General features: G+C 72.0%; 53 protein-coding genes and 1 pseudogene (2 of these 54 running past the window's edge). 37 read left to right on the top strand and 17 right to left on the bottom strand.

Going from position 1 to position 56,937, the window contains the following annotated elements; translation table 11 throughout:
• Window positions 1–1,749, top strand: partial view of an MMPL family transporter gene (locus O7617_RS05685; protein ID WP_282262004.1) — the 3' portion only. The gene continues 474 nt to the left of window position 1, outside the view; only the last 1,749 of its 2,223 coding nucleotides appear in the window; its start codon lies off the left edge, out of view; it ends in the stop codon at window positions 1,747–1,749.
• A gap of 51 nt (window positions 1,750–1,800) precedes the next feature.
• Here the strand turns inward: O7617_RS05685 and O7617_RS05680 are convergent, their stop codons facing one another.
• Together O7617_RS05680 and O7617_RS05675 are read right to left on the bottom strand one after the other, a co-directional pair.
• Window positions 1,801–2,643 (bottom strand): endo alpha-1,4 polygalactosaminidase, encoded by an 843-nt coding sequence (locus O7617_RS05680; protein WP_282262003.1) that lies wholly within the window; start codon window positions 2,641–2,643, stop codon window positions 1,801–1,803.
• Window positions 2,644–2,759: 116 nt separating this feature from the next.
• Entirely contained in the window at window positions 2,760–3,929 is a 1,170-nt protein-coding gene (locus tag O7617_RS05675) for a CAP domain-containing protein (RefSeq protein ID WP_282262002.1), read from the bottom strand.
• Between the two features lie 372 nt (window positions 3,930–4,301).
• Here O7617_RS05675 and O7617_RS05670 point away from each other — a divergent pair, with 372 nt between their 5' ends.
• From O7617_RS05670 to O7617_RS05660, 3 genes are all read left to right on the top strand, one after another.
• Window positions 4,302–4,496 (top strand): hypothetical protein, encoded by a 195-nt coding sequence (locus O7617_RS05670; protein ID WP_007456482.1) that lies wholly within the window; start codon window positions 4,302–4,304, stop codon window positions 4,494–4,496.
• A 360-nt stretch (window positions 4,497–4,856) separates the two neighbouring features.
• A complete protein-coding gene (smc, locus tag O7617_RS05665; RefSeq protein WP_282262001.1) occupies window positions 4,857–8,471 on the top strand; it encodes a chromosome segregation protein SMC in 3,615 nt (1,204 codons plus the stop codon).
• The gene (locus O7617_RS05660; protein ID WP_282262000.1) at window positions 8,471–9,091 is read left to right on the top strand and encodes an HAD-IA family hydrolase; all 621 of its coding nucleotides are present in this window, start codon (window positions 8,471–8,473) and stop codon (window positions 9,089–9,091) included. The genes smc and O7617_RS05660 overlap by 1 nt, the downstream gene beginning before the upstream one ends.
• Before the next feature lie 7 nt (window positions 9,092–9,098).
• Here the strand turns inward: O7617_RS05660 and O7617_RS05655 are convergent, their stop codons facing one another.
• From O7617_RS05655 to O7617_RS05635, 5 genes are all read right to left on the bottom strand, one after another.
• A complete protein-coding gene (locus O7617_RS05655) occupies window positions 9,099–9,620 on the bottom strand; it encodes a DinB family protein (RefSeq protein ID WP_282261999.1) in 522 nt (173 codons plus the stop codon).
• Window positions 9,621–9,664: 44 nt separating this feature from the next.
• Complete coding sequence (locus O7617_RS05650; RefSeq protein ID WP_282261997.1) at window positions 9,665–10,159, bottom strand: universal stress protein; 495 nt, start codon at window positions 10,157–10,159, stop codon at window positions 9,665–9,667.
• A 9-nt stretch (window positions 10,160–10,168) separates the two neighbouring features.
• Window positions 10,169–11,788 (bottom strand): MDR family MFS transporter, encoded by a 1,620-nt coding sequence (locus O7617_RS05645; RefSeq protein ID WP_282261996.1) that lies wholly within the window; start codon window positions 11,786–11,788, stop codon window positions 10,169–10,171.
• Between the two features lie 145 nt (window positions 11,789–11,933).
• Window positions 11,934–12,374, bottom strand: a complete 441-nt coding sequence (locus tag O7617_RS05640; RefSeq protein ID WP_231924400.1) for a MarR family transcriptional regulator — start codon at window positions 12,372–12,374, stop codon at window positions 11,934–11,936.
• Between the two features lie 10 nt (window positions 12,375–12,384).
• On the bottom strand, window positions 12,385–14,112 hold the full coding sequence (locus tag O7617_RS05635; RefSeq protein WP_282261988.1) for an alkaline phosphatase D family protein: 1,728 nt from the start codon (window positions 14,110–14,112) through the stop codon (window positions 12,385–12,387).
• Between the two features lie 183 nt (window positions 14,113–14,295).
• Between O7617_RS05635 and ftsY the strand changes: the two genes are divergently transcribed.
• The 10 genes from ftsY (at window position 14,296) to O7617_RS05585 (ending at window position 26,231) form a co-directional block, all read left to right on the top strand.
• A complete protein-coding gene (ftsY, locus tag O7617_RS05630) occupies window positions 14,296–15,477 on the top strand; it encodes a signal recognition particle-docking protein FtsY (protein ID WP_282261987.1) in 1,182 nt (393 codons plus the stop codon).
• A gap of 6 nt (window positions 15,478–15,483) precedes the next feature.
• On the top strand, window positions 15,484–16,347 hold the full coding sequence (locus O7617_RS05625) for an aminoglycoside phosphotransferase family protein (RefSeq protein ID WP_282261986.1): 864 nt from the start codon (window positions 15,484–15,486) through the stop codon (window positions 16,345–16,347).
• A 277-nt stretch (window positions 16,348–16,624) separates the two neighbouring features.
• Entirely contained in the window at window positions 16,625–18,037 is a 1,413-nt protein-coding gene (locus tag O7617_RS05620) for an ammonium transporter (protein ID WP_282261985.1), read from the top strand.
• A gap of 25 nt (window positions 18,038–18,062) precedes the next feature.
• Window positions 18,063–18,401 carry a P-II family nitrogen regulator gene (locus tag O7617_RS05615; protein ID WP_172862163.1) on the top strand — a complete coding sequence of 113 codons (339 nt, stop codon included), beginning with the start codon at window positions 18,063–18,065 and terminating at the stop codon, window positions 18,399–18,401.
• 8 nt (window positions 18,402–18,409) lie between these two features.
• On the top strand, window positions 18,410–20,740 hold the full coding sequence (locus tag O7617_RS05610) for a [protein-PII] uridylyltransferase (RefSeq protein ID WP_282261984.1): 2,331 nt from the start codon (window positions 18,410–18,412) through the stop codon (window positions 20,738–20,740).
• 292 nt (window positions 20,741–21,032) lie between these two features.
• Window positions 21,033–22,169, top strand: a complete 1,137-nt coding sequence (locus tag O7617_RS05605; protein WP_282261982.1) for a sensor histidine kinase — start codon at window positions 21,033–21,035, stop codon at window positions 22,167–22,169.
• The gene (locus tag O7617_RS05600) at window positions 22,166–22,822 is read left to right on the top strand and encodes a response regulator transcription factor (RefSeq protein ID WP_282261981.1); all 657 of its coding nucleotides are present in this window, start codon (window positions 22,166–22,168) and stop codon (window positions 22,820–22,822) included. Before O7617_RS05605 ends, O7617_RS05600 begins: the two co-directional genes overlap by 4 nt.
• Window positions 22,823–22,932: 110 nt before the next feature.
• On the top strand, window positions 22,933–24,486 hold the full coding sequence (gene ffh, locus O7617_RS05595; RefSeq protein WP_282261978.1) for a signal recognition particle protein: 1,554 nt from the start codon (window positions 22,933–22,935) through the stop codon (window positions 24,484–24,486).
• A gap of 68 nt (window positions 24,487–24,554) precedes the next feature.
• Window positions 24,555–25,133 carry a Uma2 family endonuclease gene (locus O7617_RS05590; RefSeq protein WP_282261976.1) on the top strand — a complete coding sequence of 193 codons (579 nt, stop codon included), beginning with the start codon at window positions 24,555–24,557 and terminating at the stop codon, window positions 25,131–25,133.
• An 18-nt stretch (window positions 25,134–25,151) separates the two neighbouring features.
• Window positions 25,152–26,231, top strand: a complete 1,080-nt coding sequence (locus O7617_RS05585; protein ID WP_282261974.1) for an amidohydrolase family protein — start codon at window positions 25,152–25,154, stop codon at window positions 26,229–26,231.
• Between the two features lie 20 nt (window positions 26,232–26,251).
• Here the strand turns inward: O7617_RS05585 and O7617_RS05580 are convergent.
• Together O7617_RS05580 and O7617_RS05575 are read right to left on the bottom strand one after the other, a co-directional pair.
• Window positions 26,252–26,416: pseudogene (locus O7617_RS05580) on the bottom strand (TetR/AcrR family transcriptional regulator); the annotation flags it as partial.
• 21 nt (window positions 26,417–26,437) lie between these two features.
• Window positions 26,438–26,995, bottom strand: a complete 558-nt coding sequence (locus O7617_RS05575; RefSeq protein WP_282261972.1) for a hypothetical protein — start codon at window positions 26,993–26,995, stop codon at window positions 26,438–26,440.
• A 69-nt stretch (window positions 26,996–27,064) separates the two neighbouring features.
• On the opposite strand from O7617_RS05575, the gene proS reads away from it, so the two are divergent.
• The 12 genes from proS (at window position 27,065) to O7617_RS05515 (ending at window position 35,264) form a co-directional block, all read left to right on the top strand.
• Window positions 27,065–28,471 (top strand): proline--tRNA ligase, encoded by a 1,407-nt coding sequence (gene proS / locus O7617_RS05570; RefSeq protein ID WP_282261970.1) that lies wholly within the window; start codon window positions 27,065–27,067, stop codon window positions 28,469–28,471.
• Between the two features lie 13 nt (window positions 28,472–28,484).
• Entirely contained in the window at window positions 28,485–29,132 is a 648-nt protein-coding gene (locus O7617_RS05565; protein WP_282261969.1) for a DUF402 domain-containing protein, read from the top strand.
• Between the two features lie 228 nt (window positions 29,133–29,360).
• Entirely contained in the window at window positions 29,361–29,834 is a 474-nt protein-coding gene (gene rpsP / locus O7617_RS05560) for a 30S ribosomal protein S16 (RefSeq protein ID WP_282261968.1), read from the top strand.
• Window positions 29,809–30,069 carry an RNA-binding protein gene (locus tag O7617_RS05555; protein WP_172862164.1) on the top strand — a complete coding sequence of 87 codons (261 nt, stop codon included), beginning with the start codon at window positions 29,809–29,811 and terminating at the stop codon, window positions 30,067–30,069. The genes rpsP and O7617_RS05555 overlap by 26 nt, the downstream gene beginning before the upstream one ends.
• Complete coding sequence (rimM, locus tag O7617_RS05550; protein WP_282261966.1) at window positions 30,069–30,620, top strand: ribosome maturation factor RimM; 552 nt, start codon at window positions 30,069–30,071, stop codon at window positions 30,618–30,620. Before O7617_RS05555 ends, rimM begins: the two co-directional genes overlap by 1 nt.
• An 11-nt stretch (window positions 30,621–30,631) precedes the next feature.
• A complete protein-coding gene (gene trmD / locus O7617_RS05545; RefSeq protein WP_282261965.1) occupies window positions 30,632–31,405 on the top strand; it encodes a tRNA (guanosine(37)-N1)-methyltransferase TrmD in 774 nt (257 codons plus the stop codon).
• Between the two features lie 143 nt (window positions 31,406–31,548).
• Entirely contained in the window at window positions 31,549–31,905 is a 357-nt protein-coding gene (gene rplS / locus O7617_RS05540; RefSeq protein WP_088991045.1) for a 50S ribosomal protein L19, read from the top strand.
• 181 nt (window positions 31,906–32,086) lie between these two features.
• Window positions 32,087–32,959, top strand: a complete 873-nt coding sequence (gene lepB / locus O7617_RS05535) for a signal peptidase I (protein WP_282261963.1) — start codon at window positions 32,087–32,089, stop codon at window positions 32,957–32,959.
• A gap of 10 nt (window positions 32,960–32,969) precedes the next feature.
• Window positions 32,970–33,605, top strand: a complete 636-nt coding sequence (gene lepB, locus O7617_RS05530; protein WP_282261962.1) for a signal peptidase I — start codon at window positions 32,970–32,972, stop codon at window positions 33,603–33,605.
• Window positions 33,606–33,652: 47 nt separating this feature from the next.
• The gene (locus tag O7617_RS05525) at window positions 33,653–34,138 is read left to right on the top strand and encodes an NUDIX domain-containing protein (RefSeq protein WP_282261961.1); all 486 of its coding nucleotides are present in this window, start codon (window positions 33,653–33,655) and stop codon (window positions 34,136–34,138) included.
• Window positions 34,132–34,944, top strand: coding sequence for a ribonuclease HII (locus O7617_RS05520; RefSeq protein WP_282261960.1), 813 nt, complete (start codon window positions 34,132–34,134; stop codon window positions 34,942–34,944). The genes O7617_RS05525 and O7617_RS05520 overlap by 7 nt, the downstream gene beginning before the upstream one ends.
• The gene (locus tag O7617_RS05515; RefSeq protein ID WP_007075222.1) at window positions 34,941–35,264 is read left to right on the top strand and encodes a DUF2469 domain-containing protein; all 324 of its coding nucleotides are present in this window, start codon (window positions 34,941–34,943) and stop codon (window positions 35,262–35,264) included. The genes O7617_RS05520 and O7617_RS05515 overlap by 4 nt, the downstream gene beginning before the upstream one ends.
• A gap of 53 nt (window positions 35,265–35,317) precedes the next feature.
• Here the strand turns inward: O7617_RS05515 and O7617_RS05510 are convergent, their stop codons facing one another.
• The gene (locus O7617_RS05510) at window positions 35,318–36,478 is read right to left on the bottom strand and encodes a sulfite oxidase (RefSeq protein WP_282261959.1); all 1,161 of its coding nucleotides are present in this window, start codon (window positions 36,476–36,478) and stop codon (window positions 35,318–35,320) included.
• Window positions 36,479–36,640: 162 nt separating this feature from the next.
• Here O7617_RS05510 and O7617_RS05505 point away from each other — a divergent pair, with 162 nt between their 5' ends.
• Window positions 36,641–37,249, top strand: coding sequence for a M23 family metallopeptidase (locus O7617_RS05505; protein ID WP_282261957.1), 609 nt, complete (start codon window positions 36,641–36,643; stop codon window positions 37,247–37,249).
• A gap of 56 nt (window positions 37,250–37,305) precedes the next feature.
• Here O7617_RS05505 and O7617_RS05500 read toward each other — a convergent pair whose 3' ends face one another.
• A complete protein-coding gene (locus O7617_RS05500; protein ID WP_282261956.1) occupies window positions 37,306–38,487 on the bottom strand; it encodes an aminotransferase class V-fold PLP-dependent enzyme in 1,182 nt (393 codons plus the stop codon).
• Between the two features lie 43 nt (window positions 38,488–38,530).
• Window positions 38,531–39,637 (bottom strand): tyrosine-type recombinase/integrase, encoded by a 1,107-nt coding sequence (locus O7617_RS05495; protein WP_282264644.1) that lies wholly within the window; start codon window positions 39,635–39,637, stop codon window positions 38,531–38,533.
• Window positions 39,638–40,011: 374 nt separating this feature from the next.
• On the opposite strand from O7617_RS05495, the gene O7617_RS05490 reads away from it, so the two are divergent.
• Window positions 40,012–41,229, top strand: coding sequence for an acyltransferase (locus O7617_RS05490; protein ID WP_282261954.1), 1,218 nt, complete (start codon window positions 40,012–40,014; stop codon window positions 41,227–41,229).
• A gap of 272 nt (window positions 41,230–41,501) precedes the next feature.
• On the opposite strand, the gene O7617_RS05485 is transcribed toward O7617_RS05490, so the two are convergent.
• The 3 genes from O7617_RS05485 to O7617_RS05475 are packed head-to-tail and all read right to left on the bottom strand — an operon-like array spanning window position 41,502 to window position 44,620.
• Entirely contained in the window at window positions 41,502–42,713 is a 1,212-nt protein-coding gene (locus O7617_RS05485) for a DNA-processing protein DprA (protein WP_282261953.1), read from the bottom strand.
• Window positions 42,710–44,230 (bottom strand): YifB family Mg chelatase-like AAA ATPase, encoded by a 1,521-nt coding sequence (locus O7617_RS05480; RefSeq protein ID WP_282261951.1) that lies wholly within the window; start codon window positions 44,228–44,230, stop codon window positions 42,710–42,712. The genes O7617_RS05485 and O7617_RS05480 overlap by 4 nt, the downstream gene beginning before the upstream one ends.
• A 30-nt stretch (window positions 44,231–44,260) precedes the next feature.
• Window positions 44,261–44,620: a YraN family protein gene (locus tag O7617_RS05475; RefSeq protein ID WP_282261950.1), complete on the bottom strand. Its 360-nt coding sequence runs from the start codon at window positions 44,618–44,620 to the stop codon at window positions 44,261–44,263.
• A gap of 411 nt (window positions 44,621–45,031) precedes the next feature.
• On the opposite strand from O7617_RS05475, the gene O7617_RS05470 reads away from it, so the two are divergent.
• From O7617_RS05470 to frr, 5 genes are all read left to right on the top strand, one after another.
• Entirely contained in the window at window positions 45,032–46,249 is a 1,218-nt protein-coding gene (locus O7617_RS05470) for a hypothetical protein (RefSeq protein ID WP_282261949.1), read from the top strand.
• Window positions 46,250–46,831: 582 nt separating this feature from the next.
• Entirely contained in the window at window positions 46,832–47,704 is an 873-nt protein-coding gene (gene rpsB / locus O7617_RS05465; protein ID WP_282261948.1) for a 30S ribosomal protein S2, read from the top strand.
• 134 nt (window positions 47,705–47,838) lie between these two features.
• Window positions 47,839–48,666, top strand: coding sequence for a translation elongation factor Ts (tsf, locus tag O7617_RS05460; protein ID WP_282261946.1), 828 nt, complete (start codon window positions 47,839–47,841; stop codon window positions 48,664–48,666).
• 161 nt (window positions 48,667–48,827) lie between these two features.
• Window positions 48,828–49,595: a UMP kinase gene (pyrH, locus tag O7617_RS05455; protein ID WP_030335195.1), complete on the top strand. Its 768-nt coding sequence runs from the start codon at window positions 48,828–48,830 to the stop codon at window positions 49,593–49,595.
• Window positions 49,596–49,673: 78 nt separating this feature from the next.
• Window positions 49,674–50,231, top strand: a complete 558-nt coding sequence (frr, locus tag O7617_RS05450; RefSeq protein WP_282261944.1) for a ribosome recycling factor — start codon at window positions 49,674–49,676, stop codon at window positions 50,229–50,231.
• A gap of 76 nt (window positions 50,232–50,307) precedes the next feature.
• Here the strand turns inward: frr and O7617_RS05445 are convergent, their stop codons facing one another.
• On the bottom strand, window positions 50,308–50,748 hold the full coding sequence (locus tag O7617_RS05445; RefSeq protein WP_282261942.1) for a hypothetical protein: 441 nt from the start codon (window positions 50,746–50,748) through the stop codon (window positions 50,308–50,310).
• Between the two features lie 380 nt (window positions 50,749–51,128).
• Here O7617_RS05445 and O7617_RS05440 point away from each other — a divergent pair, with 380 nt between their 5' ends.
• The 3 genes from O7617_RS05440 (at window position 51,129) to O7617_RS05430 (ending at window position 55,007) form a co-directional block, all read left to right on the top strand.
• Complete coding sequence (locus O7617_RS05440) at window positions 51,129–52,556, top strand: phosphatidate cytidylyltransferase (RefSeq protein ID WP_282261940.1); 1,428 nt, start codon at window positions 51,129–51,131, stop codon at window positions 52,554–52,556.
• A 104-nt stretch (window positions 52,557–52,660) separates the two neighbouring features.
• The gene (rlmN, locus tag O7617_RS05435; protein WP_282261938.1) at window positions 52,661–53,818 is read left to right on the top strand and encodes a 23S rRNA (adenine(2503)-C(2))-methyltransferase RlmN; all 1,158 of its coding nucleotides are present in this window, start codon (window positions 52,661–52,663) and stop codon (window positions 53,816–53,818) included.
• A 31-nt stretch (window positions 53,819–53,849) separates the two neighbouring features.
• Window positions 53,850–55,007 (top strand): DivIVA domain-containing protein, encoded by a 1,158-nt coding sequence (locus tag O7617_RS05430; RefSeq protein WP_282261936.1) that lies wholly within the window; start codon window positions 53,850–53,852, stop codon window positions 55,005–55,007.
• Between the two features lie 85 nt (window positions 55,008–55,092).
• Here the strand turns inward: O7617_RS05430 and O7617_RS05425 are convergent, their stop codons facing one another.
• Entirely contained in the window at window positions 55,093–55,314 is a 222-nt protein-coding gene (locus O7617_RS05425; protein WP_088991027.1) for a DUF2631 domain-containing protein, read from the bottom strand.
• Between the two features lie 198 nt (window positions 55,315–55,512).
• Here O7617_RS05425 and O7617_RS05420 point away from each other — a divergent pair, with 198 nt between their 5' ends.
• On the top strand, window positions 55,513–56,937 hold the 5' portion of the coding sequence (locus O7617_RS05420; protein WP_282261935.1) for a Rieske 2Fe-2S domain-containing protein. The gene runs 156 nt beyond the window's last position; the window shows 1,425 of its 1,581 coding nt (coding positions 1–1,425); it begins with the start codon at window positions 55,513–55,515; its stop codon lies beyond the right edge, outside the window.

Raw genomic sequence — 56,937 nt, 5'->3', positions numbered from 1 at the left:
GTCGGCGGGCCATCGATCGGTCAGGCCCTCGACGACACGCTGGGCAAGGACTTCGAGCGTGCCGAACTGCTCAGCCTGCCGGTCACCCTGGCGATCCTGATCATCGCGTTCGGGGCGTTGATCGCGGCCAGTGTGCCGGTGCTGCTGGCGCTCTCGTCGGTCGCCGCCGCGATGGGTCTGTCCACCCTCGCCTCGCACCTGGTGCCCGCGACCGACACCACGGCACCGGTGATCCTGCTGATCGGTATGGCGGTCGGGGTCGACTACTCGCTGTTCTACATCCGTCGGGAGCGGGAGGAACGCGCCAAGGGCCGTTCCGGCCTCGACGCCGTGGAGATCGCGGCGGAGACGTCCGGTCACGCCGTGGTGGTGTCCGGCCTCGCGGTGATGATCTCGATGGCCGGGCTGCTGCTCGCCGGTGACGTGGTGTTCTCGTCCCTCGCGGTCGGCTCGATCCTGGTGGTCGCCGTCGCGGTGACCGGTTCGTTGACGGTGCTGCCCGCCCTGCTGGCCAGGCTGGGCCGCTGGGTCGACCGGCCCCGGGTGCCGCTGCTCTGGCGGCTGACCGCGCCGCGCACCGGCCGACACGGCCAGCCCCGCGCGCCCCGGCTCTTTCCCGCGGTGCTCCGGCCCGCGCTGCGTGCGCCGGTGGCGACGCTCGTCATCTCGGTCGGACTGCTGCTCGCGCTGGCCGCGCCGGCGCTCGGTATGAAGCTGAAGTTCCCCGGTATGGAGGACCTGCCGCGCACCACACCGGCCATGCAGGCGTACGACCGGCTCACCGCCGCGTTCCCGAGCACCGGCACCAACCACGTGGTGGCCGTGCGGGCACCGGCCGAGCAGGCCGACCGGGTACGCGCCGCCCTCACCGACCTGTCCGGCCGCGCGGCCGGCGATCCGCTGTTCGCCCCGGTCGAGGCGGACGGCCCGAAGATCGAGGTGTCGGCCGACCGGCAGGTGTCGGTGCTGGACGTCGCCACCCCGTACGCCAGCCGGGACGACCGGTCGGTGCAGTCGCTGGAGAAGCTGCGCGAGGATCTGGTCCCGGCCGGGTTGCGGGGCATCCCCGGCGTCGAGTACGCGGTCGGTGGCAGCGTCGCCGACAGCGAGGACTACGCGGCCCACGTCCGGGACAAATTGCCGCTGGTGATGGGCTTCGTGCTGGTGCTGACCTTCCTGGTCATGGTCTTCACCTTCCGGTCGGTGGTGGTCGCGGCGAGTTCGATCGCGCTGAACCTGCTCTCCGCCGGTGCCGCGTACGGGCTGCTGGTGCTGGTCTTCCAGGGTGAGTGGGCCGAGGGACTGCTCGGCTTCACGTCGATGGGTGCCATCGTGTCCTGGTTGCCGCTGTTCCTCTTCGTGGTCCTCTTCGGCCTCTCGATGGACTACCACGTCTTCGTGGTCAGCCGGATCCGCGAGGCGATCCGGTCCGGCATGCCCAACCGCGACGCGGTGTCGTACGGGATCACCTCGTCGGCCGGGGTCGTGACCAGCGCGGCGGTCGTGATGGTCGGGGTCTTCTCGATCTTCGCCACGCTGAGCACGATCGACATGAAGCAGCTCGGCATCGGCCTCGCGGCGGCGATCCTGCTGGACGCCACGATCATCCGGGGAGTGGTGTTGCCGGCACTGATGACCATGCTGGGCGACGCCAACTGGTGGGCCCCGCGCTTCCTGCGCCCGCGTCCGCAGGAGGCCGCGCCCAGCGACCCGCCGGCCCCCACCCCGCAGTTGGTGCCGGTGCCCTGACGTCGAGCGTGCTGGGCCGGGTCGCGACCGCGGCCCGGCCCGGCAGCAGGCTCAGGGCAGCGGGCAGGCCTCCCGGGAGGCGTCCAACGCGCGGTCCTTCCGGATCGAGGCGAAGCCGTAGCCGACCGTGGTCACACAGAAGTCGTCGGTCGTGCCGGTGTACTCCACGTGGAAGACCGGCTTGCCGGCGTCGGCGAACGGCAGCAGCTTGGCGCACTGGGCCAGCCGCACGCACTCCTCGTTGACCACGAAGTCGAAGTCGGGGGCCAGCGCGGCGAGCTGCGGCACGTCGTTGACCAGCCCGGGGGAGAGGCTCAACGAGCGGGCCAGCTCGGCCAGCCTCCGGTTGAACAGCAGTTGGTCGTCGAAGTCGAGTGGGAAGCCGGTGCGGAACGCGTACCCGTCGGTGTCGGCGAGCGCGACCGCGCCGAAGCCCTTGCCCCGGCAGAGCCGGAACCGGTCGGCCAGCACCGGTTTCAGCGCGTCCCAGCTCCGGACGTCCAACCAGCGGCTGTCCGGCCGGGGCCCGGCCGCACCCTGGACGACGTCCGGGAACCGGCTGGCGTCCGGGTCGGCGGAGCGGACCGACCCGACGTGCACCTGGCAGATCAACCGGCGATCCCGGGAGTGCAACTCGGCGGTCTGCGCGGCGGTGGTGGCCACCGGGTCGAGCAGGAAGACGTCCGCGTCCACCGTCGGGTCGAGGGGACCGGTGAGCTGCCACTGCCACTGCCAGTGGCGGGACTGCCCGGCCGGCCACGCGGTGGGCGCGCCGGGCGGGGTGAGCGCCGGGCGGCAGCCGTACGCCGGCACGACCATGAGCAACGCGATGCCCGCCGACGCGACGCGGTGCAGCGGGCGTACGGCGGGGCGTCGCCGTGGCCGGATCCGCATCGGCAGCTCCCGGGGTCGGGGCGGCCCGTCGCCGCCCGCACCGGTACGCCGACCCCGCGCTCGGCCCGACGTACCTCATCGGGTCAAACGAGCGCGGGGGCGCGGACGACGCGCGGTCAGCGCGGCGCTGCGAAGACCTGCGTCCAGTACGGCCCGTTGCTGCTGGCGATGCCGACGCCGATCTCGGTGAACGCGCAGTTCAGGATGTTGGCCTTGTGGCCGGAGCTGTTCATCCAGGCGTCCATCACGGAGGTCGGTGTCTTCTGGTTCCAGGCCACGTTCTCGCCGTAGGTGCGCCAGGCGTAGCCGACCCGGTCCAGCCGGACCCCGGCGTTGCTGCCGTCGCTGCCCGTGTGCGACATGTTCTGGTGGTCGGCCTGGTCCTGGCTGTGCTTCTGCGCGGCGGTCATCAGCTTGTCGTCGATGGTCAGCGCCTTGCAGCCGGCCTTGGCCCGCTCGGCGTTGACCAGGTCCACCACCTCGCGGGCCTGCGAGCTGACGGTGCCGCTGGAGCCGCCGGACCCCGAACCGCTGGTCGTGCTCGGCGCGGTGCTGCGCGCGCGGCGCGACGCGGCGGTGGTCCGGGACGCCGCGGGGGTCGGCTTGACGACCTTGCTCGGCGTGGGGCTCGGCTGCGCCGAGCTGGGCGCGGCCGACGGGGAGGGGGCGGCCAGCGTGTCGATCGCCGGTGGTTCGGTCGGTGCCTGCGTCGCGGCGAAGGTGTCGTCGACAGCCGTCGGCTGATCGGCCCCGTCGCCACCACCGGGCATCGCGAGCGCGCCGACGCCGAAGGTCACCACGAGGGTGGCCGCCGCGGCGGCACCGCCGATCATCATCGGCTTGCGCCAGCGGCGCGGGGAGCGGTGCCGTCCCTCACCGGAGCGACCGGTCGCCCCGGCCTCGGTGCGCCACCCGCCGGTCGTGTCGGGGTCGGTGTCGGTGCGCCACCCGCCGGTGGTCGCGGTGTCACTGTCGGCGTGCCACCCGCCGGTGGTGTCCTCGGCCGGGTGGTTGCTGTCCCAGGTGCCGCTCTCGCGGCCCGGGCGGTGGGCCGGCCAGGCGGCGGTGGGGGCGTCGACCGGGTCGGCGGGCGTCGGGCGGCCCGAGTGCCAGCCGTCGGCCTGCTGCGGCGACCGTCGGTCGTCGCCGGGTTGGTCGGCGTCGTCACCGAACAGGTAGGCCGAGCGGGGCTCCGGGCGGTCGTGCAGCCAGGCCGGCTCGTCGGTCGGCCGCTCGGCGCGCCGGGGGGCGCCGTTCGGGTCCATCGGGTCGGTCCAGCCGTACACGCCTATGCCTCCAGAGGTCGGTTGCGGGCCGGGGTGACGCTACGGCGCGCCCGCGACCTGCGGCAACGTGGCTAAGGAAGAGTTAAGGGGAAGTCGGACGACAGGGGGCGGACTTCCGGGAATCCGGGCGTACAGTAAAGGTGTCCGGACAGAGCGTGTCCGTGCCGTGAAGGCAGCCCCCCGACAAGTGGACAGGTCGACGTGGAGATGATCTACGGCCTGCGAGAACTTGACGAAGGAGGGGTTTGCGGCTCAATATATAGGTGTCGCCAGTCGCGCCCGGTCATGCCCAGATACAGCCTGGAATGACAGCCGCGTACAAATGGGCGCGCGTTGGCCGGCCTTTCCGGCAGCGCATATCAAGGAGTCAGCATGGCGAAGGCCCTCTACGGCCACGTAGGTGCAGCGCCCGACCGGCGTCTGCTCGACGAGGTCACCCGGCTGCGTGCCAGGGTGCAGGCACTGGAGTTCGAGATCACGCGTCTGCGTGCCGACAACGATCGGCTCGCGGCGGCTGCGGCGGAGGCGGATGATCTGCTCCGTCTGGCCGAGCCGGCGCTGACCTGATCTCCGCGTCGACAAAACTGAATCGCACCATCGCAGAAAAGCGCGCCGACACGTCCTGTGCCGGCGCGCAACACTGTCCGGTTCGGTTTCGGGTCGACGATTTATGATCTTGCGATCGGTCGCGCGGGAACCGTCCCCGCCGCGTCCGAATAACGCATCGGCCGATAAGCCGATCATGAACTGCTCTCACCATTATCGCGACCACTGGAACAACAGTGCGTACACGCCTCGCGCCCTCGGCGTACCCGACCCGGGGCGGGTCGCGTGCCGGGCCGCTCCCGCCGCCGGGTTAGTCTGCGAGTTCACCCAGGTCCCCAGAGCCGGCGACGGTACGGCGGCCACCGGACGAGGATCGAGAAGGTGTATCTCAAGAGCCTGACGGTGAAGGGGTTCAAGTCCTTTGCCTCCGCGACGACGTTGAAGCTGGAGCCCGGGATCACCTGTGTGGTGGGTCCGAACGGCTCCGGCAAGTCCAACGTCGTCGACGCCATCGCCTGGGTCCTCGGCGAACAGGGCGCCAAGGCGCTTCGCGGCGGCAAGATGGAGGACGTCATCTTCGCCGGCACCGCCGGCCGGGCCCCACTCGGCCGCGCCGAGGTCACCCTGACCATCGACAACACCGACGGCGCGCTGCCGATCGAGTACACCGAGGTCTCCATCACCCGCCGGATGTTCCGCTCCGGTGAGAGCGAGTACGAGATCAACGGCGACTCCTGCCGGTTGCTCGACATCCAGGAGCTGCTCTCCGACTCGGGCATCGGCCGGGAGATGCACATCATCGTCGGGCAGGGGCGGCTCGACGGCATGCTGCACGCCAAGCCGGAGGACCGCCGGGCGTTCATCGAGGAGGCCGCCGGCGTCCTCAAGCACCGCAAGCGCAAGGAAAAGGCCCTGCGCAAGCTCGACGCGATGCAAGTGAATCTCAACCGCTTGGCCGATCTGACTACTGAGCTGCGCCGCCAGCTCAAGCCCCTGGGCCGGCAGGCCGAGGTGGCCCGTCGCGCCGCCGCCATCCAGGCCAACCTGCGCGACGCCCGACTGCGGCTGCTCGCCGACGACCTGGCCACCCTGCGCACCACGCTCGACCGGGAGATCGCCGACGAGACCGCGCTGCGGGAGCGGCGCGAGCAGATCGAGGGCGAGCACGTCGAGGTGCAGGGTCGACTCGGTGAGCTGGAGGCCGCCCTCGCCGAGGACGCGCCGTTGCTCGCCGCCGCACAGGACACCTGGTACAAGCTGTCGGCCCTCCAGGAACGCTTCCGCTCGATCGAGCAGTTGGCCCGGGAACGGCTGCGGCACCTCAGCACCAGCGGCGACGACGAGCGGCCCGGCCGCGATCCGGATCAACTGGAGGCGGAGGCCGAGCGGGTCCGCGAGCAGGAGGAGGACCTGCGCGCGGCGCTCACCGACGACCAGATCCGGCTGGCCGAGGCGGTCGAGCACCGCCAGGAGCTGGAACGGCAGCTCGCCGCCGCCGAACGGGAGCTGGTCGCCGCGGCCAAGGCCATCGCCGACCGGCGGGAGGGGATGGCGAAGCTCACCGGTCAGGTCAACTCGGCCCGCGCCCGCACCACCAGCGCCGGCGAGGAGATCGAACGACTCGCTGTCGCGCACGCCGACGCGCTGGGCCGCGCCGAGCAGGCGCAGGCCGACCTGGACGCGGTGGCCGCTCAGTCCACCGAGGCCGACCGGGACAACGCGGACCTCGACGCGCGGCACGCCGAGGCGGTCGCCGCGCAGGAGCGGGCGCAGGCGACCGTACGCTCCCTGGCCGACTCGGAGCGGGCGGCGGAGAAGGACGCCGCCACCTGGAAGGCCCGGGAGGAGGCGCTGGCGCTGGGGCTGCGGCGCAAGGACGGCGCGGGGGCGTTGCTGGCCCGCGCCGACGATGTACCCGGACTGCTCGGCAGCCTCGCCGGGCTGCTCACCGTCGCGCCGGGCCACGAGGCCGCGCTGGCCGCCGCGCTCGGCGGACTCGCCGACGCGGTAGCCGTCAGCGGGGTGGACGAGGCCGTCGAGGCGATGCGACTGCTGAAGATCTCCGACGCCGGCCGGGCCGGTCTGCTCGTCGGCAGTCCGGCGGGCCCGGGCATGACCGGCTCCGCCGACGCGCTGCGCCCGAAGCTGCCGGACGACGCCCGGTGGGCCCCCGACCTGGTGGAGTGCAGCGCCGACCTGCGTCCGGCGGTGCACCGCGCACTGCGGGACGTGGTGCTCGTCGACGACCTTGCCGCCGCCGCCGAGCTGGTCGCCGGCAACCCCGAGTTGCGGGCGGTCACCCCGGACGGCGACGTGGTCGGGGCGTACGCGGCGGCCGGTGGGTCGGCCAAGGCCCCCAGCTACATCGAGGTGCAGGCGGCCGTCGAGGAGGCCCGCGCCAACCGGCTGACCGCCGAACGGGCCGCCGCGGAGCTGCGCGAGCAGCTCGTCGAGGCGCGCGCCGAGGTGACCGCCGCCAAGGAGGCCGTGCAGCACGCCGCCGCCGAGAAGCGGGAGGCGGAGAGTCACCGCAACGCCGCCGCCCGGCGGCTGGCCGAGCTGGGCGCGGCGGCCCGCTCGGCGAAGGCGGAGACCGACCGGCTCGGCGAGTCCCGGTCCCGCGCCGAGGCCGCCCGGCAGCGGGACCTCGCCGCGCTCGACGAGTTGGAGGAGCGGCTGCGGCTGGCCGAGGAGACGCCTGTCGACGCGGAGCCCTCGACCGAGGAGCGGGATCAACTCGCGGCCATGGTGCCGCAGGCCCGGCAGAACGAGATGGAGGTCCGGCTCGCGGTGCGTACCGCCGAGGAGCGGGTCTCCTCGATCGCCGGCCGGGCCGACTCCCTCGCCCGGCAGGCCACCGCCGAGCGGGCCGCCCGGGAACGCGCCGCGGCCCGGCGGGCCGCGCGCACCCGGGGCGCCGGCATCGCCCGGGCCGTCGCCGGCGGCGCCCGGGAGGCGCTCACCCGGCTCACCACCTCGATCGCGACGGCCGAGGAGCACCGCGACGCGGTCGCCCGGGAACGGGCCGCCCGCGAGGCGGAACTCCAGGAGGTACGCGGCGCGGCCAAGCGGCTCGGCGCGGAGTTGGAGCGGCTGACCAGCCAGGTCCACCGCGACGAGGTCGCCCGCGCGGAGCAACGGCTGCGCATCGAGCAGTTGGAGGCGAAGGCCGCGGAGGACTTCGGGCTGGACGTGGAGACGCTGGTCGCCGAGTACGGCCCGACGCAGCCGGTCCCGCCGACCCCAGTCGACATCGCCACGGCCGAACGCGACGGCCTCCCGGTGCCCGAACCGGTCCGGTACGAGCGGCCGGTGCAGGAGAAGCGGGCCGCCAAGGCGGAACGGGAGTTGACCCTCCTCGGCAAGGTCAATCCGCTCGCGCTGGAGGAGTTCGCCGCGCTGGAGGAGCGGTTCAAGTTCCTCTCCGAGCAGTTGGAAGACCTCAAGGCCACCCGTCGGGACCTGCTCACCGTGGTCAAGGACGTGGACGAGCGGATCCTGGAGGTGTTCGCCAGCGCGTTCGAGGACACCGCCCGGGAGTTCGAGCAGGTGTTCAACGTGCTCTTCCCCGGCGGCGAGGGTCGGCTGATCCTCACCGAGCCGGACGACCTGCTCACCACCGGTGTCGAGGTGGAGGCCCGTCCACCGGGCAAGAAGATCAAGCGGCTGTCGCTGCTCTCCGGTGGCGAGCGGTCGCTGACCGCGGTGGCCATGCTGGTGGCGATCTTCCGGGCCCGGCCCAGCCCGTTCTACATCATGGACGAGGTGGAGGCGGCCCTGGACGACGTCAACCTGGGCCGGTTGATCACGTTGATGGCACAGTTGCGGGAGAAGAGTCAGCTGATCGTCATCACGCACCAGAAGCGGACGATGGAGATCGCTGACGCGCTCTACGGGGTCACCATGCGCAGCGGGGTCACCCAGGTGATCAGTCAACGGCTCAACCGGGCCGACGAGGACGACGAGCGGCACGGCCGCGGCGAGGAGAACGGGTAGTGGCTCGGGAACGCGCGACGGCGCTCCTGCTGGATCTGGACGGCGTCCTGCGCCGGTTCGACCCGGCGGTCGCCGCCGGGGTGGAGCGGGATTACGGCCTCGCCGACGGGGTTCTCCTGGAGATCGCCATGCAGTGGGGTCGGCTCCGGCCGGTGCTCACCGGCCAGGTCAGCCACGCCCAGTGGGTGGACAGCGTGGCCGACGCACTCGCCGAGCCGGCCGGCGGCCCGGAGCGGGCCCGGGCGGCGGTGGAGCGGTGGCAGCGCTACCGGGGCGAGGTGGACACCGCTGTGCTCGACTTCGTCCGGGAGGTGCGCGCCGCCGGCATCACCGTGGGCCTGGGCACCAACGCCACCGACCTGCTCGACGCCGACCTGGCCGCCCTCGGCCTGGTCGGTGAGTTCGACGTGGTGGTCAACTCGTCGACGCTCGGCGTGCACAAGCCCGCCCCGGAATACTTCCAGGCCGCCTGCGTGGCGTTGGCCACCGCGCCGGCCCGGGTCCTCTTCGTCGACGACGAGGACTGGGCCGTCCGCGGTGCCCGGGCCGCCGGGCTGTCGGCGCACCGCTGGGGCGGTCACGCCGACCTCCGTTACCTGCGGGCTGCTCTGGACTACTGAGCGCCGGTCACTCGCCGGTGACGCCGTCGATGCGTTCCCGGATCAGGTCGGCGTGGCCGTTGTGCCGGGCGTACTCCTCGATCATGTGCACGTACACCCAGCGCAGGTTGAAGGTGCGCTTCTTCGGGCCGACCTCGGTGAACGTCTCGTCGAGCGAGTGGCCGGCGGCGGCCTCGCGGGCCAGGGCCACCTCCCGGTGGAAGACGGCGAAGTCGGCCTCGGCGTCGGCGTCGCTGACGTCGTGGTCGGCGTCCGGCGTCTCCGGGGTGAAGTACGGGTAGTCGACGGGCCGGCCGGCGAAGTTCTCCCGGAACCACCAGGCCTCCACCTCGGCCAGGTGTCGGACCAGGCCCAGCAGGGTCAGCCCGGAGGGTTGCACGCTCGGCGTCCGAAGTTGCTCCTCGGTCAACCCGGAGCACTTGAGCAGCAGTGTCTGCCGGTGGTAGTCGAGCCAGCCGTCGAGCATCGTGCGCTCGTCGCCGACGTACGGTTCGGGGGTCCGGCTGATCTCCGGTGCGGTCCACGTCATGCGGTGCATCCTGCCCGGCACGCCTGACATGTCGCGACGGGTTATCAGGGCACCACGACGACGGGCCAGCGACCGGCGCGCACCAGGCGGGTGGCGACCGAGCCGACCAGCCGGTGACCGGCCTGCTCGGAGGCGCCCACCAACACCATGTCGGCCTGGAACTCGTCGGCCGCCGCGCACAACTCGCCGTACGCGTCGCCACGGCGGCACACGAAGGTCACCGGGATGCCCCACTGCTCGGCCCCACGTCGGCACTCCCGGCGCAGCTCGTCGGCCAGTTCGTCGGCGGCGCGCTGGACCGCTCCGGCGTCCATGCCGGGCACCAGGGCGGTCAGGCCGCTCGGCGAGCTGACGAAGACCACCACCAGGGCGGCGCCCTGCCGGCGGGCCAGACCCGCGGCGTAGGAGCCGGCCCGCTCGGAGGTACGGGTGCCGTCGACGCCCACCATGATCACCCGAGGGCCGTCCGTGCCCCGTTCGAAGGGCAGCGGTCGGGTCCTGGGGCCGTACTCCTCGCGGTCCGGTGCTCCCACGCTCATCGCTCTACCTCACCTCTGCTCGCCGGTGCGGACGACGGCCGCGCCGGCACCGGCGGCGAGTGTCGATTCCCTCTCGACCTCGGCCGAAACCGCGTCGCCGTTGTGCTGCCGCAGCGGCACCTCCTTGATGAAGGCGACCGCGATCAACGCGATCAACGCGAAGGGTGCGGCGGTCAGGAAGATGTCACCGGCACCGTGGCCGTACGCGCTCTCCACCACGGCCCGCAGCGGGCCGGGCAGGGTGTGCACGTCGGGCAGGGCGCCGCCGCTGCCCGAACTGGAGGCGGGGATGCCGAGCTGGGCCAGCCCGTCGGCGGTGTAGTCCTTGACCTTGTGGGCGAGGACCGCGCCGAGCGCGGAGACGCCGATCGCGCCACCGAGGCTGCGGAAGAACGCGACCACCGAGCTGGCCGCGCCGAGCTCGTGCGGGCCGACGGTGTTCTGTACGGCGAGGACCAGGTTCTGCATCGTCATGCCCAGGCCCACACCGATGACCGCCATGTAGACGCTGAGCAGGGCGAAACTGGTGTCCGCGCGCAGCGTGCCCATCAGCGCGAAGCCGACGGTGAGCAGCGCCGAGCCGATCACCAGGTACCGCTTCCAGCGGCCGGTCCTGGTGATGACCCGTCCGATCACGGTGGAGGCGACCAGCAGGCCGAGGATCATCGGCAGGGTCATCAGGCCGGACATGGTCGGGCTCTGACCGCGGCTGATCTGGAAGTATTGGCCCAGGAAGATCGACGCGCCGAACATCCCCACGCCGACCGCGATGCTGGCGACGACGGCGAGGGTGATGGTGCGGTTGCGGAACAGGCGCGGCGGGATCATCGGCTCGGCGGCCCGGGTCTCGACCCGGATCGCCAGCGCGCCGAGGAGCAACGCGCCGAGGACCATGGCGGCGGTCTGCCAGGACGCCCAGGCGAACTGGTCACCGGCGAGCGAGACCCAGATCAGGAGCAGCGACACGGCAGCGGTGATCAGGGTGGCACCCCACCAGTCGATCTCGGCCTTCCGCTTGACCACGGGAAGGTGCAGGGTCTTCTGCAGCACGATCAGGGCCACGATGGCGAACGGCACGCCCACGTAGAAGCACCAGCGCCAGCCGAGCCAGGACGTGTCGACGATCACGCCGCCGATCAGCGGGCCGCCGATGGTGCCGACGGCCATCACGGCCCCGAGGTAGCCGCTGTAGCGGCCCCGCTCGCGCGGCGCGATCATCGTGGCCATGATCACCTGGGCCAGCGCGGTGAGGCCGCCGGCGCCGATGCCCTGCAACACGCGGCAGGCGATCAGCTCGCCGGTGCCCTGGGCGAGGCCGGCCAGGACCGAGCCCAGCACGTAGATGCCCAGGGCGAGCTGGACGAGTGTCTTCTTGCTGGTCAGATCGGCCAGTTTGCCCCAGATGGGGGTGGTCGCGGTCGTCGCGAGCAGGGCCGAGGTGACCACCCAGGTGTACGCGGACTGGCCGCCGTGCAGCTCGGTGATGATCCGCGGCAGCGCGTTCGAGATGACCGTGGAGGAGAGGATCGCGACGAACAGGCCCAGCAGCAGGCCGGAGAGTGCCTCCAGGATCTGCCGGTGGGTCATGTCGACGGCGGTCGCCTTGGTGGGCGCTGTCGCCTGGCTCATCGTTTGGTGCCTCCGAGCGGAGTCGAGGTGGAACGGCGGCGAGCTGACATGCGGGCCGCCTGAGAGTTGCCTGGGGCAACCGTATGCTTGGTTGCCTTAGGCAACAACTTGAGGAGCGGGTGCCGTATTCCCCGTCACCCCGGGTTCAGGACCAGGAGTCGTTGAGCCGGCCGAGCAGCCGGGCGAGCTCCTCGATGTCCCGCTCCGGCCAGCCGTCCAGCGCGCGCACGAACTCGCCCAGCCGGGCGGCCCTGGCCACGTCGAACCGGTGCTGCCCCTCCTCGGTGAGGCTGATCTGCGCGGCCCGCCGATCACTCGGGTCCGGATCGCGGTAGACCAGGCCGAGGACCTCCAGGGCGTTGATCTGTCGGCTCAACGTCCCCTTGCCCACACCGAGGCGCGCCGCCAACTCGGTCAACCGGATCGACCCACTGCGCCGCAACCAGAGCAGCAGCCCGTAGGTGTTCGGCTCCAGGTTCGGGTGCACCTCGCGGGCGATCTCCCAGGAGACCGCCCGCCCACGACGCAGGAGGGCGGTCAACTCGTGCTCGACCGCCCGGATGGGTTCCGGCAGGTGCTCGTCCACGGCGTAGAGACTACGGCGAGGTCGGCGCGGAGTCGGCCGAGAGTCGACGCCGCATCACGGTGCGTAGGTGCCCGTCCTTCGTGGTGCCCTCGATGACCACGTCCGCCCCGCGCCCCCGGTGCGTCAGGGTGGCGACCGCGTTGCCGAAGTACGGCCCGGCCAGCTTGCGCCAGCGCACGCTCGGTCGGCGCACCCCGGCGGACCGCGCCAGCGCCCGGGTGGCACCCGCCGGACCGGCCGACCAGCCCATCTTCATCAACGGACGGATGCCGGCCGGCACCTGGTTGTGGATCGGTGAACAGGTGAGCTGGTGCACGGGCGTGACCACCGCCGGGTCGCCGAACCGGGCCCGGGCCACGTACGAGTGGTGCACGTCGCCGGAGAGCACACTGATCGACGCCGGTGGAGCGTACGCCGGACCGGCGCCGATGCGCGCTCCGGACTCGCGAGGGGTGCCGGTGCCGATCCGGGCGAAGGTCTCCGCCAGCCCTTCGAAGGAACGCCGGAACGCCGCCCAGTGCTCCAGATCCAGTGCACGGCGCAGCTTCTCCGCCCCGCGCGCCACCCACGGGCGGCGGGACTCCGCCAGCTTCTCGTTCCACGCCTCGATGTGGTGGATGCCCTGGGGCAGCAGCCAGGGCAGCGAGGCGCCGACCACCAGGTGGTCGTAGACCCCGTGCGCCTGGTCCAGGAACCAGGACCACTCGCCCGGCGGCAGCATCGCCCGGCCGCCCGGGTCGAGCACCCGGCTGCACCGGTTGTCGAGCATGACCAGGCGGGTGCGGCCCAGGTCGAGTGCATAACTCCACTGGTACTGCACCGCGCGCCAGCGCTCGGTGTCGTGCGCCACGTCCGACTCCTGGTCGACCCGGTGCCCGAACTCGCGCAGCACGCCCGTGGCGTCCTCGGCGGCGACCACCTTCGCGAAGACCGGGTCGGCGGTGATCTCGTCGGGGGAGAGGTTGCCCAGGTGCTGGTAGACCCAGTACGAGGCGAGCCCGCTGCCGATCCGCTCCTGCCACCACGGCTGCTCGCGGACGTCCGCCCGCCAGGCCGCCGAGGTGTTCCAGTCGTCGATGATCTCGTGATCGTCGAAGATCATCACGCTCGGCACGGTGGAGAGCAGCCAGCGGATCTCCGGATCACGCCAGGACTCCAGGTAGAGCTTGGTGTACTCGTCGAAGCTCACCACCTGGTCGGCCGGGGCGCCCTTCGGACGCCGCCGACGACGGCGCAGCAACCGGCGCACGGTGGGCGAGGTGACGTCGGCGTAGACCTGGTCACCGAGTAGCACCAGCAGATCCGGCAGCGGATTCGACTCCGGGTCGGCCATCAGTCGCCGGGCGTACGCGTCCAGCGCGTCCGGCGGCAATTTGCGGGTGGTGGCGTGCTGGGTCGTCTCCCGACACGACCCGAAGATCAGGCTGACCGGCTGGTCCCGGTCGTCGGCGGCCCGGGTGCGGATCACGCTCGGCGGAAAGCCGCTGCTCGGCACCGGCCAGACCACCTCGTCGTCGACGAGCACCTCGTAGGTGGTCTCGCTGTCCGGGGTGAGCCCCTCCACGACCACGAGGGCGTAGTGGTGGTCGTACGCCGAGAAGGTGGGCGCGGTGCCGGTGGCGCCGCCCGCCGTGCGGACGGTGACCACCGCGGGCGCGGCGGTCTCCACCCAGACGGTCGCTCGGGTGTCCACCACTCGCCGCAGGAGTGGGCCGATGAGGAGGTGTGCGGCGGGCATGCGGCCGAGCCTACCGCCGGTTTCCGGCACCAGCCGGGCGCGGTGGTGGAGACTCCGGACACCGCCCCCGGGTGCGGTGGCGGAGACCCCGGACACCGCCCGGAGTGCGGTGGCGGAGACTCCGGACACCGCTCGGGGTGCGGTGGCTGGGACGCGGTCGCCCGCATCTGACAGGATTCCGGCATGGCCGAATATCTCGTCCTCGCTCTGGTCCTGCTCGGTGTGCTGATCGCCGGCACAGTCGGGCTGGTCGTCCCGCGACTGCGGCGGCGGCCCGAGCCCCCGTTGCCGCGCACGGAGGTCGACACCAGGGCAGAGGAGGATCTCGCCGGCCCGCCGGTCGAGGCACCGGAGTCCGATCTGTCCACCGGCGTCCTGGTCGAGCCGCCGCCGGTCATCGAGGTCCCCGTCGAGGTGCCCGAGCCGACCGCCGGGCGGCTGGTCCGGCTGCGTTCGCGGCTGTCCCGCTCGCAGAACGTCTTCGGCAAGGGCCTGCTCGGCCTGCTCGCCCGCGACCACCTCGACGAGGACGTCTGGGAGGAGATCGAGGACAGCCTGATCACCGCCGACGTCGGCGTCGACGCCACCCGCGACATCGTCGACCGGCTCCGGGAGCGCACCCGCGTGCTCGGCACCCGCTCGGCCTCCGAGCTGCGGGCACTGCTCGCCGCCGAGTTGGTCAACGCGCTCGACCCGACCCTGGACCGCTCGTTGCGGACCGCCCCGAAGGACGGGGTGCCGGCGGTCGTCCTGGTCGTCGGCGTCAACGGCGCCGGCAAGACCACCACCTGCGGCAAGATCGCCCGCGTGCTCGTCGCCGACGGCCGCAGCGTGCTGCTCGGCGCGGCGGACACCTTCCGCGCCGCCGCCGCCGACCAGTTGGAGACCTGGGGTTCACGCGTCGGCGCGGAGACCGTCCGGGGCCCCGAGGCCGCCGACCCGGCCAGCGTCGCCTTCGACGCGGTCAAGCGCGGCATCGACACCGGCGTGGACACCGTGCTCATCGACACCGCCGGCCGACTGCAGAACAAGGTCGGCCTGATGGACGAGCTGGGCAAGGTCAAGCGTGTGGTGGAGAAGCAGGGGCCGATCGACGAGACACTGCTCATCCTCGACGCCACCACCGGCCAGAACGGCCTGGAGCAGGCCAGGGTCTTCACCGAGGTGGTCAACGTGACCGGCGTGGCACTGACCAAGCTCGACGGCACCGCGAAGGGCGGCATCGTGATCGCCGTGCAACGCAAGCTCGGCATCCCCGTGAAGCTGGTCGGCCTCGGTGAGGGCAAGGACGATCTGGCCCCGTTCGACCCGGCGCAGTTCGTCGACGCGTTGCTGGGGACCGAGGCCGCCGGACGGGACGCGTAGTCTCGGGTGTCCAGTGACAACCGCGCGTACGCGGGCTGGCGTGAACCCGGCCACCCCTCGCAGCGCCTCGGGAGACCGTACGTGACTTCGCAGGAGATCCCGCTGCACGGCGGCAACGTGAGCACCGTCGTCCGGGTCGGTGACACGGTCCGCCGCAACGCCGGGCCGTGGACACCGTCCGTGCACGCCCTGCTGCGCCACCTGGAGTACGTGGGCTTCACCGGCGCACCGAGAGCGCTCGGCATGGACGAACGCAACCGCGAGGTGCTGTCGTACCTGGAGGGGGAGTGCGGGGAGTACCCGCTCGCCCCGCACTGGGTGACCGACGAGGCGCTGGTGACCGTCGCGACGATGCTCCGGATGTTCCACGACGCCCAGTACGGCTTCACCCCGCCGCCCGGGGCGGTCTGGCGGTCGTTCGGCCCCCCGCCACCGGACACCGAGGTCATCTGCCACCACGACGCCGCGCCGCACAACGTGATCTGGCGGCCCGACGGCACCCTCGGGCTGATCGACTTCGACCTCGCCTCGCCCGGCGCGCGGATCTACGACGTGGCGTACGCGGCCTGGACCTGGGTGCCGATCTTCGCGGACCGGGACTCGATCACGCTGGGCTGGAAGCACCCGGACCGGCCGCGGCGGCTCCGGCTCTTCGCCGACGCGTACGGGCTGATCCCCCGGGACCGGCACCGGCTGATCCGGACCATCCGCAAGCGGATCGTGGACCACGTCGAGGGCATCCGTCGGATGGCCGCCGCCGGTGAGCCGGCGTTCGTCCGGATCGTGCACAAGGGCCACCTGCGTCGACCGATGCGCGATCTGCGGCTGCTCGACTACGAGCGGCACGCGCTGGAGAACGCCCTCCGCTGAGTGGTCGACCGGTCGATGCTCGGGCGGTTCCGTTGGAACGGACCGGTCGATGGGTCGGGCCGGTCGGCCATCGACGTCCGCCGTCCGGGCGATCCACCACCGTCCATGGCGCTGAGTGTGCGGAGTTCGTGACACGTACGAAACAACCCGTCACGAATTGGAAACCCGCCCGGGACCCTGGGTGAAACAGCCGGCAACAAAGCTTCCGCGCAACCGGCCTACGGGCGACGCTGCCCCGGAAAGCCGCGAAGGAGGACTTCACCTTTAGGAGGCCAGCGTGCCTGAAGCACCGACGATCGACGGCGCCAATACCACGTGGCTGCTGGTTTCGACCGCGCTCGTGCTGCTCATGACCCCCGGACTGGCGCTGTTCTACGGCGGCCTCAACCGGGCCAAGGGCGTACTCAACATGATGATGATGAGCTTCTCCGCCATCGGGCTCATCTCCATTCTGTGGTGGTTCTACGGATTCAGCGTCGCCTTCGGGGCCGACGTGAACGGTTTCTGGGGCGACCCGGGCGCGTACCTCGGCACCAAGACCTTCCTCGCCGAGACCGACCTGTGGGGTGCCACGGCGGAGAACCCCAGCGGCATCGGGGTTCCGCTCTACGTGTTCATGGCCTTCCAGATGGTCTTCGCGGTGATCACCGTCGCGCTGATCAGCGGCGCCATCGCCGACCGGGCCAAGTTCGCCGGCTGGCTGCTGTTCGCCTTCGGTTGGGCCACGCTGGTCTACTTCCCGGTCGCCCACTGGGTGTGGGGCGGCGGCATCATCGGCGGTGACATCCACGCGCTGGACTTCGCCGGTGGCACCGCGGTGCACATCAACGCCGGTGCGGCGGCCCTGGCCGTGGCGCTGGTGCTCGGCAAGCGGCTCGGTTGGCCGCGGGAGGGCATGAAGCCGCACAACATCCCGCTGGTCGCGCTCGGTGCGGGTCTGCTGTGGTTCGGCTGGTTCGGGTTCAACGCCGGCTCGGAGCTGACCGTCGACTCGGTCGCCGGCCTCGCCTTCATCAACACCCAGCTCGCCACGGCGGCGGCCGTGCTCGGCTGGATCGCCGTCGAGTGGGTCAAGACCCGCAAGCCGACGATGGTCGGTGCGTCGTCCGGCGCCGTCGCCGGCCTGGTCGCCATCACCCCGGCCTGTGGCTTCATCGCCCCGTGGGCGTCCGTCCTGCTCGGCATCGTCGCCGGTGCCGTGTGCGCGCTGGCCGTCAGCCTCAAGTACAAGCTCGGTTACGACGACTCGCTCGACGTCGTCGGCGTGCACTTCGTCGGTGGCTGGATCGGGTCGCTCTGGCTCGGTCTGTTCGCCACCAACTCGGTCAACGCCGCGATCACCGACGTGGTGGGCGCCTCCGACGGCCTCTTCTACGGCGGCGGCGTGACCCAGCTCGGACGGCAGGCGCTCGCTGGTCTGATCGTCACCGTCTGGTCCTTCGGCATCGCCTGGGTGCTCGCCTTCGTCATCGAGAAGACGATGGGCTTCCGGGTCAAGGCCGAGGCGGAGGTCGAGGGCATCGACATCGGCGAGCACGCCGAGAGCGGCTACGACCTGTCCCCGGCCGGTGGCGGCGCGGGCGGCGCGTTCGCGATGGCCGGCATCGGCACCCCCGGTGGCGGTGCGACGAGTGGTGCCAAGCCGGAGGCGGAGCCCGCCGAGCCGGTCAGCGAAAAGGTCGCCGGTTAACGTTCCTGGGATGGAGGGGTTGGACATGAAGCTGGTGACCGCGGTCATCAAGCCGTACCAACTGGACGCGGTGAAGGAGGCCCTGCACGCCCTCGGGGTGGCCGGGCTGACCGTCAGCGAGGTCCAGGGGTACGGACGGCAGAAGGGGCACACCGAGGTCTACCGGGGTGCCGAGTACACGGTCGAGTTCCTGCCCAAGATCCGGGTCGAGGTGCTCACCGACGAGATCGACGTCGACAAGGTGGTGGACGCCATCGTCGGGGCGGCCCGCACGGGCAAGATCGGTGACGGCAAGGTGTGGGTCACCGGTGTCGAGGAGGTCGTCCGGGTACGTACCGGCGAGCGCGGCCTAGACGCGCTCTGACGGCCGACATGACCTCGTTGATCAGGAAGAACGCGTCAGGGCACGCCGCCGATGGTGACGCGAACCTCCTGGTCAACGAGGTCGTCGGCGTCCGCGCCGGGATCGGGGAGGCGGCTCGGCTCTCCCGGGCGGCGGCGTACGAGGCGTTCCTGCGGGGGTTGCTGCCCGCCCGGGACGGGGTGGCGCTGCTCGCCGTCGGCGGGTTGGGGCGGCGGCAGTGCGCCCCGTACGGCGACCTCGACCTCGTCCTGCTGCACGCCGGGGTGCCCGGCACCGACGAGTTGGCCGCCTCGGTCTGGTACCCGATCTGGGACGCGGGCCTGCGGCTCGACCACTCGGTACGCACCGTCTCCGAGGCGCTGTCCGTCGCCCAGGACGACGTCAAGGTCGCCCTCGGGCTGCTCGACGCCCGCCTCGTGGTGGGGGACCAGGCGCTGGCCGACTCGCTGATCCGTACCGCCGCCGACCACTGGCGGCGCACCGCCGTCCGGCACCTGCCCGGCCTGCGCGAGATCACCGAGGCCCGCTGGCAGGCGCACGGCGAGCTGGCCTTCCTGTTGGAGGGCGACCTCAAGGAGGCCGCCGGCGGTCTACGCGACGTGGGGCTGCTGCGGGCGATCTCCGCCGCCGGCATCACCGACGCGCTGCGCCCCGCCGTGCGCGCGGCGCACCTGCGCCTGCTGGACACCCGCGACGCATTGCACCAGCAGGTCGGCCGCCGGGTCGACCGGCTGGTCGCGCAGGAACGCGACGGGGTGGCCCGACTGCTCGGCCTGCGACACCTCCAGCCCGGCGCGTCCGACGCCGCGCGGCGGCCGGGAGCCGTCGTCGAGGACGGTGACGCCCTCCTGCGCCGGGTCGCCGGCGATGCCCGCACGGTCAGCCACGCGTTGGACGACGCGTTCCGCGCCGCCGACCGGTTGCGCTCCGGCCGGTCCCGCAACGGTGGCGGGCGCCCCGTGCGCCGCCCGGTGGCCCGCGACGTGGTCGAGCACGACGGTGAGCTGGTGCTCGCCCGCACGGCGATCGGGGCCCGCCCCGACCCGAGTCTCTCCCTACGGGTGGCCGCCGCGGCGGCCACCACCCGGCTGCCGATCGCCCGGGCCACCTGTGAGTGGCTGGCGGCGTACTGCCCACCGCTGCCCGCGCCCTGGCCGGCCGATGCCCGGGCCGCGTTGACGACCCTCCTCGGCGCGGGTCCCGGCCTGGTGCCCGCCTGGGAGACCTGCGACCGGTACGGACTCGTCGACAACTGGCTGCCCGAGTGGACCCGGTTGCGCAGCCTGCCGCAGCACAACCCCGTGCACCGCTACACCCTCGACCGGCACCTCGTGCAGACCGCGTACGAGGCCAGCCGGCACTCCCGTGAGGTGGAGCGCCCCGACCTGCTGCTCCTCGGCGCGCTCCTGCACGACATCGGCAAGGGGCTCACCGGTGACCACAGCACCGTCGGTGTGCCACTGGCCCAGGAGGCGGCGACCCGGATCGGCCTGCCCCCCGCCGAGGTCGACCTGATCGGCACGCTGGTCCGGTTGCACCTGCTGCTGCCCGACGTGGCCACCCGCCGGGACCTGACCGACCCGGTCACCATCGCCTCGGTGGCCGAGGCGGTGGGAGACACCGGCACCCTCGACCTGCTGCACGCGCTGGTCCGCGCCGACGCGGCGGCGACCGGGCCGGCGGCCTGGTCGGACTGGAAGGGTCGACTCGTCGCCGAGTTGGTCGCCCGGGTCCGTACCGCACTGGACACCGGCGTACTCCCCGAACCACCCACCCCGGACCCGGCGCTGCTGGCCGGGCCGCTACCGGTCGTCCACCTGACCGGTGACCGGGTGTCGGTCGCCGCGGCCGACCGGAGGGGCCTGCTCGCCACGGTGGCCGGCTGCCTGGCCCTGCACCGGATGGAGGTGATCTCCGCCGACGCCTCGGTGGTCGACGGTCGGGCCCTGGTCGAGTGCCGGGTGCAACCCCGTTACGGCCTCCCGCCGGACCCGGTCCCGCTCCGCGCCGACCTGCGCCGGGCCGTCGGCGGCGACGTGTCGGTGACGCAGCGGCTGCGCGGCCGTGCGCTCGCCGCCCGGGGCGACGGGGCTGCTCCACGGGTCGTCTGGCACCGGGAGGCGGCCACCGACGCGGTGCTGCTGGAGTTGCGTGCCGCCGACGCCGCCGGGCTGCTCTACCGGGTGACCTGTGCGCTCGACGAGGCGGGTGCCCTGGTCCGCGCAGCCCGCATCTCCACTCTCGGCGCCGACGTGGTCGACGCCTTCTACCTGGTCGGCGGCTGGCCGGACGACGACACCCGGGCCCGTCTGGAGGCCGCGGTCCTCGCCGCTGTCTGACCTGCGGTCGCCGCTCGCGCAGGCCACGCACTGGGCGGTCCTGGCAGCGACCGGCCGCCTGCTGGACGACGGCACGGCCGCCCGCGCGAGCCGGCTACCTCGATGGGCGATATACCTCAGAGTCATATTCATACCTGAGAGTCATATTGCTCATCGGAGTGCCCGCCGCCGCGACCCGGCGGGCGGAGAAGCGGCTGGCTCCGCTGGTGGCGGCTGATACGTCGGCGGACGTAGCGGTGGTGCCGCCGCCGGACGCACGACGGCTGCCCCCGGCGCGGGCAGAATGACGGCCATGCGACCAGGTGGGCGGTGGGGATGGCCGGATGTGGCGCCGGCCCTGGTGCTGCTCGCGTTCGGGCTGCTCGCCACCGGGCTGGCCGGAGACAACCAGCCGGGGTCCAGTCCGGTGGACGCCGCCTGCCGGGTGCTGATCGCGGTCGCCGCGCTCGCCCTGCTGCTCCGGCGACGCGCCCCGGTGCCCGTCCTGGCCGTGGTCACCGTGGCCACCTCGACGTACCTGGTGCTCGGCTACCCGTACGGGCCGATCCTGCTCGCGTTCCTGCTCGCGGTGTACACCGTGGCGGTGCGACTGCCGGTGCGCCCGGCGGCGCTCGCCGCCGGGGGCGCCTTCGTCCTGTTGGTGGCGCACGTCTTCGTCGCCCGAGGGCCGGCGCCGGGCTGGGCGGGAGTGCTGCCCGCGTCGGCCTGGGTGGTCGTACCGTTCGCGGTGGGTGTGGTGGCGCGGGTCAGTCGGGAGTCGGCCGCGCGTACCCGCGCCGAGGAGGCCCGCGCCCGTGCCGAACAGGCTCGCCGGCAGGCCGACGAGGAGCGGCTGCGCATCGCGCAGGAGGTGCATGACGTGGTGGGGCACGGGCTGGCCGCGATCAGCATGCAGGCGGAGATCGCCCTGCACCTGCTGCCGAAGCGGCCGGAGCAGGCGGAGACCGCGTTGACCGCGATCAGCCGGACCAGCCGGGAGGCGCTCGACGAGCTCCGGGTCACCCTCGGGGCGGTACGGCAGGGCGCCGAGCGCGGGCCGGTGCCCGGTCTGGCCCGGCTCCCGGCGCTGCGTGACCGGCTGGCCGGTGCCGGGCTCGCCGTGCGGACGCGGGTGGTCGGCGACCCTCGGGAGTTGCCCGCCGCGGTGGACCTGACCGCGTACCGGGTGGCGCAGGAGGCGTTGACGAACGTGCTGCGGCACGCGGGGGTGACCAGCGCCGAGGTGACCGTGGACTACCGCGCCGACGAGGTGACGGTGGAGGTGACCGACGAGGGCGCCGGGACGGCTCCGGCCGACGACGGGAGCGGGCACGGTCTGGCCGGGATGCGGGAGCGGGTCGAGGCGCTGGGCGGGCGGTTGGCCACCGGGCCGCGCCCCGGTGGCGGTTTCCGGGTGTACGCCCGGCTGCCCGTGGAGTCGACCACGTGATCCGGGTGCTGGTCGCCGACGACCAGGACCTGGTCCGGCTCGGCCTGCGGGCGCTGGTGGAGAGCGAGGACGACCTGATGCTCGCCGGTGAGGCCGCCGACGGGCTGCGGGCGGTCGAGCTGGCCCGCCGGGAGCGGCCGGACGTCGTGCTGATGGACATCCGGATGCCCGGCATCGACGGCATCGAGGCGACCCGGCGGATCGTCGCCGATCCCGACCTGACCGGCACGCGGGTGGTGGTGCTCACCACCTTCGAGCTGGACGAGTACGTCTTCGACGCGTTGCGGCACGGCGCGAGCGGCTTCCTCACCAAGGACACCCGGCCGGTCGACCTGCTGCGCGCGATCCGGTTGGTCGCCGAGGGGGAGGCGCTGCTGTCGCCATCGGTGACCCGCCGGGTGGTGCGGGAGTTCGCCACCCGGCCGTCCTGGGTGCTTCGCCCGCACCCCCGGCTGGACACGCTCACCGACCGGGAACGCCAGGTCGTCGGCCTCGTCGGGGAGGGCCTGAACAACGAGGAGATCGCCGCCCGGCTGGTGGTCAGCCCGGCGACCGCGCGGACCCACGTCAGCCGGGCGATGGGCAAGCTGGGAGCCCGGGACCGGGCCCAGCTCGTCGTCTTCGCGTACCAATCGGGGTTGGTCTCGGGGTGAGGCCCGGGCCGCCAGCGGCCTTGCGGGTGGCCGGTTACCCTAGCGGTGGCCGGACTCCGCAGTGCCGGCCGGGTTGTGCCCGCCGGAACACTGACAAACGGGATGTTCGCGTGTTTGACACCTTGAGTGACCGCCTGTCCGGGATCTTCACCAAGCTCCGCGGCAAGGGACGGCTCACCGACGCCGACATCGACGCCACCGCGCGCGAGATCCGCCTCGCGCTGCTGGAGGCGGACGTCGCGCTGCCGGTGGTCAAGGGCTTCATCGCGGCCGTGAAGGAGCGGGCCCGCAGCGCCGAGGTCTCCCAGGCGCTGAACCCGGCCCAGCAGATCATCAAGATCGTCAACGAAGAGCTGATCAACGTGCTCGGCGGCGAGGGTCGGCGACTCCAGTTCGCCAAGCAGCCGCCCACGGTGATCATGCTGGCCGGCCTCCAGGGTTCCGGTAAGACCACCCTGGCCGGCAAGCTGGCCCGTTGGCTCAAGGGCCAGGGGCACCAGCCGCTGCTGGTCGCCGCCGACCTCCAGCGCCCCAACGCCGTCGGGCAGCTCCAGGTGCTCGGTGGTCGGGCCGGTGTCGAGGTGTACGCCCCGGAGCCCGGCAACGGCACCGGTGACCCGGTGCAGGTGGCCCGCGCGTCGATCGAGCACGCGAAGCGCGCCGCCCGCGACATCGTCATCGTCGACACCGCCGGTCGACTCGGTATCGACGCCGAGATGATGCAGCAGGCCGCCGACATCCGCGACGCCGTCTCGCCGGACGAGGTCATCTTCGTCATCGACGCGATGGTCGGTCAGGACGCCGTCCGCACCGCCGAGGCGTTCCGCGACGGGGTCGGCATCACCGGTGTGGTCCTCTCCAAGCTCGACGGCGACGCCCGTGGTGGTGCCGCGCTGTCGGTGCGTGAGGTCACCGGGCAGCCGATCCTGTTCGCCTCCACCGGTGAGAAGCTGGAGGACTTCGACGTCTTCCACCCCGACCGGATGGCCAGCCGGATCCTCGGCATGGGCGACGTCCTCACTCTGATCGAGCAGGCCGAGCAGGCCTTCGACTCCGATCAGAAGGAGAAGATGACCGCCAAGCTGATGGGCGGCGAGCAGTTCACCCTGGACGACTTCCTCGACCAGCTCATCGCGGTGCGGCGGATGGGCCCGATCGCCAACGTGCTGGCCATGATGCCCGGCATGGGGCAGATGAAGGACCAGCTCGCCGAGCTGGACGACAGTCACTTCGACCGGGTCACCGCGATCATCCGGTCGATGACCCCGGGCGAGCGGACCAACCCGAAGATCATCAACGGCTCCCGCCGGGCGCGCATCGCCAACGGCTCCGGCGTCACCGTGATGGACGTCAACCAACTGCTCAACCGCTTCGCCGACGCGCAGAAGATGATGAAGCAGATGGGCGGCATGATGGGCCTGCCCGGCGGCGGTCGGCGCAAGGCGACCAAGAGCCCGAAGAACAAGCGCAAGGGCACCAAGGGCGGCGGTCGGCCGCGTACCGGCGCCGGAATGCCGGGCGGCTTCCCCGGTGGCATGCCGCAGCTCCCACCGGGGATGGACCCGAACGACCTCGCGGGCGCGCAGGGCCTGCCGCCCGGCTTCAAGCTGCCGAAGATCGACTTCAACAAGCTCGGCAAGGGCGGCGACAAGGGCCCGCGCTGACGCGTGTCGGTGACGGCGGGCGACTGATCCGGCGCTTAGGGTGATGTCGCCCCCTGGAAGGAGATGTCATGACCGCGGCCCCGATCCTGCCCGAACGGCACGAGTGGACGGTCGACGACCTCGGTGACCTGCCGAAGGACCTTCCGTACGAACTGATCAACGGAAGGTTGATCGTGCCGTCCCCCACACCGCTGCACCAGTTCATCTGCGGTCGCGTCATGTTCGCCCTGGAACTCGCCTGCCCGGACGACTTCTTCGTCAGCATGGACCAGTCGCTCTCGATCGATCGCCGTAACGAGCCGCGGCCGGACGTGGTGGTGATCCGGGTCGAGCAGGCCAACCGGTCACCCGTGCCGGTGCAGGACGCCCTGCTCGCGGTCGAGGTGATTTCACCCGACTCCACCATTCGTGATCGGCACGAGAAGGTCCGCATCTACGCCAATGCAGGCGTCGCCGCGTACTGGGTGATCGACCCTTTGCGGGAGAAGGTCACCTTTACCGAACTCCTACTCAGCCCCAAGGGCGGCTACGAGCCCAGCGTGGAGACCGACGGTCTGGTCACCATCGACCGCCCGTGGAAGGTGACCCTGGACCTGCCGGCGTGGACGCAGCGCCGGCAGGAGGTCCTCGCGCGGACGAAGCGGTGATCGGGTAGGACTGTGCGCATGGCCCTACATGTGCGCGGCGTACTGCTCCCCGACGACGAGGTCCGGGACATCTGGCTGGTCGGCGACCGGGTGACCTTCATCCCGGTGCCCGACGCGGAGACGGTTGTCGACGGCGGCTACGTGCTGCCGGGGTTGGTCGACGCGCACTGCCACATCGGTATCGCCCGCGGTGGCGCCCCGATCACCTCACTCGACCAGGCGCGCGAGCTGGCCCGCCTCGACCGGGACGCCGGGGTGCTGGCCATCCGCGACGCCGGCTCGCCGTACCCGTACCCCGAACTCGACGACGAACCGGACCTGCCGCGACTGGCCCGCGCCGGCCGGCACGTCGCCCCGCCGAAGCGCTACCTGCGCGACATCGGCGTGGAGGTCGACGCGACCGAGGTCGCCGCGACGGTGGCCGCCCAGGCGAAGGCCGGCAACGGTTGGGTCAAGCTGGTCGGCGACTGGATCGACCGTGGTGTGGGTGACCTGGCCCCGGCCTGGGACGCGGACACCCTCACCGCCGCCGTGCGAGCGGCCCACGACGCCGGGGTACGCGCCGCGGTGCACACCTTCTCCGAATCCGCCGTCGAAATCATGGTGCGGGCCGGGGTGGACTCGGTGGAGCACGGCACCGGGCTCAGCCTCGACCTGATCGACGAGATGGCCCGGCAGGGCACCGCGCTCGTCCCCACGATGATCAATATCGCGACTTTCGGAGGCATCGCCGAGCAGGCGCGGGGCAAGTTCCCCGGGTACGCCGAACACATGCTGGCGCTGCGCGACGGTTTCCCCGAGGTGGTGCGCGCGGCGCACGAGGCGGGCGTACCGATCTACGTCGGCACCGACGCCGGCGGCGGCATCGACCACGGGCTGGCCGCCGAGGAGATGATGCTGCTGCACGAGCGCGCGGGCATGGCACCGATCGACGTGCTCGCCGCCGCCTCCTGGGGCGCCCGGGAATGGCTCGGCTTCCCCGGCCTGGTCGAGGGCGGCCTCGCCGACCTGACCGTCTACCCCGAGGACCCCCGCCGCGACCTACGCGTCGTCCGCGCCCCGTCCCGCACGATCCTCCGCGGCCGAGTCATCCGCTGACCCGCGTACGCGCGCGCCGTGCCGGCCTTGCTGCCGAACTCGTTGTAGACGGTCTGTCGGCTGACCCCGGCGGCGCCCGCGACGGCACCCATCCGGACACCGTCCCACCCGGTGGCGACGGTCAGCGTGCGGGCGGCGTCGACGATGCCGTCCCGCACCGGGGTGACGCCGGTCTGCTCACTCATGGTGGTCGAAGTGTAGGTGGTTCAGCGCACGTCGATCTGGTACTGCGCCTCCACCCGGAACCGCTCACCGTCGCTGCCACCGAAGCTCAGCTCGTGCTGACCGGGGGCGGGCGGCGGCACCAGCGCCCACAGACCCCAGCAGGAGACCGGCCTGGGCCACGGCCAGACGGTGACGACGTTGTTGAAGAAGCCGCTGACCGGGAACGACTGGGCCGAGCCGGCTTCGCGCAGGGCGACGGCCACCCCGTCGAACTGCGCGTGACCGGTCGCGCTGTCCATGGCCTCCGCCGGTTCGTCGGTGCGACCGACCTGCCAATAGCAGAACGCCGGGAAGAACAGTGGCCGCCCGGCGGGAACCACGCACCGACGTTGCGCAGAGCCACCGAACGTACCCGCGAGGAACCAGACGTCGGCGGGTTGGTGGTGCCCGGCGTGCCGGCCGGACCCGTCGCCGATCGGATTGGCGGGTTGCCGGTGCCGGGCCACCCAGCGCACCCACCGGGTTGCGAGGTGTGCCAGCTCGGCGGGGTCGGGCGTCGGGTCGGAGGCCGCGCCGGGGTGTGGATCGAGGGGGGTCATGACGGCAGATGCTAACGATGCCGCGCCCGACCGCACCGCCCCGGTGAGGGGCGCATAGGATGTGCGGTCATGGCACGCGTGCTCACTCCCCGTGCGGAGGATTTTCCCCGCTGGTACCAGGACCTGATCGCCAAGGCGAAGCTGGCCGACAACGGCCCGGTCCGCGGCACCATGGTCATCCGACCGGCCGGCTACGCCATCTGGGAGCGTATGCAGGCTGAGATGGACGCCCGGATCAAGGCGGCGGGTGCGGAGAACGCGTACTTCCCGCTCTTCATCCCGGAGAATTACCTCAAGCGTGAGGCCGAGCACGTCGAGGGCTTCTCGCCGGAGCTGGCGGTGGTCACGCACGGTGGCGGCAAGCCGCTCGCCGAGCCGGTGGTGGTGCGCCCCACCAGCGAGACGGTGATCGGCGAGTTCATGGCCAAGTGGATCGACTCGTACCGGGACCTGCCGCTGCTGCTCAACCAGTGGGCGAACGTGGTCCGCTGGGAGCTTCGGCCGCGCATCTTCCTGCGCACCAGCGAGTTCCTCTGGCAGGAGGGGCACACCGCGCACGCCACCCGCGAGGACGCCCGGGCGTACGCGCGGCGGATCCTGCACGAGGCGTACGAGGACCTGATGGTCAACGTGATCGGCATCCCGGTGGTGGTGGGCCTGAAGACGGCGCGTGAGCGGTTCGCCGGGGCGACGGCAACGTACACCTGCGAAGGCATGATGGGCGACGGCAAGGCGCTCCAGCTGGGCACCAGCCACGAGCTGGGGCAGAACTTCGCCAAGGCGTTCGACATCAGCTACTCCGCCAAGGAGGGTGGCCGGGAGCACGCCTGGACCACGTCCTGGGGCACGTCGACCCGGATGCTCGGTGGTCTGATCATGGCGCACGGCGACGACAACGGTCTGCGCGTGCCGCCGAAGCTGGCCCCGATCCAGGCGTACATCATGATCGTCAAGGATGGCGAGGGCGTCGCGGAGGCGGCGGCCAAGGTGCGCGACGGCCTGCGTGACGCCGGTGTCCGGGTCGCGCTCGACGACCGCACCGACACCGCGTTCGGCCGCCGGGCCGTCGACGCCGAGCTGCGTGGCTATCCGGTACGCGTGGAGGTCGGCCCCCGCGACCTGGCCGCCGGCAACGCGACTGTGGTGCGCCGCACCGACGGGTCGAAGTCCCCGACGCCGGTGGCCGACGTGGTCGCCGCGGTGGTGGCGGCGCTGGAGACCGACCAGCAGGTGCTGCACGACCAGGCGTTGGCCAACCGCGAGTCGCGCACCGTGGAGGTCGCGACCCTGGCCGAGGCGATCGAGGCCGCCGCGACGGGCTGGGCCCGGGTGCCGTGGTCGGCGGTCGGTGTGGCCGGTGAGGCCGAGGCGAACGGTCAGGGCGTCACGGTGCGCTGCCTGGTGCGCGCCGACGGCTCGGTGCCGGACTCCGAGGACGAGCCCGACCTGATCGCCGTCCTCGCCCGCGCCTACTGAACGTAGACAGCCAGTGCGGTTCGCGCCGGGTCGGTTGATCATGCACCGGAACGTGCGGCACGGTCGGATCGGATGGGTCCGGCCGGGCCGCGTGGTCAGCGACGACGAGCGGGGTCTGCTGGTGTGGATCGCCCGGGACTCGCCGGTGGCCCACGAGGTGACCGAGGCGGGGCTGGGCATGCGAGCGATGCCCTTCGCCCAGTGGATCTCGTCGTCGTACCGGTTGGCGCACGGGCGCTGGAACGGGCCGCCGCTGTTGAAGTTCCTGCCGACCGGCGCGGCGCACTCCGTCTGGTGGTTCCGCGACGCCCAGGGTCGGTTCGCCCACTGGTACGTCAACCTGGAGGAGCACGGTGTCCGCTGGGACGACGGCCCGGTGGCCGGCGTCGACGTGGTGGACCAGGACCTCGACGTGCTGGTCCGCCCGGACCTGAGCTGGGAGTGGAAGGACGAGGGCGAGTTCGTCGAGCGGCTCGCCTTCGGTGCCGACTACTGGGTGACCGACGAGAAGGCGGTCCGGGCCGAGGGGGAGCGGGTGATCGCCCTCGCCGAGGCCGGGGAGTTCCCGTTCGACGGCACCTGGTGCGACTTCATGCCCCCGGCAGAATGGGACGTACCGGACGAACTTCCGCCAGGATGGGACCGCCCGCCGGTGCGGTGAGGAGTGTCTCCGGTCACCGGTGACGTGGTGTCCGGGTCCGGTGCGGAAGATCGGCACCGGATCTGGCAGAATGGGTCGCTGGTATCCGGCGCGCGTCCGGCGCCCTCTAACCCGGGCGCGTCGCCAGTCCACCGAGTAGTCTCCGGCCCAACCCCACTGTGCCGTCGGCGCTCACCCATGCACACCGCCCGCACGGGCCGGTGAGATCGCAACAGGAGCGAAACAACTGTGGCCGTAAAGATCCGGCTCCTGCGGATGGGCAAGATCCGCAACCCGCAGTACCGCATCGTCATCGCCGACTCGCGCACCAAGCGTGACGGTCGGGCGATCGAGTTCGTCGGGGTGTACCAGCCGAAGGAAGACCCTTCGATCATCGAGGTCAAGTCGGAGCGGGTCCAGTACTGGCTGTCCGTCGGCGCTCAGCCGAGCGAGGCTGTGCAGCGGCTGCTGGAGCTGACCGGTGACTGGCAGAAGTACAAGGGCCTGCCGGCCCCGCCGCCGCTGAAGGTCGCCGCCGAGCGGACCGACCGGAAGGCCGCGTACGAGGCCGAGGCGAAGGCCGCCGCCGGGCTCGCCCCGGAGACCCCGGCCAAGCCGGCCAAGAAGGCCACCAAGGCCGCCGAGACCCCGGCCGAGGCGCCGAAGACCGAGGCTCCGGCCGAGGCCCCCGCTGCCGCTGCCGACGCCGGTGAGCAGGCCTGACATGCCCCTGCGTCCGGCGTTGGAGCACCTGGTCAAGGGCATCGTCGACCACCCGGACGACGTCCGGGTGCGGATGGTCGATTCCCGTCGGGGCAAGCGGCTCGAGGTCCGCGTGCACCCCGAGGACCTCGGCACGGTGATCGGGCGGTCCGGCCGGACCGCCAAGGCGCTGCGTCAGGTGATCGGCTCCATCGGCGGGCGCGGCGTGCGCGTCGACATCGTCGACTCGTACTGATGCAGCTCGTCGTCGGCAGGATCGGCAAGCCGCACGGTGTCCGCGGTGAGGTCACCGTGGAGGTGCGGACCGACGAGCCCGAAGCACGGTTCGCCCCCGGGTCAGTGCTCCGCACTGAGCCGGGGGCGGTCCCGTCGCCGGCGAACGGGCCGGGTGTGCCGTTCCGGGTTCCGGCCGAGCTGACCATCGAGGAGGCCCGTTTCCACCAGGGCCGCCTGCTCGTCGCGTTCGACGGGATCCTGGACCGCAACACCGCCGAGGCGCTGCGCGGCACCCTGCTCGTGGTGGACAGCGCCGACGTGGCCCCGCCGGACGATCCGGAGGAGTTCCACGACCACCAGTTGGTGGGGTTGGCCGTGGTCACCCCGGCCGGTGAACGCCTCGGCGAGGTCGCCCGCATCGACCACGCCCCCTCCTCGGACCTGCTGGTGCTGCGGCGCCCCGAGGGGCGTACCGCGTTGATCCCGTTCGTCCGGGCGATCGTCCCCGAGGTCGACCTGGCCGGTGGACGTGTGATCGTCGACCCGCCGGCCGGCCTGCTCGACCTTTAGGACCACCAGGCATGCGCGTCGACGTCGTGTCGATCTTCCCGGAGTACTTCGCCCCGCTCGACCTGTCGTTGATCGGGCGGGCGCGGGCCAACGGCGCACTCCGACTCGCCGTGCACGACCTGCGGACCTGGACCCACGACGTGCACCGCACCGTCGACGACACCCCGTACGGCGGCGGGCCGGGGATGGTGATGCGCCCGGAGCCGTGGGGTGCGGCGCTGGACGCGCTCGCGCCGGCCGAGGCCCCACCGCCCCGGTTGCTGGTGCCGTCTCCGGCCGGTGTCCCGTTCACCCAGGCCATGGCGTACGAGTTGGCCGCCGAGTCGCACCTGCTCTTCGCCTGCGGCCGGTACGAGGGCATCGACCAACGCGTCCTGGAGCACGCCGCCACCCGGATGCCGGTGACCGAGGTCTCGCTCGGTGACTACGTGCTCTTCGGCGGCGAGGTCGCCGTGTTGGTGATGGTGGAGGCGGTCACCCGGTTGCTGCCGGGTGTGCTGGGCAACGCGGGCTCGCTGGACGAGGAGTCGCACGCGCACGGGTTGCTGGAGGCACCGATCTACACCAAGCCGCCGAGCTGGCGCGGGTACGACGTGCCGGAGGTGCTCCGCTCCGGAGACCACGGCAAGATCGCCCGTTGGCGGCGCGAGGAGGGCTTGCTGCGCACCGCCGCCCGTCGCCCCGACCTGCTGGCCGCACTGCCCGCCGATCGGCTCGACAAACGGGACATCGCGGCTCTGGACCAGGCCGGATTTCAGGTGCCGCCGGGGGATGTGGCAAAGTAGGGAGGTTGCCGTATCCGTCCGCGCCCGCGGGCGGCTGCGAGGATCCCCGACCGGGGTCGGCCCGCCGACCACCACCCGGGGATCAGAATCACCCACCCGCGCACCGAGTGACGGTGCGCCGTGAGCCTTACGAGGACGCAGCGATGAACATCCTGGACGCCCTTGACGCCCAGTCGAAGCGGACCGACCTTCCCGACTTCCGGGCCGGTGACACCGTCAAGGTGCACGCCCGCGTCGTCGAGGGCAACCGGTCCCGTGTCCAGATCTTCCAGGGCGTCGTGATCCGCCGCCAGGGTGACGGTCTGCGCGAGACCTTCTCGGTCCGCAAGGTCAGCTTCGGTGTCGGCGTCGAGCGGACCTACCCGCTCAACGGCCCGGGCATCGACCGGATCGAGGTCGTGACCCGTGGCGCGGTGCGCCGCGCCAAGCTCTACTACCTGCGCGAGCTGCGCGGCAAGAAGGCCAAGATCAAGGAGAAGCGGGAGAAGCAGCCCAGCTGACTTCCCGCTCGCCACGCCGCCTGAGCTGCGCGTATGCCGTACCGGCCGGACCGCACTACCCTGGTCGTACGGGCGCAGCGAGGCGGCGGGTCCGCCCAGGTGGCGGGCAGCCGTCCACTACCGCCCGTGGAGCCTCGTCGAGGCTCCCGGGCGGTAGTGCTTCTGTGGACCGGGGAGTGGCGTGGTGCAGACGCTTGACGAGGACGGCACCGTCGATCCGTGGCGCCGGCGAACCCGCCGTACCCGCCGGCAGATGCCCCTCTGGCAGGAGCTTCCGCTGCTCCTGGTCGTCGCGTTCTGCCTCGCCGTGCTGATCCGCACCTTCCTGCTCCAGGCGTTCTTCATCCCGTCCGGCTCGATGGAGGACACCCTCCTCGTCGGGGACCGGGTGCTGGTCAACAAGGTCGTCTACGACGTCCGCGACCCGGTACGCGGTGAGGTGGTGGTCTTCCGGGGCACCGACCGCTGGGCGCCGCAGGTCGACGAGCAGCCGAAGCCCGGCGTCGCCGGTCGGCTCGCCCGCACCGTCGGCGACCTCATCGGGGTGAGCCGTCCCGGTGAGAAGGACTTCATCAAGCGGGTGATCGGCGTTCCGGGCGACCGGGTCGCCTGCTGCGACAGCCAGGGACGGGTGACGGTCAACGGCACGCCCCTCAACGAGCCGTACGTGCTGCGGGACTCCCCACTGGATCTGCCGCCCAACCCGTCGGAGTGCCGCTCCCGGCGTTTCGACGAGGTCGTCGTACCCCCGGGTCAGCTCTTCGTGATGGGCGACCACCGTGAGGTCTCCCAGGACGCCCGTTGCCAGGGCCCGGTGCCGATCGACAACGTCGTCGGCCGGGCCTTCATGGTGGTCTGGCCCTCGTCCCGGTGGAACGCGTTGTCGGTGCCGTCGACGTTCGACGACGTGTCCGGGCCGGCCACGGCCTCCTCCGGCGCACCACCGGTGCGACCGACCCCGCAGGGCGGCGTGGTGCTGCTGGTCCCGCCGTTGGTAGCCGCACTCCGTGGTTCCCGCGCGTTCCGGACGGTGACGTCCAGCCGGGCAACGTAGGCTCCTTGGCGTGATTGACGAGCAGACCGACAAGCCCCGCAGCTCCTTCTGGAAGGAGCTGCCGATCCTGCTGGGTGTGGCGATCCTGGTCGCGGTGCTGGTCCGCGCCTTCGTGCTGCAGACCTTCTTCATCCCCTCCCCGTCCATGGAGAACACCCTCAAGATCGATGACCGGGTGCTGGTCAACAAGCTGGTCTACGACTTCCGGTCGCCGCACCGCGGTGAGGTGATCGTGTTCAAGGCCCCCACCACGTGGAGCGGCAACCCCGACGGCGAGGATTTCATCAAGCGGGTCATCGGCACCCCGGGTGACCACGTGGTCTGCTGCGACCCGCAGGAACGGCTGATGATCAACGGCAAGTCGCTGGACGAGCCGTACATCTTCTCCATGGACGGGGTCCGCGACAAGGCCGCCGACCAGGAGTTCGACATCACCGTGCCGGAGGGTCGGCTGTGGGTGATGGGTGACCACCGCTCGGCCTCCGGCGACTCGCTGGAGCACTGGCAGCAGTCCGGGCAGAACATCACCGAGGCCACGATCCCCGAGGACGACGTGGTCGGGCGGGCGTTCACCGTCTTCTGGCCGGTCAACCGGGCCACCTGGCTCACCGTGCCCGACTCGTTCGACGGCATTCCCAAGCCGTAGACCACCGGGGCGTGGGCGATCCGCCATCGGTCTGGCAGGCTGGTGCGGTGACCCTCTACACCCCTCGACGCGCGGCCCGCGTGCTGCTCGTCGACGCGGCCGGTCGGGTCCTGCTGTTCGAGGGCTTCGACCCGGCCCGACCAGGGCATCGATACTGGTTCACCCCCGGTGGCGGGCTCGATCCGGCGGAGAGCCCGGCGGCCGGCGCGGCACGGGAGCTGGCCGAGGAGACCGGGCTGCGGCTCGACCCGGCCGCGCTGGGCGAGGCGGTCTGGTCCGACACGACCGAGTTCACCTTCGACGGCACCTGGTACCGCCAGGAGCAGGACTTCTTCCTCCTCCGGGTGCAGTCCTGGCAGGTGGACACCACCGGCTTCAACGACATCGAGCAGCGCAGCATCGCCGACCACCGCTGGTGGTTCCCGGACGAGCTGGCGGCCAGCGGTGAGCGGTTCTACCCGCCCGAGTTGCCGGCGCTGCTGGCCCGGCTGGTGCAGTCCACCGTCGCCGGCCGGGACGAGGCGTCGTGCTGACCCCGCCGCGCACCGTCGTGCGCCGCGAGGCCGGTCTCTACGCGCTGGAACGAGCGCTACAGCGGCGTGGGTTCCGGCACGTCGCCGGTGCCGACGAGGCGGGCCGGGGCGCGTGCGCGGGTCCGCTGGTCGCCGCCGCGGCGGTGCTGCCCGAAGGGCGGCGCGGCGAGATCGAGGGGTTGGCCGATTCGAAGCTGCTCACCCCGACCAGCCGGGAACGGGTGTACGCGGAGGTCGTGGACCGGGCGCTCGCGTACGCCGTGGTGGTCATCCCGGCCGACGAGGTCGACGCCCGGGGGCTGCACGTGTGCAACCTGGCGGCGATGCGTCGGGCGCTCGCCTCGCTGACCACCCGACCGGAGTACGTGCTCACCGACGGCTTCGGCGTGGACGGCCTGGGCGTGCCCGGCCTGGCCGTGTGGAAGGGCGACCGGGTGGCCGCGTGCGTGGCGGCGGCCAGTGTGCTCGCCAAGGTCACCCGGGACCGGATCATGGTGGAGTTGGACGAGACGTTCCCGGCGTACGGGTTCGCCGAGCACAAGGGCTACATCACCCCGGAGCACTCCGCGGCGCTGCGGGAGCACGGGCCGTGCCGGGAGCACCGCTTCTCGTACGTCAACGTCGCCGCGGTCTCCGGCCGCGACGGTCGGCCGCCGCGCGCCCGACGGCCCGGCGGCCACGCCTCGGAAGAGCCGATGGAGCGCTCCGGGGCATCAGGGGGTACCGTCGGCGTGGCGTTGGGCGAGCAGCCTCGGCCTCCGGCGCCGGTGGGGGAAGATGTGGCCATGGAAGGCGGAGTGCGATGAGCGCGGAAGATCTCGAGAAGTACGAGACCGAGATGGAGCTGCAGCTCTACCGGGAGTACCGCGACATCGTCCGCCAATTCTCGTACGTGGTGGAGACGGAACGCCGGTTCTACCTGGCCAACCAGGTCGACCTGCACGTGCGTAACTCCGACGGCGAGGTCTACTTCGAGGTCGAGATGCACGACGCCTGGGTCTGGGACATGTATCGTCCCGCCCGCTTCGTGAAGAACGTCCGGGTGATGACCTTCAAGGACGTCAACGTCGAGGAGCTGGAGAAGCCCGACATCTCGCTGCCCGCCGACTCCGGCTTCGGCGGCTGAGGGCACCCGACCACGTCACGGGCCCCCACCCGTGGCGTAGCACCTGCCGCCGATCACTCGGCCGGCACCACGACCTCGACCCGCTGCACCAGGTTGTTGGCGAAACCGCCACGGTTCCACGGCTGCTCGACCGGCTGGGTGCGCCCGGACGCGTCGGTCGCCCGGGCCCCCAGCACGTACCGGCCCGGGGCCGCGGCCCACTCGTACCGCCAGCGCCGCCAGGCGAACTCCCCAGCCTCCGCCGGGTCCAACTCGGCCGACGCCCAGCTCCGCCCACCGTCGGTCGTCACCTCGACCGACACCACCGGGGCGTGCCCGGACCAGGCCCGACCGTCGACGGTGCACGGGCCGGGGCGCAGCACCCGGCGGCGGGACATGAAGTCGGGGAAGCCGGGCGGGCGGACCAGCGCACGCGGCTCGATCCGGGTGACCGGCACGCCCGGGTCGTCGGCGTCCCGCCGCACCCGGTACGCCACCGCGTTCTGGTAACCCTCGAACGGTTCGGTCCGGACCTCGATCGAGCGCAGCCACTTCACGTGCGCCATGCCGTACCAGCCGGGCACGATCAGCCGCAGCGGCGCGCCGTGCTGGGGCAGCAGGGGAGCGCCGTTCATCTCGTACGCCAGCAGGACCTCCTCGCGCAGCGCGTCGGCCACCGGCAGCGCCCGCTGGTAATCCTGCTCGACCCCGCGCTCGACGCCGTGGTCGGCGCCGGTGAAGACCACGTCGACAGCGTCCGGCCCGAGACCCGCCTCGCGCAGCAGCGGAGCCAGCGGAGTGCCCGTCCACTCGGCGTTGCCGACCGCCTCGACCAACCACGGCTGACTCACCGGCCGGGGGTGCAGCAGGGCGCGGCCGTTGCCGGCGCACTCCAGGGTCACCTGCCGGGTGACCCGTGGCCGCTCGCGCAGGTCGGCGAGGCCGACCGTCAGCGGCCGGTCCACCGCGCCACCGACGGTCAGCGCGTGCGTCGCCGGGTCGACCTCCGGAATGTCGTAGTGGATCAGCAGGTAGTGCAACCCGGCCGGGGTGACGTCGTAGCGCAACGCCTCCAACGGGATCCCGTGGTTACGCGCGGCGAGCTGCAACTCCTCGGCGCTGATCGCCTCGTCCGGTTCCGCGAGCCGGGACGGGCCGCTCACGTCGGAGACCGCCGGGCCGGAACCTTCGGCGCGGTCCGCGGGGGACGTCGTCCGGTCATCGAGAGTGGTCATGCGGGCCTCCCCGGTGCAGACGGCGGCACCCGCCGTACGCGGCCCAGCCTAGACATAGCAGATCGTCGGAGCTTCCGGGTGGTCGTCCACAGGACCGTCGGTCGTCCACAGGTTCGTCGGCCGGGCTGGCGTACCACCCGACCGTGGCCGGAGGCTGCCGTCATGCGACAGCCATCGGTCCGTTCGATCCGCCGTACCGCGCTGCTCTGCGCCGCCGTGCCACTCGCGCTGACCGTGCAGCTCTGCGGTCTGGCGGTGCTTGTCGCGGCGGTCCCCGGCCAGCCACCCTCAGCCGTCGTACCGGTGCCTGTCGCCGCCGTGGCGGGCGTCGGGTCGGAGCGCTTCCGCTGGCCACTCGACGGGCCACCGCGACCGGTGCGCCGCTTCGACCCGCCACCCGAGCCGTGGCTGTCCGGCCATCGGGGCGTCGACCTGGCCGCCTCGGCCGGGGCTGTGGTCCGCAGTGCCGGGCCGGGCACCGTTCTCTTCGCCGGCCTGGTGGCCGGCCGACCGGTGGTCACCGTGGGGCATGCCGGTGGGCTGCGAACCACCCACGAGCCCGTGCAACCCGGGGTACGCCCCGGTCAGGCGGTCGCCACCGGCGCACCGCTGGGCGAGCTGCTGCCCGGCCACCCGGGTTGCCCGGCGGATGTGTGCCTGCACTGGGGCCTGCGCCGGGGCGAGGAGTACCTGGACCCGCTCGCCCTGCTCGGCCTCGGCCCGGTGCGCCTGCTGCCGGTCGGCGAACCTTCTGCCAATGCCGTTCGGTAGGCGGGCCGTCCGCCGGTGCGGTTCGGTAGCCGGAGGCCTTCTGCCGGTGCGTCCGGTCAGCGCTGGGCGAGCAGCGCCGGCAGCCGTGCGGCCAACCGCTCGTACTCGTCGGCGGTGTTGTACACCTGACCGGTGAGCCGCAGCCACCCCCGGCCGCTCCAGCTCATCACCGCCACCTCGGCGGCGAGCCGCTCGCCGATGCGCGTCTGCAACGCCCGCGCCGCGTCGATCGTGGCGGCAGTCCCGGCCGGCAGCGGGATGAGGCGCAGAGACACCCCCGGCCCGCCGGGGTCGGGCAGGTCGGCGGGGGCCACCCCCAGAGCGTCCCCCACCACCCGCTGGCCGTACGCGGCGAGAGCCGCATTGTGTGCCCGCACCCGGTCCACGCCGAGACTGCGCATCGTGAACAGACCCGCCGGGGCGGCCAACCAGGGCGTGTAGTCGAGGGTCGCCTGCCACTCGAGCCGGGCCGGGAAGCCCGACTCCTGCTCCCACGAGACCACCAGCGGCTCGATCCGTTCCCGCCACTGCGGTGCCACGGCCAGCAGGGCCGTTCCGCGCGGGGCGTACGCCCACTTGTGCAGGTTGCCCACCCAGAAGTCGGCACCGATGCCGGCCACCGTCGTGGGCAGCATCCCCGGGGCGTGTGCCGCGTCCACCAGCACCGGCACGCCGTGTTCGCGGGCCACCCCGACGATCGCGGCGGTCGGGAAGAGCTTGGCGGTCGCCGAGGCGAGCTGGTCGACGACGAGCAGTCGGGTGCGCCCGGGGCGCAGGCCGTCGCGGATGATCTGCACGAGCTGCTCGTCGGTCGCCGTCAGTGGAACCGGCAGGACCCGGCTGACCGCCCCGGTACGACGGCACTCGCGCTGGATGGCCAGGCTCACCGCCCCGTACCCGTGATCGGTGCTGAGCACCTCGTCGCCGGGACGCAGGCCGATGGACTGCAGCACCACCGCGACGCCGGTGGTGGTGTTGCCCACCAGGGCGCTGCCGTCCGGGTCGGCACCCAGGAACCCGGCGAGATGCCGTCGGGTGTGCGCGATCCGGTCGACCAGACCCTGGGTGAAGAACCGCAGCGGGTTGGCCTCCATCTCGTCGCGCAGCCGCTGCTGGGCTCGCTGCACGCCGATCGGGACCGCGCCGAACGAGCCGTGGTTGAGGTGGCTTACCGCCGGGTCCAGGGAGAAGAGCAGGCGGGCGCCCGGGATCGGCTCAGGGGGCTGCGGGACGCTCACCCGATGATCGTAACCGCCGGGAATCCCGCCCCTCGGCCCTTGATCAGGCGCGGGGGTGGGCCTGCCGGTAGGCGGCCCGCAGCCGCTCCACCGACACGTGCGTGTAGATCTGTGTGCTGGCGAGCGACGAGTGGCCCAGCAACTCCTGCACGGCGCGCAGGTCCGCCCCACCTTCGAGCAGGTGGGTGGCCGCCGAGTGCCGGAGGCCGTGCGGGCTCGTCCGGGGCAGGCCGGCGGCCTCGGCGTACGCACCGACGATCTGCCGCGCGGTCGTCGGATTGAGCCGACCGCCCCGGGCGCCCAACAACAGCGCGTTTCCGGAGTGGGTGTTCACCATCGCCGGGCGGCCCCGCCGCAACCAGTCGTCCAACGCCTGTTGTGCGGGCACCCCGTACGGCACCGAGCGCTCCCGTCCACCCTTGCCGAACACCCGGATCACCCGTCGGCCGTGGTCGACGTCAGCGACGTCCAACCCGCAGACCTCACTGACCCGTACGCCGGTGGCGTAGAGCAGCTCCAGCAGCACCCGGTCCCGCAACGGCACCGCGGTCCGCTGTGGTGCGCCCGAGGTCGGCTCGGTCGCCTGGTCCGTGCGCGCCGGGCCGGTGCTCTCCGATTCCGTGGCCGCCGGGGCGGTGCTCTCCGATTCCGTGGCCGCCGGGGCGGTGCTCTCCGATTCCGTGGCCGCCGGGGCGGTCCCTGTCCGGCGGGTGTCCGGTGGGGCTTCGGGCGTGCCGGTGGTGGTCAACCGCCGACCCGGAGCATCGACCAGGGCAGCGGCCTGGTCGGCGCGCAGCACGCTGGGCAACTCCCGGTGCGCACGCGGGCTGGCCAGCGCCGCACCGACGTCGACGGAGAGCAGCCCGGCCCGGTGCGCCCACGCGCTGAACGCCCGGGCCGACGCGGCCCGCCGCGCCAACGAGGTGCGCGCCGCACCTGTGGTGCGCTGCCGCGCCAGCCAACTACGCAGCACCGACAGGTCCAGCTCGGCCAGGTCGACGCAGCCCATCCGAACGGCGTGGTCGAGCAGCGAGACCAGATCGGTGACGTACGCACGGACGGTGTGCGCCGACCGGTTCCGCACCCGGGACAGGTGCTCGGCGAAGTCGTCGACGGCGTCGCGCAGCGCCGGCGGTAGTGCCTGGTGCATGGCCCGGGTGCCCCGCGCAGGTCGACTCACCGTGGGCGCGCCGATCCGGTCGCGGGGAAGGCCCGTCCGTTGACACAGCCACCCGTACCGACAGCTGACACGGCATCAGCCTACGGCTGATCGTCGTACGTCACCTGCCCCGAGCCTTCCCCGCTCATCGCGCCTCGCCGGGCCGGCACCGCCCTCGGTTGCCGTCGAGCGCGTCGGTCGGCACCTCAAGCAGTCCCTGCCGGGGCGGTTTCATCGCCACCGAATGCCGAGCGCACGGCCCCAGCGGTGCCGAAATCGGGGCCCGGAAAGACGATCAGCACGCAAAGCGGACCGGCGGCACAGCCGGGGCACAGCCCGCGGTCAAGATCTGTCAAGCTGCTGCGGTGACGAAGACCGTGCTTGGCGCCGCCCGGGCGCGCCTCGCCTCGCCGCTAGGCGCGCGCGAGCTCGACCTCGACGTCGTACGCGGCGTCGCCATCCTCCTCGCGGTGGGATGGCACCTCGCCGGCAAACCCACGGGTAATCCCGTCAGCGACGTCATGCTGCTGCCCACCCGCACATTCGGCTGGGCCGGAGTCGACCTCTTCTTCGTACTGTCCGGGTTCCTGGTCGGCCGGTTGATCTTCCGCGAGCAGGTCCGCACCGGAGGGTTCGACGCGGGCCGGTTCCTGCTACGCCGAGCATTCAAGCTGTGGCCGGTCTACTACCTGTTCATCGCATTCCTCATGATCACCCACCCCTGGGATCCGTGGCAGTTCCTGCCGCAGACCATCCACGTGCAGAACTACACGCAAACCAAGCCCCCGCACCTCTGGTCGCTTGCCGTAGAGGAGCACTTCTACCTCGCGGCCGCACTGCTCCTGCCGATCGCGTTCCGCCGCCGCGTTCGGCCGCAGACCCTCGTCAAGGTCATATTCGGCATCATGGTGGCCACGCTCGTCGGCCGTGTCATCGCGGTCCAGATCGACACGAAACCCGTGCTGATCCAGCAGCTCACCCACTTCCGCGTCGACGCCATGCTCGCCGGCATGCTCCTGGCCGTCGCCTCCGTCTACTACACCGAGCTGTTCGACCGCATCGTGGCCTGGAAATGGCTCTGGCTCGGCGGCACCGTGCTCGGCATAGCCTGGCTCTGGACCAACAACAAGAACTCCGACCACGGCGCCAGCTTCGGCTACTCCGTCGCGTACCTCAGTTCCGCGTCCTTTCTGCTGCTGCTCTACCGGGCCGAGTGGGTGGTCCGTTTCCGGGCCGTTCTGCGCCCGATCGGCACGCTCGGTATCTACTCGTACGCGATCTACCTCACCCATGTCTCCGCGGCCGAATACGTCAACCAGGCCGTGGTCAGGGTCGCGCCCTGGGTCAACGAGACCCCACTCCGGCTGGCCGTGCTCTACGCCGGCGTCTTCGTCATCGCGGTGGTGCTTACCCGCGCCGTCGAGTGGCCCGCGCTCAAGCTCCGCGATCGTCTGATTCCGCCGCGGGCACGTGCCGTGCCGCCGGTGCCGCCGGAGGAGGCGACGCGGCCGGAGGAGGCGACGCAGCCACACACCGCGCTCGACGGACCCACTCAGCAGCTACCGTTCGTCGCCAACCGGTGAACAGCGACAGCGGCCCGGCCGCTGGTGGCCGGGCGCCTTCGCCGGCCCTCTGGGCTGGCCTGTTCCCCGGCCCGGACGCCTTCGCCACGACCAGCCAGCGGCCCGACTATCGGCGGTTGGCCCGCTTGACCAGGACAACGGCCAAACCGGCGATGAACACTGCGGACGTGACGAGACAGCACAGCGTGGCGATGTGCCACGGCTTGATCGCACCCATGACCACGCACCCTAACGGCGGTAACGACTTTTCGACGTCCCACGAAGATGCCCTCTCAGGTCGGCCCGGACCCTTCCGCCACCGCTCCGCGCTTCGCTCGAACGGGTGGGGCCAGGGAGTATCCGTCGTGGCGGCGGACCACCAGGGACAGTTCCTCCAGAAGCGACAGCTTGCGTAACGCGGTCCGCACGTCGACGCCGGCGCGGGTGGCAAGTTGATCCACGCCCCACCCGCCCCGGCGAGGGAGCGCCTCCAGCAGTGAGCGCGCGTCTTCGTCGAGCATGTCGGCGGGCCGCTGCGGGCCCCGCGCCGGCGGGGCCAGGTCCACGCCGATCCGGCCCACCTCCTCGAGCACGTGTGCCACCCCGGTGACCAGCCGGGTCTTGGGATTGTCGCGGAGGAACTCGTGCGCGCCGACGGACATCGCCGACGTCACCGGCCCGGGCACCACCATGGCCACCCGACCGGTGTGGACGGCTCGCCGCGCGGTCTGGGTGGCGCCACTGCGCGCCGACGCCTCGACCAGGACGGTGCCCACGGTGCCCGCCGCGATCACCCGGTTGCGGATCAGGAACCGGGGCCGCAGTGGATCGGCGCCGGGCGGCCATTCGCTGACCAGCAGCCCGGTGTCGGCGATCCGGTCGAAGAGCGCGGTGTTGCCCACCGGGTACGGCCGGTCCAGCCCACAGGCGAGCACCGCGACAGTCAGACCGCCGGCGTTGAGGGCTCCCCGGTGAGCGGCGGCGTCGATGCCGAACGCCCCACCCGACACGACTGTCCAGTCCCGCTCGGCCAGCCCGTACCCCAACTCAGTGGCGACGTGCTGGCCATACCCGGTGGCCGCCCGCGCCCCGACCACGGCCACCGAACGATCCAGCGCCTCGCCCAGCGGCCAGGCTCCGCGTACCCAGAAGCAGAGCGGTGGGGCGGTCTCACCGTCCACTCGCCGGGAGACGTCGGGCAGGCGCAGCTTGGCAAGGTCGGCGACGCGGGTCGGCCACTCCTCGTCGTCCGGCGTGACCAGTCGGGCACCGAGCCGGTCCGCGCGCTCTATCGCCTCGGCAGCCACCGTGCGGGCGTCGCCGCCGGCCAGCCGGGCGGCGACCGTGCTGTGCAGCCAGCCGTCCGGGCTGCCCCCGTCGAGCAGGAGGTTCAGGGTGGCCACCGGCCCGAGTCGTTCGACCAGCCGGTGAACCGCGCGGGTGCCCGGCTCGGCCAGCCAGGTCAACGCCACCCGGGCGAGTCTGCTCTCGTCGTCGGCGCTCATGCCGTCTCTCCCGTCCGGAGTTGGATCGCTTCCCGGACGTCATCCAGGTCTGGCCGATCTCGGCCGTCCAGGTCGGTGATGGTCCAGGCCATCCGGATGACTCGATCGAAGCCACGTGCCGACAGCGAGCCGGAGTCGAGCCGGCCACGGAGCTCCGCGGTGACCCAGGCGGGCAGTCGCCACGGCGGCCGACGCAGGTGGGGGCCTCCCACCTCGGCGTTGAGCCTGCGGCCGAGGCACGCCCAGCGGGTCGCCGCCGCCTGTCGTGCCGCCGCCACCCGCGCCGCGACCGTCGCCGACGGCTCGGCGTCACTGTCTGCTGCCATCAGGTCGGCCGCCCGCACCGGCATCAGCTGCACCTGTACGTCGATGCGGTCGAGCAGCGGCCCGGAGATCCGGCCCAGGTAACGGCGACGGACCAGCGGGCTGCACTCGCAGTGCGCGTCGCCGGACGGTTTCGCGCACGGGCACGGGTTGGCCGCCAGCACCAACTGGGTCTGGGCCGGGTAGACGGTGCCGCCTCCACTGCGGCTCAGCTGGATGCGACCGTGCTCCAGGGGCTGACGCAGTGCCTCCAACGCGCCCTTGCTGAACTCTGGGGCCTCGTCCAGAAACAACACCCCTCGGTGAGCCAACGACACCGCGCCGGGCCGGGCCAGCCCCGAGCCGCCGCCGACAAGCGACGGCACCGTCGCCGTATGGTGCGGGGCCTGGAACGGCGGGCGTCGCAGCAGCCGACCGCCCGGCGGCAGCAGCCCGGCGACCGAGTGCAGTGCCGTCACCTCCAGCGCCGCGTCGTCGTCCAGCTCGGGCAGTATCGACGGCAGTCGTTCGGCGAGCATCGTCTTGCCGGCACCCGGAGGGCCGAGCAGCGCGATGTGGTGCCCACCGGCGGCGGCCACCTCCAATGCGCGCCGGCCCACCTGCTGCCCGGCGACATCGGCCAGATCCGGACCTCCGAGGGCCGGTGTCGGCGTGGCCGCCGGTGGCTCGATCAGCGGGGTGCCGTCGCGAACGAAGGAGACCAACCGGTGCAGGTGGTCCACCGCTCGCACCCGTACCCCGGGGATGACGGCGGCCTCGGCGGCGTTGCCGAGCGGGACGATCACCCGCTCGACGCCGGCCTGGGCCGCGGCGGCGACCATCGGGAGCACGCCGCGCACCGGCCTGACCGTGCCGTCGAGCCCCAACTCGCCGAGGACCACCACACCATCCAGAGGAAGCAGCGGCAGCTCACCCGAACCGCCGAGCAGAGCTGCCGCGATGGCCAGGTCGAATGCCGAGCCGAACTTCGGCAACGTGGCGGGCAGCAGGTTGAGGGTGATCCGCCGGTTGGGCCATCGTTGGCCGGAGTTGACGACGGCGGCGCGGACCCGGTCGCGGGCCTCGTGCAGGGCGGTGTCCGGCAGACCGGAGATCACCACTGCCGGGAGGCCGGCTGCCAGGTCCGCCTCCACCTCGACCAGGTGGCCGGTCACGCCGACCAGACCCACGCAGAGCACCTTCGCGTAGCTCACGACGCCGCCGACTCTTCGGGAGTACGCATCTCAGAACGCTCCCTTGAGGTGCTCGACCTGCGCCGGCCCGGCATCCGGTAGTCGCACCGACAGCACGTCGAAGCGCACCTCCTCGGCGGTCGTACCGGTCTCGGTCAACCAGCGCGCGGCAAGCCCTCGCAGCCGACGGGCCTTGGCCGGCACGACAGCCTCGGCCGGGGTGCCGAAATCGTCGCCCCGGCGGGTCTTCACCTCGCAGAAGGCGAGCACCGGCCCGTCCCAGGCGATGATGTCGATCTCCCCGGAGGGGCAGCGCCAGTTCTGGGCGACCGGGCGCAGCCCCGCCTCGGTCAGGTGTCGGACGGCGCACCGCTCCCCGTACGCGCCGACCGCCTGGTTCCGCTTCGTCATGCAGGGCACGGTGCCCGCCGGAGTGCGAGCGCCGCGACCTCGGCGACACCGCATCTGTGGACGACGGGCGTCTTGTGGACAACCGGACGATCAAGCCCGCGCCGTGCTAGGAGGCCGCGGCCGAGCCCGGCTCACCGCCCGGCTACCCGAGACGTCGGCTACCTGAGACGTCGGCTTCCTGAGATGTCGGCTTCCTGAGACGCCGGTCCCTCATGATCAGATGATGAAAAGTAGGTTCCAGGACGGCGGAGGACCTACTTTTCATCATTTGATCAACGTTTACGTCCGGCCGCGGCGGGGTCCTCGCGAGTTCTCACCAGCCTCCGTTCGATCGCGCTATCGACCGTGCGGTCGGCAGCGCGGGGCGGGTCGAAATGGCGCGGGCGTGGCCGGTCGCATACGGTGCCTGACGTGGACGGACGACGGAGTTTTCCGGAAGATCAGGAGTCGCGCTGGTACCCCGACGAGCGGGGTCGCGGTTACGGCGACTCGGAGTGGCGCGGCGCCGGCGAACCGCGCTACCGCGACGACGAGATCCCCGAGCAGCGCGGCCCCAAGGAGAGCCGCTCCGTCGAGGACACCGGGGTCGGCCGTCGCCGAGAGCCGGATTCAGGGCGCTTCGGCGCGGTGGACGCGGGGCGGTTCGGTGGTACGGCGGAGTCGGACTCGGGTCGGCTGAGCGCGGTGGACGCCGGTCGGTTCGGTGGTACGGCGGAGTCGGACTCGGGTCGGCTGAGCGCTGTGGACACCGGTCGTTTCGGTGGTTCGCCGGAGTCGGACTCGGGTCGCTTCGGCGCGGTGGACGCTCAGCCGGGTCGGTTCGGCGCGGGCGAGCCCGAGTCGGGACGGTTCGGCGCGGTCGACCCGTTGGGTGACGTGCGGGCGGAGATCGACGGGTACCGGGCCACCCGGTCACGGCGGGCCGACCGGGACTCCTCGGAGGTCTCCGGCGAACTGCCCGGTCGTTGGGTCACCCAGGACGCGACCGGGGCGGCTGCGCCGTTCGGTGTTCGGGACCAGTCGGAGGTCTCCGGGGAGCTGCCCGGTCGTCGGGCCGCCCGCGAGGCGGCCGGGGCGGACGCACCGCTGACCGTCGGTCGGGAGGAGGTCAGCCGTCCGTCGACGGCGGTGGGCGAGACGCCCGGCGGCGTCCTCGCCGACCAGGCTCGTCCCGCCCCGCTCGGCGGGTACCCGATCATCGATCCCACGCGTGGTGGCGGCGAGACACCGCATCCGTTGGAGATGCCGACCGGTCCGATGCCGGGCATCGGACCCCGCCCCGACCTGCCTACCGGCGAGCCTGCGGTGTACCCGCCGACCGCCGACGGCGTCTACCGGACCCGTCGGCCGGTGCTGGCCGTACTCTTCGCGCTGCTGGTGTTGATCTTCGAGGCTCCCGCGCTGCGGGTGCTGCTCGCGGGCGTGACCGGCGATCCGGTCGACGCGGGGAACGTCGTGGCGGGCATCACCCTGGTCGCCGGGCTGCCGATCTTCGCGATCGGGCTGTACGGGCTCCGAACGGGAGGTCTGGCGCTTTCCGACACCGGCCGGGGTTGGCTGCGCCCACCGACGGCCTATCTGACCGTCGGCCTGGTGCTCTTCATCGCCGCCGCGCTCGCCGCCGGCTGACCGCGCCCGCCCGCCCGCCGCGCCCGCCCGCCCGCCCGCCGCGCCCGCCCGCCCGCCGCGCCCGCCCGCCCGCCCGCCCGCCGCGCCCGCGCGCCGCGCCGCGCCCGCGCGCCGCGCCGCGCCCGCGCGCCGCGCCGCGCCCGCGCGCCGCGCCCGCCCGCCGCGCGAGCCGCGGGCGTGATCGACACCAGGTCGGCGATGTGGGGGTGTCAGGGCAGCGGGATGGCGCCACCTCGCCGATGTGGAGTCGATCATGAGGCGATTCGGGCGGATCGAGGGCGGATCGAGGGCGGATCGAGGGCGGACCGAGGGCGGATCGCGGGCGGATCGGCGAGGCGCGCGGCGAGGGGGCGGCGCACCCCGCGCACCCCGGGGCGGTTGAACGGGTGAGGGGCGTACACTGGCCAACTGGCGACCGCCTCGCGCGGTCGACCTCGCGTGCCCTCTTCACGAATCGTCGTGAAGCGACGGCCTCCCTGGTCCCGATCCCGATCGGGCCCACCATGGGCCGGCGACCAGGCACCAGGACGCCTGGCCACCGGTCGGGCGTGACAACCAGGGATCTTGAGGAGTACCCCAACCATGGCCGTCGTGACCATGCGCCAGCTGCTGGAGAGCGGTGTCCACTTCGGGCACCAGACCCGGCGCTGGAACCCGAAGATGAAGCGCTTCATCATGACCGAGCGCAACGGCATCTACATCATCGACCTGCGCCAGACCCTCGACTACATCGAGAAGGCGTACGAGTTCGTGCGTGGAACCGTCGCCGAGGGCGGCAGCATCCTGTTCGTCGGCACCAAGAAGCAGGCCCAGGAAGCGATCGCCGAGCAGGCGACCCGGGTCGGCCAGCCGTACGTCAACCACCGCTGGCTCGGTGGCATGCTGACCAACTTCCAGACGGTGTACAAGCGGCTCCAGCGGATGAAGGAGCTGGAGGGCCTGGGTGACCTCAGCGGCACCGCCGCCGGTTACACCAAGAAGGAGACCCTGCAACTCTCCCGCGAGAAGATCAAGCTGACCCGCACGCTCGGTGGTCTGCGGGACATGCAGAAGCTTCCCGCCGCGGTCTGGATCGTCGACACCAAGAAGGAGCACATCGCCGTCGACGAGGCCCGCAAGCTGGGCATCCCGGTGATCGCGGTGCTGGACACCAACTGCGACCCGGACGAGGTCGACTTCCCGATCCCGGGCAACGACGACGCGATCCGCTCGGCCGAGCTGCTGACCAAGGTCGTCGCCGCCGCCGTCGCGGATGGTCTGATCGCGCGTTCCGGCCGTCGCCGGGGCAACGACGAGAAGCCCGAGGGTGTCGCGAGCGACGAGCCGCTGACCGAGTGGGAGCGCGAGCTGCTCGAGCCGAAGAAGGCTGACGAGTCGGCCGAGCAGGCCGCTGCCACCCCGGAGCAGCCGGCGCAGGCCGCCACCGAGCAGCCGGCGGCCGCCACCGCGGAGTGATCGCACCGTCGCTGCCGCGCCGTCCGTTTTCGCGGACGGCGGGCAGCGACGGTACGCCGGGCACGATCCGCCCGGATCCGGGTAACCGGCACCTCTGACCATCCACACGCCGTCTCAACACCGAAGAGAGAGCCATGTCCCAAATCACCGCCGCGGACGTCAAGAAGCTCCGCGACCTCACCGGCGCCGGCATGATGGACAGCAAGAAGGCGCTGACCGAGGCCGAGGGCGACTTCGACAAGGCCGTCGAGATCCTGCGCGTCAAGGGCGCCAAGGACGTCGGCAAGCGGGCTGGTCGTACGGCCGCCAACGGTCTGGTCGCCCACTCCGGCAAGGCCCTGTTGGAGCTCAACTGCGAGACCGACTTCGTCGCCAAGACCGAGTCGTTCATCGCGCTGGCCCAGCAGCTCGTCGAGCACGGTGAGCGCTCCGGCGTGAACACCGCCGAGGAGCTGCTCGCCAGCGAGCTCGACGGCAAGGTCGTCGCCGACCTGATCCAGGAGCAGTCCGCCAAGATCGGCGAGAAGCTGGTCCTCAACCGGTTCGCCAAGGTCGAGGGCACCACCGCCGTCTACCTGCACCGCAAGGCCCAGGACCTGCCGCCGGCCGTCGGCGTGCTGGTGTCGTACACCGGTAAGACCGACGAGGCCGGCGACGCCGACGCCCGTGGTGTGGCCATGCAGATCGCCGCGATGCGACCGAAGTACCTCACCCGGGACGAGGTTCCGGCCGAGATCGTCGAGTCCGAGCGGCGCATCGCCGAGCAGACCGCTCGCGAGGAGAACAAGCCCGAGGCGGCCCTGCCGAAGATCGTCGAGGGTCGGGTGAACTCCTTCTTCAAGGACTACGTCCTGATCGAGCAGGCGTCGGTGGCCGACAACAAGAAGTCGGTGAAGCAGGTGCTGGCCGAGGCCGGCATCGAGGTCACCCGCTTCGTGCGGTTCGAGGTCGGCCAGGCCTGAGCCGTCACCGGGCGCCGTGGGCGCCCGTGGGCAGGAGACGTCGACGAGGAGGCCGCCGGTGTACGTGACAGGCACCGCGGCCTCCTCGTCACATAGGGTCGGCAGCGGCAGGTTCGCGGTACGCGCCGCACGGGGCGTGCGCGTGGTGAAGGGCGGGGCGGATGACGCAGGTTGTGAGTGACCGGACGCTGGAGCTGGACGACCCGACGGCACCGCCGCCGGGGCGCGCCCGCCGGGTGGTGCTGAAGCTCTCCGGTGAGGTGTTCGGCGGCGGCGCGATCGGCGTCGACCCGGACGTCGTCCAGGCCATCGCCCGGCAGATCGCCACCGTGGTCCGCCGCGGCGTGCAGGTCTCCGTGGTGGTCGGCGGCGGCAACTTCTTCCGCGGCGCGGAGCTGCAGAAGCGCGGGATGGACCGGGCCCGCGCCGACTACATGGGCATGCTCGGCACCGTGATGAACTGCCTCGCGCTCCAGGACTTCCTGGAGAAGGAGGGCATCGAGACCCGGGTGCAGAGCGCCATCACGATGGCCCAGGTCGCCGAGCCGTACATCCCGCTGCGGGCGATCCGGCACCTGGAGAAGGGCCGCGTGGTCATCTTCGGCGCCGGCGCCGGGATGCCGTACTTCTCCACCGACACGGTGGCCGCCCAGCGGGCGCTGGAGATCCGGGCCGACGTGGTGCTGATGAGCAAGAACGGGGTGGACGGCGTCTACACCGCCGACCCCCGGATCGACCCCACCGCCAGCAAGCTCGACTCGATCACCTTCTCCGAGGTGCTGCGCCGCAACCTGCGGGTGGCCGACGCGGCGGCGTTCAGCCTCTGCATGGAGAACGGCCTGCCGATGCTGGTCTTCGGCGCGCAGGGTGACGACACCATCATCCGCGCAGTGGGTGGCGACAAGATCGGCACCCTGATCACCGCCTGAGCCCGCCGATCGCGGTGACGGCGGTTTGACGACTTTCAGCAGGGCCCACGACGAGCACAGAAGGAGGCGAGGAGACCGGTGATCGACGACACCCTCCTCGAGGCCGAGGAGAAGATGGAGCGTGCGGTCGAGCACGCCAAGGAGGAGTTCGGCGCGATCCGCACCGGCCGCGCCAACCCCGCCATGTTCTCCAAGGTCATCATCGACTACTACGGCACGCCCACGCCGCTGACCCAGATGGCGTCCATCGCGATCCCCGAGCCGCGGATGGCGATCATCAAGCCGTACGACAACTCGCAGATCAACACGATGGAGAAGGCGATCCGCGACTCGGACCTCGGGGTGAACCCGAACAACGAGGGCACCCAGCTGCGCATCCTGCTCCCGCAGATGACCGAGGAACGCCGCCGCGACATGATCAAGGTGGCCCGGCACAAGGGCGAGGAGGCCAAGGTGGCGATCCGCAACGTCCGCCGCCGTGGCAAGGAGGAGCTGGACCGCATCGTCAAGGACGGCGAGGCCGGCGAGGACGAGGGTCGCCGCGCCGAGAAGGAGCTCGACGACCTGACCCAGCGCTACGTCGCCAGCGTCGACGACCTGGTCAAGCACAAGGAAACCGAGCTGCTCGAAGTCTGACCGCGTCTGCCCGCCCACGCGGGTGGGACGCTCCGAGGCCCGTTCCCCGAGGTGGGAACGGGCCTCGTGTCGTACGTCAGCAGGGAATCCAGACGGTCCTGGTGCTCTCCGCCAACTGCTCCCCGGTGTACGCGTCGCGTAGCGCGAAGCGGACGGTGGCCTTGCCCGGGTGTAGCACCGGATCTCTCCGCGCGAAGCCCATCGCGAGTTCGGCGGTGCCGCCGTCGCACTGGATCTCGCCGGCGCCCCGTCCCGAGGTGGCCCAGAGAGTGGGCAGACCGTCCTGCACGAGCGAGGCCGACATCAGGTACGGGCCGGCCGGGCAGGAGCGGGCGGTGGCGTCGACGCTCGTCGCCGGGTACGCCTCGCCGGGCTCGGCCCCCGGCGGCTCGAACAGGTACAACTCGCTGGCGTGGCGATCGATGGTGATCCTGGTGGGTGCCGCGGCGGCGGCCGGTGCCCCCGCTGCCAGGACGATGGCGGCCACGGTCGAGGCCGCCAGACTGACCTTGTGCATGTGTGTGCCCTTCCCCCGTCGGACACGCCGGCGGGAGCCGGCGCGTCACCACCCGACCACGTGGGGTGTGCTCGGCTCAGTTCCTGATCGGGCAGGCGACCAGTCGGATCGATGGTTGCCGTCCATCCCGAGGTGCGGTACCGGTCTGGTGTCCGCCGCCGTCAGGCGGACCGGTGACCAGGGCGGGGCCCGTCGGTGTGCCTCGTCCGCCGTGCCGGTGCGGCGGGTGCAGTAGGCTCGGCAGGATTCCCGGCCACCGGGTGGTGAACCCCGGGAATCGACCGACCGTCGAGGCGGTCGACCGGAGGAACATCGCGCCTGTAGGGGATGCTTGTGGTCGTGCGTCATGTGGTGGTTCTCGCGCCCCGTCGCGGTGTGTGATGTCCCGCCCCGACCCCTACGGCAACGAGCCTCGTGGCTGGGACCGCCCGGAGCGCCCGGTGGCGCTGCCCTGGCCCGACCAGGAGCTGGACGCCGGCCAGTGGAGCCGCCGTCCCACGGCCGGCCCCGAGCTGTACGCCGACCCGCACGCCCGGCCGTACGCCGAGCCGCATCCGACCGGCCCGTACGACGAGCGTGGCCGTGTGGTCCGCCCGGACGACCGGGACCGTCTCGACGACCGTGACCGGCGCGGTCGTTTCGATGACCGGGACCGGCACGAGGACGACCGGAACCAGCCCGACCGGTACGACGACCGGGGCCGTTCCGGCCGACACGTCGATCGTCCGCCGGTCGGTCCGGACGGCGGCCCGATCCACCCGGGCGGCCCCGGCCGCTACGACGAGCCCGAGCGCTACGACGAGCCGGAACCCTTCGACGGGCCGGTGCGTTACGACGAGGACGCCTACCCGACCGCGCAGCTCGCGCCCATCGGTGCCGAACTGCTGCCGGACCCGGAGCCGGTGGACGAGCCGGAGCCGCCGGCCGGTCGACGGACGAAGGGTCGGCGTCGGGCCAGCGTCGACCGACCTGCCACCCAGCAGGTGGGCAACGGGCGAGCCGGCCGTAATCTCCCGGCGGCGATCGGGGTCGGGCTGGGGCTCGGCGCGCTGATCGTGGTGCCGCTGGTGTTCTACCCGTTGGCGTTTCTGCCGGTGATCGCCGGTGCCGTCGCCATCGGCATCTGGGAGATGGCCCGGGCGGTCCGACGCAGTGGCGCCCACCCACCGCTGGTGCCGCTGATCGCCGGCGGGGTGCTGACCGTGGGCCTGGCCTGGTTCGCCGGCCCGGACGCGCTCAGCCTGGGGCTGCTCGTCACCGTGCTGGGCACCATGATCTGGCGGCTCGGTGACGGTCCGGCCGGTTTCCAGCGGGATCTCACGGCGGCCACCCTCATCGCCGTCTACGTGCCGTTCCTCGCCGGGTTCGCGGCGTTGCTGGCGGCGGCCCCCGACGACGGTCCGCTGCGGATCCTGGCCACGCTGGTCGCGGTGGTCCTCTCCGACACCGGCGGGTACGCGGCCGGCGTCTCGTTCGGCAAGCACCCGATGGCCCCGTCGATCAGCCCGAAGAAGTCCTGGGAGGGCTTCGCCGGCTCGGTCACCGCGGCGGCGCTGGGCAGCGCGTTGCTGCTGTGGCTGATGTTCGAGGTGGCCCCCTGGTGGGGTGCGCTGTTCGGGGTGGCGGTGTCCGGCGCGGCGGTCCTCGGTGACCTGGCCGAGTCGATGATCAAGCGGGATCTCGGTGTCAAGGACATGAGCAACCTGCTGCCCGGCCACGGCGGTCTGATGGACCGACTGGACTCGATCCTCTTCGCGGTGCCGACCGCGTACCTGCTGCTGGCCGTCTTCGTGCCGATGGTGAACTGAGGCATGGATCACGGCGTTCCGGTCGTCCGGCTGCGGGGGTCGCGGCCCGTTCGGCACCTCCGGATCGGCACCTGCCGCCGACGGCGTGACACACTGGACCAGCCATGACGAGCTTGCCGTTGATCCCCGCCATCTCGGATGCCCCCGCCGCGCGCCGGGCCTCCATGCCACCGAAGCACCTCGCCGACCTGGACCTGGCCGGTCGCCAGGCGCTGGTCACCGAGTTGGGTGAGCCCGCCTTCCGTGCCAAGCAGGTCTCGAACCACTACTTCGGGCGGTTGGTCCGTGACCCGCAGGCCATGACCGACCTGCCTGCGGCGACCCGGGAGCGGTTGTCCGAGCAGTTGATGCCGACGCTGCTCACCCCGGTGCGGGAGCTGGCCTGTGACGACGGCGCGACCCGTAAGGCGCTCTGGCGGCTGCACGACGGTGCTCTGGTGGAGAGCGTGCTGATGGGCTACCCGGACCGGGTCACCGTCTGCATCTCCAGCCAGGCGGGCTGCGGCATGGCGTGCCCGTTCTGCGCGACCGGCCAGGCCGGGCTGACCCGTAACCTGTCCACCGCCGAGATCGTCGACCAGGCGGTCTACATGGCCGGGGTGGCGGCCTCCGGCGTGGTCGCCGGGTCCCCACCGCGGCTGTCGCGTGTCGTCTTCATGGGCATGGGCGAGCCGTTGGCCAACTACAACCGGGTCGTCGCGGCGATCCGCCGCCTGGTCAGCCCTGCTCCGGAGGGGCTCGGTCTGTCCCAGCGGCACATCACCGTTTCCACGGTCGGTCTGGTTCCGGCCATCCACCGACTGGCCAGCGAAGACCTCTCTGTGACCCTTGCGCTGTCGTTGCACGCGCCCGATGATGATCTGCGCGACGAACTCGTGCCGGTGAACCAGCGCTGGAAGGTAGCCGAGGTGCTGGACGCAGCGTGGGACTACGCCGACCGGACGGGCCGTCGCGTGTCGATCGAGTACGCGATGATCAAGGACGTGAACGACCAGCCCTGGCGGGCCGACCTCCTCGGGCGGCTGCTGGCCGGCAAATTGACCCACGTGAACCTCATTCCACTCAATCCGACGCCGGGCAGTCGCTGGGACGCGAGCCCGAAGCCGGTCGAGCGGGAGTTCGTCCGGCGGTTGCGCGACGCCGGGGTGTCCACCACCGTGCGGGACACCCGAGGTCGCGAGATCGACGGCGCGTGTGGCCAACTCGCCGCCGCCGAGGACAACGACACCAACACCGACCGCGCCGGAGAGGCACCGGCGTGACCGGGCGTGGCGAACGAGACCAGGAGACATAGTGGCGAGTCAGGGTCAGCGTTTCCGGCGCAAGGCGCTCCGCCGGGGATACAAGGTCGACGAGGTGGATGCCTTCCTCGACCGGGTCGAGGCGACGCTCGACGGCCGACAGGTCGGTGCGCCGGTGGCCTCCCAGGAGGTCCACGACGTCGTCTTCCGGGTCCGGTTCAACGGCTACGACGAGTGGCAGGTCGACCTGCACCTCGACCGCGTGGAGCGGCAGTTGGCCGAGCTGGAGGAGCGCAACAGCGCCGGGCGCGGTGGCGACCCCCGAATGGCTGACCGGCTGGGCCCACCGGACCGGATGGGCCCGCCGATGCGCGACGAGCGGGGGATGGCACCACCGATGCCGCCGCGACCGATGCCCGCCCAGGCCGGTCCGCCCGCCGACCGCTACGGCCGCTACGACGAGCCGACCGGCGCCTTCGCCGGTGGGTACGACGGCCCCCGTGGCGGTTACGACGCCCCGCGCGGACCGGCCGGCCCCGGCCCGATGGGTCCCGGCGGCCCGATGGGCCCCGGTCCGATGGGTCCCGGTCCGATGGGTGGCCACGGCGCTCCGCCGCGCGGTCTCCCCGCCGGCCCTTCCGGGTACGGTCAGGACGACCAGCGCGCGCCGGGTGGCTACGGCCCGGGCCCGGACGACCAGCGGGCGCCCGGCGGCTACGGTCCGCCGGAGGAGTCGCGTTTCGACGGCTTCGAGGCCGGTCGGCACGGCCGCACCGACATGACCGCCGAGATCCGGATGCCGGAGCGGGATCTGCGTGACATGCGCCGGGGTCCGGCCGGTCCGCCTCAGCTGCCCCAGCAGGGCATGGCCGGCCCGCCGATGGCCGGTCCGCCCGCGGTGCCCGGCCCTCCGATGGGTGGCCCCCCGATGGTCGGTCCGCCGATGGCCGGTCCGCCCGGCAGTGACCTGTACCGGGTCGACCAGATCCGCCGCAGCTTCCAGGTCCGTCGGTTCGGCAGCGGGTACGACCCCGACCAGGTGGACCGGTTCTTCGAAACCCTGCTCGGCGGCATGCAGCGCCGTAACCCGATGCCGGTCGACCCGAAGGACCTCGACACGCTGCGGTTCGGGCTGGTCCCGGGCGGCTACTTCGAGGCCGAGGTGGACGCCGCGCTGAAGGACGTGCAGGACATCCTCTTCGGGCGCTGACCCCGACGCGTACGGACGAGGGCCCGTCCCCCGGGTGGGGGCGGGCCCTCGGCGTTGTCGACCGCTCGTCCGGCGGACGGGCGGGTCAGGAGCGCAGACCGCTGCGCCGCAGCACGATGTCACCGATCACGATGATCAGCAGCAGTGCGGCCAGGCCGATCAGCCAGAGGTCCTCGACCCTGCCCTCGTGGTTGCCGCAGATCATCGCCAGCAGCGCCAGCGCCGACAGCACCGCGCCGATCTGCCCGGCCTTGCGGTGCCCGGGCTTGTGCTGGTCCGGCGACGTTACCGGCTCGCTTCCTGCCACTGTCGGTCCTTCCCTCGCGATCGGATCTTTGGTTAGTCTGGCACGCCTCCCGCTCGGCGCGGCGGGGTGGGGGTTTCCCGGCCCTCAGGCTCCGCCCATCCGGGTCGAATGGCACTACCGGCGTCGCGGGGCGACGGTCAGACTCACTCCGGTAGCGTTTGGCGTACACCTGATTGTCTGTTTGAGGGGGACTGTGCGGTGCGAGTGACCGGAACCGGGCACGCCAGCATGCGGATCGACACGGCCGCGGGCAGCATCCTGTGCGACCCGTGGGTCAACCCGGCGTACTTCGCCTCGTGGTTCCCCTTCCCGGACAATTCCCTGCTCGACTGGGAGAGCCTGGGCCAGGTCGACTACCTGTACGTCTCCCACCTGCACCGGGACCACTTCGACGCGAAGCACCTGCGGGACTTCGTCTCGAAGGAGGCGACGGTCCTGCTTCCCGAGTTCCCCACCTCGGAGATGGAGGACGAGTTCCGGGCGCTGGGCTTCACCAAGTTCCTGAAGGCGCCCAACGAGCAGGTGGTGGAGCTTCCCGGCGGCCTGAAGATCATGATCCAGGCGCTGACCAGCCCGACCGACGGCCCGATCGGCGACTCGTCGCTCTGGGTCGAGTACGACGGGGTGCGGCTGCTCAACCAGAACGACGCCCGTCCGACCGACCTGAGCGTCTTCGCCGAGTTGGGGCACGTGCACGCGCACCTGCTGCAGTTCTCCGGCGCGATCTGGTACCCGATGGTCTACGAGCTGCCGCAGGCGGCGAAGACCGCGTTCGGCAAGCAGAAGCGGGACCGGCAGTTCGACCGGACGTGGCGCTACATCGACGACCTGAAGGCCGACCACGTCTTCCCGATCGCCGGCCCGCCGTGCTTCCTCGACGACGCACTGTGGCAGTTCAACGACATCCACGGCGACGAGGGCAACATCTTCCCCGACCAGTCGGTGTTCCTCACCGAGTACGCGAAGGTCGGCGGCACCAACGGGATCGTGCTGCTGCCGGGCAGCGTCACCGAGGTCACCACCGAGGGGGCGAGCACCACCCACCCGGTGCCGGTGGAGGAGTTCTTCGCGAACAAGGTCGCCCACCTGGAGGAGATGCGGGAGCGCAAGCGCCCGATCATCGAGGCGGAGAAGGCGTCCTGGCGGCACCCCGAGGTGGACGTCCTCGGCGAGATGAAGCGTCGGATCGAGCCCCTGCTCGAGGAGTCGATCTACCTGGCCAAGGGGGTCGGTGGCCCGGTCCGCTTCGACCTGGTCGGCTACGACGGCGAGAGCGTCGAGTCGATCGTGGTGGACTTCCCGGGTAAGGAGGTCCGGCCGTACGCCGACGAGAAGGTCCGCTACCGGTTCCGCACCGAGCGGTCGTTGATCGAGCACCTGCTCTTCATCGACGAGGTGGACTGGGTCAACTCGCTCTTCCTGTCCTGCCGGTTCTCGGCCGCCCGGATCGGCCAGTACAACGAGTTCGTCTACGCGTTCTTCAAGTGCCTGTCCGAGGAGCGTCTCCAGTACGCCGAGGGCTGGTACGACGAGCACGAGCGCAGCACCGACGCCGAGGACATCACCCTGGGCGACTGGGTGGTGCAGCGACGCTGCCCGCACCTGAAGGCCGACCTGACCCGC

This window comes from Micromonospora sp. WMMD1155 (genome assembly GCF_029581275.1).
In the GTDB taxonomy this organism is placed as follows: domain Bacteria; phylum Actinomycetota; class Actinomycetes; order Mycobacteriales; family Micromonosporaceae; genus Micromonospora.
This window is presented reverse-complemented; position numbering and strand designations above follow the sequence as displayed.

Excerpts from the sequence above, each read along its gene's own strand:
- O7617_RS05680 (WP_282262003.1), bottom strand. The coding sequence starts at position 2,643 with ATGCGGATCCGGCCACGGCGACGCCCCGCCGTACGCCCGCTGCACCGC.
- O7617_RS05670 (WP_007456482.1), top strand. The coding sequence starts at position 4,302 with ATGGCGAAGGCCCTCTACGGCCACGTAGGTGCAGCGCCCGACCGGCGT.
- O7617_RS05655 (WP_282261999.1), bottom strand. The coding sequence starts at position 9,620 with ATGACGTGGACCGCACCGGAGATCAGCCGGACCCCCGAACCGTACGTC.
- O7617_RS05650 (WP_282261997.1), bottom strand. The coding sequence starts at position 10,159 with ATGAGCGTGGGAGCACCGGACCGCGAGGAGTACGGCCCCAGGACCCGA.
- O7617_RS05645 (WP_282261996.1), bottom strand. The coding sequence starts at position 11,788 with ATGAGCCAGGCGACAGCGCCCACCAAGGCGACCGCCGTCGACATGACC.
- O7617_RS05635 (WP_282261988.1), bottom strand. The coding sequence starts at position 14,112 with ATGCCCGCCGCACACCTCCTCATCGGCCCACTCCTGCGGCGAGTGGTG.
- ftsY (WP_282261987.1), top strand. The coding sequence starts at position 14,296 with ATGGCCGAATATCTCGTCCTCGCTCTGGTCCTGCTCGGTGTGCTGATC.
- O7617_RS05615 (WP_172862163.1), top strand. The coding sequence starts at position 18,063 with ATGAAGCTGGTGACCGCGGTCATCAAGCCGTACCAACTGGACGCGGTG.
- O7617_RS05610 (WP_282261984.1), top strand. The coding sequence starts at position 18,410 with ATGACCTCGTTGATCAGGAAGAACGCGTCAGGGCACGCCGCCGATGGT.
- O7617_RS05605 (WP_282261982.1), top strand. The coding sequence starts at position 21,033 with ATGCGACCAGGTGGGCGGTGGGGATGGCCGGATGTGGCGCCGGCCCTG.
- O7617_RS05590 (WP_282261976.1), top strand. The coding sequence starts at position 24,555 with ATGACCGCGGCCCCGATCCTGCCCGAACGGCACGAGTGGACGGTCGAC.
- O7617_RS05585 (WP_282261974.1), top strand. The coding sequence starts at position 25,152 with ATGGCCCTACATGTGCGCGGCGTACTGCTCCCCGACGACGAGGTCCGG.
- O7617_RS05575 (WP_282261972.1), bottom strand. The coding sequence starts at position 26,995 with ATGACCCCCCTCGATCCACACCCCGGCGCGGCCTCCGACCCGACGCCC.
- proS (WP_282261970.1), top strand. The coding sequence starts at position 27,065 with ATGGCACGCGTGCTCACTCCCCGTGCGGAGGATTTTCCCCGCTGGTAC.
- rimM (WP_282261966.1), top strand. The coding sequence starts at position 30,069 with ATGCAGCTCGTCGTCGGCAGGATCGGCAAGCCGCACGGTGTCCGCGGT.
- trmD (WP_282261965.1), top strand. The coding sequence starts at position 30,632 with ATGCGCGTCGACGTCGTGTCGATCTTCCCGGAGTACTTCGCCCCGCTC.
- rplS (WP_088991045.1), top strand. The coding sequence starts at position 31,549 with ATGAACATCCTGGACGCCCTTGACGCCCAGTCGAAGCGGACCGACCTT.
- O7617_RS05515 (WP_007075222.1), top strand. The coding sequence starts at position 34,941 with ATGAGCGCGGAAGATCTCGAGAAGTACGAGACCGAGATGGAGCTGCAG.
- O7617_RS05510 (WP_282261959.1), bottom strand. The coding sequence starts at position 36,478 with ATGACCACTCTCGATGACCGGACGACGTCCCCCGCGGACCGCGCCGAA.
- O7617_RS05505 (WP_282261957.1), top strand. The coding sequence starts at position 36,641 with ATGCGACAGCCATCGGTCCGTTCGATCCGCCGTACCGCGCTGCTCTGC.
- O7617_RS05495 (WP_282264644.1), bottom strand. The coding sequence starts at position 39,637 with ATGCACCAGGCACTACCGCCGGCGCTGCGCGACGCCGTCGACGACTTC.
- O7617_RS05485 (WP_282261953.1), bottom strand. The coding sequence starts at position 42,713 with ATGAGCGCCGACGACGAGAGCAGACTCGCCCGGGTGGCGTTGACCTGG.
- O7617_RS05475 (WP_282261950.1), bottom strand. The coding sequence starts at position 44,620 with ATGACGAAGCGGAACCAGGCGGTCGGCGCGTACGGGGAGCGGTGCGCC.
- rpsB (WP_282261948.1), top strand. The coding sequence starts at position 46,832 with ATGGCCGTCGTGACCATGCGCCAGCTGCTGGAGAGCGGTGTCCACTTC.
- tsf (WP_282261946.1), top strand. The coding sequence starts at position 47,839 with ATGTCCCAAATCACCGCCGCGGACGTCAAGAAGCTCCGCGACCTCACC.
- pyrH (WP_030335195.1), top strand. The coding sequence starts at position 48,828 with ATGACGCAGGTTGTGAGTGACCGGACGCTGGAGCTGGACGACCCGACG.
- O7617_RS05445 (WP_282261942.1), bottom strand. The coding sequence starts at position 50,748 with ATGCACAAGGTCAGTCTGGCGGCCTCGACCGTGGCCGCCATCGTCCTG.
- O7617_RS05440 (WP_282261940.1), top strand. The coding sequence starts at position 51,129 with ATGTCCCGCCCCGACCCCTACGGCAACGAGCCTCGTGGCTGGGACCGC.
- rlmN (WP_282261938.1), top strand. The coding sequence starts at position 52,661 with ATGACGAGCTTGCCGTTGATCCCCGCCATCTCGGATGCCCCCGCCGCG.